The sequence below is a fragment of the Tsukamurella pseudospumae genome (assembly GCF_001575205.1).
In the GTDB taxonomy this organism is placed as follows: Bacteria; Actinomycetota; Actinomycetes; order Mycobacteriales; family Mycobacteriaceae; genus Tsukamurella; species Tsukamurella pseudospumae.
Window position 1 is genome coordinate 113,856 of record NZ_LSRE01000049.1, and the last position, 56,710, is coordinate 170,565.

The 56,710-nt window shown below is 70.5% G+C and carries 57 protein-coding genes and 1 riboswitch (2 of these 58 only partly in view); of the genes, 29 read left to right on the forward strand and 28 right to left on the reverse strand.

What is annotated here, in order from left to right; translation table 11 throughout:
* The 3 genes in view from AXK61_RS20535 to AXK61_RS20545 are tightly spaced (each overlapping or abutting the next) and all read left to right on the forward strand, a layout consistent with a single transcriptional unit that may run on beyond the window.
* On the forward strand, positions 1 to 1,102 hold the 3' portion of the coding sequence (locus AXK61_RS20535) for a flavin-containing monooxygenase (RefSeq protein WP_068746884.1). The gene continues 392 nt to the left of window position 1, outside the view; the window shows 1,102 of its 1,494 coding nt (coding positions 393–1,494); its start codon lies off the left edge, out of view; its stop codon occupies positions 1,100 to 1,102.
* Positions 1,099 to 2,085, forward strand: coding sequence for an alpha/beta hydrolase (locus AXK61_RS20540; RefSeq protein ID WP_068746885.1), 987 nt, complete (start codon positions 1,099 to 1,101; stop codon positions 2,083 to 2,085). Before AXK61_RS20535 ends, AXK61_RS20540 begins: the two co-directional genes overlap by 4 nt.
* Positions 2,082 to 3,032 carry an alpha/beta hydrolase gene (locus AXK61_RS20545; RefSeq protein WP_068746886.1) on the forward strand — a complete coding sequence of 317 codons (951 nt, stop codon included), beginning with the start codon at positions 2,082 to 2,084 and terminating at the stop codon, positions 3,030 to 3,032. Before AXK61_RS20540 ends, AXK61_RS20545 begins: the two co-directional genes overlap by 4 nt.
* On the opposite strand, the gene metF is transcribed toward AXK61_RS20545, so the two are convergent.
* Positions 3,029 to 3,961 carry a methylenetetrahydrofolate reductase [NAD(P)H] gene (metF, locus tag AXK61_RS20550; protein ID WP_068746887.1) on the reverse strand — a complete coding sequence of 311 codons (933 nt, stop codon included), beginning with the start codon at positions 3,959 to 3,961 and terminating at the stop codon, positions 3,029 to 3,031. The two genes, AXK61_RS20545 and metF, sit on opposite strands and share 4 nt — an antisense overlap.
* Positions 3,962 to 3,984: 23 nt before the next feature.
* On the opposite strand from metF, the gene AXK61_RS20555 reads away from it, so the two are divergent.
* The 6 genes from AXK61_RS20555 (at position 3,985) to AXK61_RS20580 (ending at position 10,633) form a co-directional block, all read left to right on the forward strand.
* Entirely contained in the window at positions 3,985 to 5,073 is a 1,089-nt protein-coding gene (locus tag AXK61_RS20555) for a polyprenyl synthetase family protein (protein WP_068746888.1), read from the forward strand.
* A gap of 135 nt (positions 5,074 to 5,208) precedes the next feature.
* The gene (locus AXK61_RS20560) at positions 5,209 to 6,204 is read left to right on the forward strand and encodes an ABC transporter substrate-binding protein (protein WP_068569199.1); all 996 of its coding nucleotides are present in this window, start codon (positions 5,209 to 5,211) and stop codon (positions 6,202 to 6,204) included.
* Positions 6,205 to 6,257: 53 nt separating this feature from the next.
* Positions 6,258 to 7,223, forward strand: a complete 966-nt coding sequence (locus AXK61_RS20565) for an ABC transporter permease (RefSeq protein ID WP_068569887.1) — start codon at positions 6,258 to 6,260, stop codon at positions 7,221 to 7,223.
* The gene (locus AXK61_RS20570) at positions 7,210 to 8,238 is read left to right on the forward strand and encodes an iron chelate uptake ABC transporter family permease subunit (RefSeq protein WP_175399906.1); all 1,029 of its coding nucleotides are present in this window, start codon (positions 7,210 to 7,212) and stop codon (positions 8,236 to 8,238) included. Before AXK61_RS20565 ends, AXK61_RS20570 begins: the two co-directional genes overlap by 14 nt.
* Entirely contained in the window at positions 8,235 to 9,053 is an 819-nt protein-coding gene (locus tag AXK61_RS20575; RefSeq protein WP_269451182.1) for an iron ABC transporter ATP-binding protein, read from the forward strand. The genes AXK61_RS20570 and AXK61_RS20575 overlap by 4 nt, the downstream gene beginning before the upstream one ends.
* A 71-nt stretch (positions 9,054 to 9,124) precedes the next feature.
* On the forward strand, positions 9,125 to 10,633 hold the full coding sequence (locus AXK61_RS20580; protein ID WP_068569200.1) for an alpha-(1->6)-mannopyranosyltransferase A: 1,509 nt from the start codon (positions 9,125 to 9,127) through the stop codon (positions 10,631 to 10,633).
* 400 nt (positions 10,634 to 11,033) lie between these two features.
* Here AXK61_RS20580 and AXK61_RS20585 read toward each other — a convergent pair whose 3' ends face one another.
* Together AXK61_RS20585 and AXK61_RS20590 are read right to left on the reverse strand one after the other, a co-directional pair.
* The gene (locus AXK61_RS20585; RefSeq protein WP_068569201.1) at positions 11,034 to 11,591 is read right to left on the reverse strand and encodes a LysR family transcriptional regulator; all 558 of its coding nucleotides are present in this window, start codon (positions 11,589 to 11,591) and stop codon (positions 11,034 to 11,036) included.
* A gap of 287 nt (positions 11,592 to 11,878) precedes the next feature.
* A complete protein-coding gene (locus AXK61_RS20590) occupies positions 11,879 to 12,259 on the reverse strand; it encodes an Rv2175c family DNA-binding protein (protein ID WP_068746922.1) in 381 nt (126 codons plus the stop codon).
* Between the two features lie 98 nt (positions 12,260 to 12,357).
* Between AXK61_RS20590 and pknB the strand changes: the two genes are divergently transcribed.
* The 4 genes from pknB (at position 12,358) to AXK61_RS20610 (ending at position 17,519) form a co-directional block, all read left to right on the forward strand.
* Complete coding sequence (pknB, locus tag AXK61_RS20595; RefSeq protein WP_068746889.1) at positions 12,358 to 14,535, forward strand: Stk1 family PASTA domain-containing Ser/Thr kinase; 2,178 nt, start codon at positions 12,358 to 12,360, stop codon at positions 14,533 to 14,535.
* 16 nt (positions 14,536 to 14,551) lie between these two features.
* Entirely contained in the window at positions 14,552 to 15,337 is a 786-nt protein-coding gene (locus tag AXK61_RS20600) for a GTP pyrophosphokinase (protein ID WP_068569203.1), read from the forward strand.
* A gap of 40 nt (positions 15,338 to 15,377) precedes the next feature.
* Positions 15,378 to 16,493: a YdcF family protein gene (locus AXK61_RS20605; RefSeq protein WP_068746890.1), complete on the forward strand. Its 1,116-nt coding sequence runs from the start codon at positions 15,378 to 15,380 to the stop codon at positions 16,491 to 16,493.
* A 162-nt stretch (positions 16,494 to 16,655) separates the two neighbouring features.
* Positions 16,656 to 17,519, forward strand: a complete 864-nt coding sequence (locus AXK61_RS20610; RefSeq protein WP_068569205.1) for a PhzF family phenazine biosynthesis protein — start codon at positions 16,656 to 16,658, stop codon at positions 17,517 to 17,519.
* Here the strand turns inward: AXK61_RS20610 and AXK61_RS20615 are convergent.
* The 10 genes from AXK61_RS20615 to AXK61_RS20660 form a co-directional block, all read right to left on the reverse strand.
* A complete protein-coding gene (locus tag AXK61_RS20615; RefSeq protein WP_068569206.1) occupies positions 17,516 to 18,913 on the reverse strand; it encodes a class II 3-deoxy-7-phosphoheptulonate synthase in 1,398 nt (465 codons plus the stop codon). The genes AXK61_RS20610 and AXK61_RS20615 overlap by 4 nt on opposite strands.
* Before the next feature lie 26 nt (positions 18,914 to 18,939).
* Positions 18,940 to 19,416 (reverse strand): polyadenylate-specific 3'-exoribonuclease AS, encoded by a 477-nt coding sequence (locus tag AXK61_RS20620; protein ID WP_068746891.1) that lies wholly within the window; start codon positions 19,414 to 19,416, stop codon positions 18,940 to 18,942.
* 11 nt (positions 19,417 to 19,427) lie between these two features.
* Complete coding sequence (locus AXK61_RS20625; RefSeq protein ID WP_068569891.1) at positions 19,428 to 20,138, reverse strand: lysophospholipid acyltransferase family protein; 711 nt, start codon at positions 20,136 to 20,138, stop codon at positions 19,428 to 19,430.
* A gap of 71 nt (positions 20,139 to 20,209) precedes the next feature.
* Positions 20,210 to 20,956, reverse strand: coding sequence for an amino acid ABC transporter ATP-binding protein (locus AXK61_RS20630; RefSeq protein ID WP_068746923.1), 747 nt, complete (start codon positions 20,954 to 20,956; stop codon positions 20,210 to 20,212).
* A 65-nt stretch (positions 20,957 to 21,021) separates the two neighbouring features.
* Complete coding sequence (locus tag AXK61_RS20635; RefSeq protein ID WP_082789479.1) at positions 21,022 to 22,821, reverse strand: ABC transporter substrate-binding protein/permease; 1,800 nt, start codon at positions 22,819 to 22,821, stop codon at positions 21,022 to 21,024.
* Between the two features lie 63 nt (positions 22,822 to 22,884).
* Entirely contained in the window at positions 22,885 to 23,835 is a 951-nt protein-coding gene (locus AXK61_RS20640; protein ID WP_068569208.1) for an ROK family protein, read from the reverse strand.
* Complete coding sequence (locus AXK61_RS20645) at positions 23,832 to 24,302, reverse strand: hypothetical protein (RefSeq protein WP_068746892.1); 471 nt, start codon at positions 24,300 to 24,302, stop codon at positions 23,832 to 23,834. Before AXK61_RS20645 ends, AXK61_RS20640 begins: the two co-directional genes overlap by 4 nt.
* Positions 24,295 to 25,527: an ArsA family ATPase gene (locus AXK61_RS20650; protein ID WP_068746893.1), complete on the reverse strand. Its 1,233-nt coding sequence runs from the start codon at positions 25,525 to 25,527 to the stop codon at positions 24,295 to 24,297. Before AXK61_RS20650 ends, AXK61_RS20645 begins: the two co-directional genes overlap by 8 nt.
* The gene (locus AXK61_RS20655; protein WP_082777735.1) at positions 25,527 to 25,991 is read right to left on the reverse strand and encodes an SRPBCC family protein; all 465 of its coding nucleotides are present in this window, start codon (positions 25,989 to 25,991) and stop codon (positions 25,527 to 25,529) included. The genes AXK61_RS20650 and AXK61_RS20655 overlap by 1 nt, the downstream gene beginning before the upstream one ends.
* A complete protein-coding gene (locus tag AXK61_RS20660) occupies positions 25,978 to 26,376 on the reverse strand; it encodes a hypothetical protein (protein WP_068569211.1) in 399 nt (132 codons plus the stop codon). The genes AXK61_RS20655 and AXK61_RS20660 overlap by 14 nt, the downstream gene beginning before the upstream one ends.
* 166 nt (positions 26,377 to 26,542) lie before the next feature.
* Between AXK61_RS20660 and AXK61_RS20665 the strand changes: the two genes are divergently transcribed.
* Positions 26,543 to 28,351, forward strand: a complete 1,809-nt coding sequence (locus AXK61_RS20665) for an AMP-dependent synthetase/ligase (RefSeq protein WP_068569212.1) — start codon at positions 26,543 to 26,545, stop codon at positions 28,349 to 28,351.
* A 182-nt stretch (positions 28,352 to 28,533) separates the two neighbouring features.
* Here the strand turns inward: AXK61_RS20665 and AXK61_RS20670 are convergent, their stop codons facing one another.
* The 3 genes from AXK61_RS20670 to AXK61_RS20680 form a co-directional block, all read right to left on the reverse strand.
* A complete protein-coding gene (locus AXK61_RS20670) occupies positions 28,534 to 29,664 on the reverse strand; it encodes a glycosyltransferase family 4 protein (protein WP_068746894.1) in 1,131 nt (376 codons plus the stop codon).
* Between the two features lie 15 nt (positions 29,665 to 29,679).
* Positions 29,680 to 30,723 carry an NlpC/P60 family protein gene (locus tag AXK61_RS20675; protein ID WP_068569216.1) on the reverse strand — a complete coding sequence of 348 codons (1,044 nt, stop codon included), beginning with the start codon at positions 30,721 to 30,723 and terminating at the stop codon, positions 29,680 to 29,682.
* An 87-nt stretch (positions 30,724 to 30,810) separates the two neighbouring features.
* Positions 30,811 to 31,497 (reverse strand): C40 family peptidase, encoded by a 687-nt coding sequence (locus AXK61_RS20680; protein ID WP_068569217.1) that lies wholly within the window; start codon positions 31,495 to 31,497, stop codon positions 30,811 to 30,813.
* Positions 31,498 to 31,511: 14 nt separating this feature from the next.
* A riboswitch (cyclic di-AMP (ydaO/yuaA leader) is annotated at positions 31,512 to 31,663 on the reverse strand.
* Between the two features lie 475 nt (positions 31,664 to 32,138).
* On the opposite strand from AXK61_RS20680, the gene AXK61_RS20685 reads away from it, so the two are divergent.
* Positions 32,139 to 33,968 carry a DEDD exonuclease domain-containing protein gene (locus AXK61_RS20685; RefSeq protein WP_068746926.1) on the forward strand — a complete coding sequence of 610 codons (1,830 nt, stop codon included), beginning with the start codon at positions 32,139 to 32,141 and terminating at the stop codon, positions 33,966 to 33,968.
* Between the two features lie 25 nt (positions 33,969 to 33,993).
* Positions 33,994 to 34,269: an Lrp/AsnC family transcriptional regulator gene (locus AXK61_RS20690; protein ID WP_068569218.1), complete on the forward strand. Its 276-nt coding sequence runs from the start codon at positions 33,994 to 33,996 to the stop codon at positions 34,267 to 34,269.
* 6 nt (positions 34,270 to 34,275) lie between these two features.
* Here AXK61_RS20690 and AXK61_RS20695 read toward each other — a convergent pair whose 3' ends face one another.
* From AXK61_RS20695 to AXK61_RS20710, 4 genes are all read right to left on the reverse strand, one after another.
* Positions 34,276 to 35,127: an HpcH/HpaI aldolase/citrate lyase family protein gene (locus AXK61_RS20695; protein WP_068569219.1), complete on the reverse strand. Its 852-nt coding sequence runs from the start codon at positions 35,125 to 35,127 to the stop codon at positions 34,276 to 34,278.
* A gap of 71 nt (positions 35,128 to 35,198) precedes the next feature.
* On the reverse strand, positions 35,199 to 35,666 hold the full coding sequence (locus AXK61_RS20700; protein ID WP_231855620.1) for an aminoacyl-tRNA deacylase: 468 nt from the start codon (positions 35,664 to 35,666) through the stop codon (positions 35,199 to 35,201).
* Complete coding sequence (trpD, locus tag AXK61_RS20705; protein WP_068746896.1) at positions 35,663 to 36,709, reverse strand: anthranilate phosphoribosyltransferase; 1,047 nt, start codon at positions 36,707 to 36,709, stop codon at positions 35,663 to 35,665. Before trpD ends, AXK61_RS20700 begins: the two co-directional genes overlap by 4 nt.
* A 22-nt stretch (positions 36,710 to 36,731) precedes the next feature.
* Positions 36,732 to 37,187, reverse strand: coding sequence for a hypothetical protein (locus AXK61_RS20710; protein ID WP_068569222.1), 456 nt, complete (start codon positions 37,185 to 37,187; stop codon positions 36,732 to 36,734).
* Between the two features lie 149 nt (positions 37,188 to 37,336).
* On the opposite strand from AXK61_RS20710, the gene ctaE reads away from it, so the two are divergent.
* The 5 genes from ctaE (at position 37,337) to AXK61_RS20735 (ending at position 42,465) form a co-directional block, all read left to right on the forward strand.
* Positions 37,337 to 37,951 carry an aa3-type cytochrome oxidase subunit III gene (ctaE, locus tag AXK61_RS20715; RefSeq protein ID WP_082777736.1) on the forward strand — a complete coding sequence of 205 codons (615 nt, stop codon included), beginning with the start codon at positions 37,337 to 37,339 and terminating at the stop codon, positions 37,949 to 37,951.
* Positions 37,952 to 37,989: 38 nt separating this feature from the next.
* Complete coding sequence (gene qcrC / locus AXK61_RS20720) at positions 37,990 to 38,916, forward strand: cytochrome bc1 complex diheme cytochrome c subunit (RefSeq protein ID WP_082777737.1); 927 nt, start codon at positions 37,990 to 37,992, stop codon at positions 38,914 to 38,916.
* Positions 38,913 to 40,094, forward strand: a complete 1,182-nt coding sequence (gene qcrA, locus AXK61_RS20725; RefSeq protein ID WP_068746897.1) for a cytochrome bc1 complex Rieske iron-sulfur subunit — start codon at positions 38,913 to 38,915, stop codon at positions 40,092 to 40,094. Before qcrC ends, qcrA begins: the two co-directional genes overlap by 4 nt.
* Positions 40,094 to 41,719: a cytochrome bc1 complex cytochrome b subunit gene (qcrB, locus tag AXK61_RS20730; RefSeq protein WP_068569224.1), complete on the forward strand. Its 1,626-nt coding sequence runs from the start codon at positions 40,094 to 40,096 to the stop codon at positions 41,717 to 41,719. Before qcrA ends, qcrB begins: the two co-directional genes overlap by 1 nt.
* Before the next feature lie 164 nt (positions 41,720 to 41,883).
* Complete coding sequence (locus tag AXK61_RS20735) at positions 41,884 to 42,465, forward strand: nitroreductase family protein (RefSeq protein WP_082789480.1); 582 nt, start codon at positions 41,884 to 41,886, stop codon at positions 42,463 to 42,465.
* A 2-nt stretch (positions 42,466 to 42,467) separates the two neighbouring features.
* Here AXK61_RS20735 and AXK61_RS20740 read toward each other — a convergent pair whose 3' ends face one another.
* The 3 genes from AXK61_RS20740 to ctaC form a co-directional block, all read right to left on the reverse strand.
* Positions 42,468 to 43,193, reverse strand: coding sequence for a hypothetical protein (locus tag AXK61_RS20740; protein ID WP_068746898.1), 726 nt, complete (start codon positions 43,191 to 43,193; stop codon positions 42,468 to 42,470).
* A gap of 106 nt (positions 43,194 to 43,299) precedes the next feature.
* Positions 43,300 to 43,731 carry a cytochrome c oxidase subunit 4 gene (locus AXK61_RS20745; protein WP_068746899.1) on the reverse strand — a complete coding sequence of 144 codons (432 nt, stop codon included), beginning with the start codon at positions 43,729 to 43,731 and terminating at the stop codon, positions 43,300 to 43,302.
* 4 nt (positions 43,732 to 43,735) lie between these two features.
* Entirely contained in the window at positions 43,736 to 44,839 is a 1,104-nt protein-coding gene (gene ctaC / locus AXK61_RS20750; RefSeq protein ID WP_068746900.1) for an aa3-type cytochrome oxidase subunit II, read from the reverse strand.
* Positions 44,840 to 45,071: 232 nt separating this feature from the next.
* On the opposite strand from ctaC, the gene asnB reads away from it, so the two are divergent.
* Entirely contained in the window at positions 45,072 to 47,036 is a 1,965-nt protein-coding gene (gene asnB, locus AXK61_RS20755) for an asparagine synthase (glutamine-hydrolyzing) (protein WP_068746901.1), read from the forward strand.
* Here the strand turns inward: asnB and AXK61_RS20760 are convergent.
* The 5 genes from AXK61_RS20760 to AXK61_RS20780 form a co-directional block, all read right to left on the reverse strand.
* Positions 47,033 to 47,662: a hypothetical protein gene (locus tag AXK61_RS20760; protein WP_068746902.1), complete on the reverse strand. Its 630-nt coding sequence runs from the start codon at positions 47,660 to 47,662 to the stop codon at positions 47,033 to 47,035. The genes asnB and AXK61_RS20760 overlap by 4 nt on opposite strands.
* A 56-nt stretch (positions 47,663 to 47,718) precedes the next feature.
* Entirely contained in the window at positions 47,719 to 48,477 is a 759-nt protein-coding gene (locus AXK61_RS20765) for a MerR family transcriptional regulator (protein ID WP_068746903.1), read from the reverse strand.
* Positions 48,478 to 48,540: 63 nt separating this feature from the next.
* Positions 48,541 to 49,197, reverse strand: a complete 657-nt coding sequence (gene trhA / locus AXK61_RS20770; protein ID WP_068569231.1) for a PAQR family membrane homeostasis protein TrhA — start codon at positions 49,195 to 49,197, stop codon at positions 48,541 to 48,543.
* A gap of 47 nt (positions 49,198 to 49,244) precedes the next feature.
* Positions 49,245 to 50,234 carry a carbohydrate kinase family protein gene (locus AXK61_RS20775; RefSeq protein WP_068569232.1) on the reverse strand — a complete coding sequence of 330 codons (990 nt, stop codon included), beginning with the start codon at positions 50,232 to 50,234 and terminating at the stop codon, positions 49,245 to 49,247.
* Between the two features lie 90 nt (positions 50,235 to 50,324).
* Positions 50,325 to 50,672, reverse strand: coding sequence for a HesB/IscA family protein (locus tag AXK61_RS20780; RefSeq protein WP_068569233.1), 348 nt, complete (start codon positions 50,670 to 50,672; stop codon positions 50,325 to 50,327).
* A gap of 134 nt (positions 50,673 to 50,806) precedes the next feature.
* Here AXK61_RS20780 and AXK61_RS20785 point away from each other — a divergent pair, with 134 nt between their 5' ends.
* From AXK61_RS20785 to AXK61_RS20815, 7 genes are all read left to right on the forward strand, one after another.
* On the forward strand, positions 50,807 to 51,490 hold the full coding sequence (locus tag AXK61_RS20785; RefSeq protein WP_068569234.1) for a DUF3043 domain-containing protein: 684 nt from the start codon (positions 50,807 to 50,809) through the stop codon (positions 51,488 to 51,490).
* Positions 51,491 to 51,493: 3 nt separating this feature from the next.
* A complete protein-coding gene (cobT, locus tag AXK61_RS20790; RefSeq protein ID WP_068746904.1) occupies positions 51,494 to 53,209 on the forward strand; it encodes a nicotinate-nucleotide--dimethylbenzimidazole phosphoribosyltransferase in 1,716 nt (571 codons plus the stop codon).
* Between the two features lie 14 nt (positions 53,210 to 53,223).
* Entirely contained in the window at positions 53,224 to 53,979 is a 756-nt protein-coding gene (cobS, locus tag AXK61_RS20795; protein ID WP_197466888.1) for an adenosylcobinamide-GDP ribazoletransferase, read from the forward strand.
* Between the two features lie 88 nt (positions 53,980 to 54,067).
* Entirely contained in the window at positions 54,068 to 55,297 is a 1,230-nt protein-coding gene (locus tag AXK61_RS20800; protein WP_231855621.1) for an oxygenase MpaB family protein, read from the forward strand.
* A gap of 49 nt (positions 55,298 to 55,346) precedes the next feature.
* Positions 55,347 to 55,787 (forward strand): DUF7832 domain-containing protein, encoded by a 441-nt coding sequence (locus tag AXK61_RS20805; RefSeq protein ID WP_068569236.1) that lies wholly within the window; start codon positions 55,347 to 55,349, stop codon positions 55,785 to 55,787.
* Positions 55,788 to 55,797: 10 nt separating this feature from the next.
* Positions 55,798 to 56,457 (forward strand): SMI1/KNR4 family protein, encoded by a 660-nt coding sequence (locus AXK61_RS20810; RefSeq protein ID WP_231855630.1) that lies wholly within the window; start codon positions 55,798 to 55,800, stop codon positions 56,455 to 56,457.
* Between the two features lie 244 nt (positions 56,458 to 56,701).
* On the forward strand, positions 56,702 to 56,710 hold part of the coding region annotated (locus AXK61_RS20815) for a helix-turn-helix domain-containing protein (protein ID WP_231855622.1) (this coding region is incomplete at its 3' end). The annotated region continues 347 nt past the right edge of the window; 9 of 356 annotated nt are visible.

Consider the following 56,710-nt stretch of genomic DNA (forward strand, 5'->3'; position numbering starts at 1 on the left):
GGGCGAGGAGAGCACCGTCTCCGCCCGATTCCTGTACTCGGGTACCGGCTACTACGACCACGCGGCCGGGTACACCCCGTCCTTCGAGGGCGTCGACGACTTCCGGGGCACCGTCGTGCACCCCCAGCTCTGGCCGGAGGACCTCGACTACACCGGCAAGAAGGTGGTCGTCATCGGCAGCGGCGCCACGGCCGTCACACTGATCCCCGCAATGGCCGGCCGGGCGGAGCACGTCACGATGCTGCAGCGGTCCCCGAGCTACGTGCTGTCGATGCCCCGCGAGGACGTGCTCGCCAACGCGCTGGGCCGGTTGGTCGGGCCGGAGCGCGCGCACCGCATCGTGCGCCGCAAGAACATCGCGCTCAACCGAGGCCTGTTCAAGGCGAGCAAGCGGGCCCCGGGCCTGGTCCGCCGGGCGCTCATCGCGGACGTGAGGCGTCGCCTCCCCAAGGGCTTCGACGTGGACACCCACTTCGCGCCGAAGTACGACCCGTGGGATCAGCGGCTCTGCATGGTGCCGGACGGCGACCTGTTCACGGCGCTCTCGTCGGGCGGCGCGTCGGTGGTCACCGACCACATCGACCGGTTCACGGAGACCGGGATCGCGCTGACGTCGGGGCAGCACCTCGACGCCGACATCGTCGTCACCGCGACCGGACTCACCCTGCTGCCCTTCGGGCGGATCGCATTCAGCGTCGACGGTGCCCCCGTCGACCTCGCCGACTCGGTGGTCTACAAGTCGATGATGCTGAGCGGGGTCCCGAACTTCGTCTTCGCCTTCGGCTACACCAACATCGCGTGGACTCTCAAGGTCGACCTCGTCTGCAAGCACATGATCCGGCTCCTCGACCACATGGACGCCGAGGGGAACACCGTCGTCGTGCCGACCCTGCCGGACGCCCCGCTCGAACGAGCGCCCATGATCGACATGAGTTCGGGGTACGTGCAGCGCGGGATCGCGGCCTTCCCGAAAGCGGGCGACGTCGGGCCGTGGACCGTGACGATGGCCTACGAGGACGACGCCGAACGGCTGCTGCACGACCCCGTCGCCGATTCCGCGCTCTCCTTCCGCACGCCCGCGCCGCAGGCGGTGTCGGCATGAGCGCCCCGGCCCCGAGCACCACGACCGAGGTCTCGTTCACCAGCCACGGGGTGCGGTGCGCCGCCTGGCACGTCCGGTCCGCGTCGGAGGCGCTCGCCCGCGACGGGCGGCGACCGGTCGTCGTCCTCGCGCACGGGTTCGGCGGCACGCGCGATACCGGACTCCTCGTCTTCGCCCGGGCCTTCGCCGATGCCGGGATCGACGCGCTCGTCTTCGACTACCGCACCTTCGGCGACTCCGACGGCGAACCGCGGCAGCAGGTCTCGTACCGGATGCAGCGTGAGGACTACCGCGCCGCGGTGGACGCCGCGCGGCGCCTGCCGGGCGTCGATCCCGAACGGATCGCCCTGTGGGGCACCTCGTACTCCGGCGGGCACGTCATCGACGTCGCCGCCGGCGACCCACGGATCGCCGCCGTGGTCGGGCTCGTCCCCGCGACCGACGGTGCCGCCGCCCTCCTCCAGGTGGCGCGGTACGCCGGCCCGATCCTGCCGCTGCGCCTCGTCGGGCACGGCCTGTGGGACGTGGCGACGGCGGTGGCCGGGCGCGCGCCGCACCGGATCCCGTTGGCGGCCCGCCCCGGCGATCCCGGGATCATCACGACCTCCGGCTCGTACGAGGCGTACACGGCGATGGGCGGCCCCACCTGGCGCAACGAGGTCTGCGCACGCACGGCTCTCGAGATCGGCCTGAACCGGCCGACGACGAAGGCCGGTCGTGTCACCTGCCCGGTGCTGTTCCAGGTGGGCACGCGGGACCGCGTGGCGCCGGCGGCCGCCGCCCGGCGCACCGCCGCGCGGATCGCGGGGCCGGCCGAGGTGGCGGAGTATCCGATCGACCACTTCGACGGCTACGACGGCCCGTGGCGCGACGTCGCGATCGCCGATGAGGTCGCATTCCTGACGCGCGTCCTCCTCCCCACGAGCGTCGCCCCGCGCCCGACAGGACGACGGTCCCGTCATGGTGAATCATCGACGGCATGACCTACGCAGAGCAGTCCGCCTGGCGGACCATCCAGGGCTTCCTCCCGCCGGCGTACCGGCTCACGCCCGCGACCGAGCCGGTCGAGGAGTGGTGGGAGCACGACGGCCACCGGATCCACCTCGACACCTACCGCGACCCCGCCGCGGCGGTGAAGGTGATCCTGCTGCACGGCGTCGGCACCAACGGCCGCCAGATGTCGACCATCCTCGGCCGGCCGCTCGCGGAGCGCGGCTTCGAGACCATCGCGATCGACATGCCCACCTACGGCGTCACCGAGGTCGCGCCGGGCGCACTCGTCACCTACGACGACTGGGTGCGCATCGGCTCGGATCTCGTCGACGCCGAGCTCGCGAAGGACCACCGGCCGATCGTGCTGTACGGCCTGTCGGCGGGCGGCATGGAGACCTACCACGTCGCGTCGGTCAACGGGAGGGTCAGCGGCATCGTCGGGATGACCTTCCTCGACCAGCAGTCGGCGAAGGTCCGGCGCGACACCGCGTTCGACCCCGTCACCGGCAGCCTCGGCGCCCCGGTGATGAAGGCCCTCGCCCGGACCCCGCTGCGCGGTGCACGGGTACCGATGAAGCTGGTCAGCAAGATGCGCGCGCTGGTCAACGACCCCTCGGCGAAGCGCGCCTGCTACGCGGACCGCACCTCGGCGGGCAATCTGGTGACGGTGACGTTCCTCGACTCGTACCTGAACTTCCGGCCCGCGGTCGCACCCGAGGACTTCGACGTCTGCCCCGTACTGCTGACGCAGCCCGCCGCGGACCGGTGGACCCCGCTGGCGCTCTCCACGCCCTTCCTGGATCGCATCACCCGCGTCTCCGTGACGACGGTGCTCCTGGAGAACGCCGGGCACTACCCGCTGGAGCAGCCCGGCCTCGACCGGATGGTGGAGGCGGTCGCCGCGTTCGCGGCGGACGCGCCCAGGGCGGAGACCTAGACGCCGACCGGCAGCATCGAGAGGTTCTCCAGGACCTCCGAGGTCGCCTTGGCGAAGTTCAGGGTGCAGAAGTGCAGCGCCGGCGCGCCCTCGGCGATGAGCCGCTCCCCCATCCGGGTGGCGATCTCGATGCCGGCGGCGCGCACCGCGGCGCGGTTCTCCTCGGGGCCGTCGCCGGCCGCGGCGCGCAGCTCGGCGCGCATCGCATCGGGGATCTTCGCGTTCGACAGCTCCGCCATGCGCGAGACCGACTTCAGCGAGGTGATCGGCATGATGCCCGGGATCAGCGGCTTGGCGCCCTGCTCCGGGTCGAAGGCCGTCACGGCGTCCCGCAGCCGCAGGTAGTCGTCCACGTCGAAGAACATCTGGGTGATCGAGTAGTCCGCGCCGGCCCGCAGCTTGTTCGCGAAGTACCGGATGTCGGACTCCTGGTCCGGCGAGCGGTGGTGCCCCTCGGGGAAGGACGCCACGCCCACGTGGAAGTCACCCAGCTCGCGCACCAGCTCGACGACCTCGCTGGCGTACTTCAGGCCCTGCGGGTGCCGCACCCAGCGCCCCAGCGGGTCGCCGGGCGGGTCGCCGCGCAGCACGAGCACGTTGCGCACGTCCCGGTCCGCGTACGCGCCCATGAGGGCGCGCAGCTCCGTGATGCTGTGGTTCACGGCGGTCAGGTGCGCCACGGGCAGCAGCGTGGTCGTCTCGGCGATCTCCCCGGTCACCCGCACGGTGCGGTCACGGGTCGAGCCGCCGGCGCCGTAGGTCATGGACACGAACGCCGGGTCCATCCGCTCGAAGGTCCGGACCGCGCGCCACAGCCGGGCCTCGCCGTCGGCGTCCCGCGGCGGCATGAACTCCACCGAGAACGGCATTCGCCCGCTCGCGCGCACGGCGTCGAGGCGGTCGAGTACGGTCCGGCTTTGTTCGGTCACGCTTTAAGAATAGGTTTGCCGGTATGACGCTGCCCGTCGCCCCGCCCCGGACCGACCTCGCCGACATCGCGGCGGCGGTGCAGCCGCAGCTCGAAACCTTCCTCGAAGAGCGCCGTGACCTGGTCGAACCCGTCGGTCCGGTGTTCGCGGAGGCCACCGCCGGCCTGGCGCGCTTCGTTTTGCGCGGCGGTAAGCGAATTCGCCCCGCCTTCGCCTGGACGGGGTGGCTGGCGGGCGGCGGGCAGCCCGACGGTGCCGTGGCCGAGGCGGCCCTGCGGGCCTGTTCCTCCCTGGAGTTCGTGCAGGCGTGCGCGCTCATCCACGACGACATCATCGACGCCTCGCTCACCCGCCGCGGCTACCCCACGACCCACCGCGAGTTCGCGCAGGTGCACGCCGAGCGCGGGTGGTCGGGATCGTCGGAGAAGTTCGGCGAGGCGACCGCGATCCTGCTCGGCGACCTGGCACTGGCGTGGGCCGACGACATGTTCCTCGGGGCCGGCCTCGAGCCCGAGCGGTACCTGCGCGCCGCGCGCGCCTGGGCCGCGATGCGCACCGAGGTGCTCGGCGGCCAGCTGCTCGACATCGTGAGCGAGGCCGCCCGCGACGAGTCGGCCGACGCGGCCGAGCGCGTGGTGCGGTTCAAGACGGCGGGCTACACCGTCGAGCGACCGCTGCACGTGGGCGCGGCGCTCGCGGGCGCGCCCGACGAGACGATCTCCGCGCTGCGCGCCATCGGCGTCGACCTCGGCGTGGCCTTCCAGCTGCGCGACGATCTACTGGGCGCCTTCGGCGACCCCGCGGTCACCGGCAAGCCCTCGGGCGACGACCTGCGGTCCGGCAAGCACACTCCGATGCTCGCGCACGCGCTGGCGACCGGCGGCGGCGCCGCGGACGAGCTGCGCGCGCTCGTCGGTACCGACCTCGACGATGCGGGCGTCGAGCGCGCCCGCGCCGCGCTCCGGGCGACGGGGGCACCGTCGGCCATGCAGGCCCGGGTCGAGGAGCTGACGGCCCGGGCCACCTCCGCCCTCGCGCAGGCTCCCATCGCCGACGGTGCGCGACCGGTCCTGGCCCGGCTCGCCGCCGTGCTCGTCGACCGCGCCGCCTGACTCCTCCCGCTACCTTCGCGACCCCGGGTTAGGCAAACCTAGCCACCCCTGGGTATGGTTCCGTTTACCTAAGAGCCTTTACCAACGGCTTACGGTCACCGTCGTGAAGCACCAGCGAGAAGGAGTCACCCCCGCATGTTCACCCGCTCCCGCAAGGCCGCGCCCGTCGCGGCTGCGCTGATGGCCGCGAGCCTCGTGTTCGCCGGCTGCTCCACCACCAGCGCCGACGACGACAAGCCCGCCGCATCGGGCGAGAAGATCACCGTCAGCACCAACAAGGGTGACGTGCAGGTCCCGAAGAACCCGAAGCGCGTGGTCGTCCTCGACAACACGAGCGCGGAGACCGTCAAGGCCCTCGGCATCACCCCCGTCGCGATCCCCAAGGGCCTGTTCGCCAAGAGCGTTCTGGGCGACTGGATCTCGAACCAGGACGTCAAGGACACCGGCACCCACGCCGAGCCGAAGTTCGATGTGATCGAGGACGTCAAGCCCGACCTGATCATCGGCGGCTACCGCTTCGCCAAGTCCGAGGGCGACATCAAGAAGATCGCTGAGAAGACCGGTGCGGCGTTCATCGACATCGCCGCCGAGGACGGCGCGCCCAAGGGCCGCGTCGAGACCATGCGCAGCTCGACCATCACGCTGGGCAAGATCTTCGGCAAGGACGAGCAGGCGCAGCAGATCGTCGCCGACTTCGACAAGAACCTCGAGGCGGCGAAGGCGCAGGCCACCGGTCAGAGCGTGTTCCTCTCGATCGTCAACGGCGGCAAGATCGACAACGGCGCCAAGCGCATGCAGCCCTTCATCGCCCCGCTGAACCTCAAGGACGTGTTCGCGGGCCAGGCCGGCGACCACCACCAGAACTCGGGCCTGACGCCCGAGGCGATCGCCCAGGCCAACCCGCAGTGGGTCATCGTCATGGACCGCGACGCCGCCGTCCCGCCGACCGACGGCAGCAAGCCGCAGACGGCCGCCGAGACCTTCAAGGCGCAACAGGCCTTCGCAGGCGTCGAGTTCCAGCAGAAGGACCGGATCTTCTACCTGGACAACGACTTCTACCTCCGCGAGGGCATCCAGAACTACGGCGAGAACTACGCAGCACTGGCGAAGGCCATCGCCGCCAAGAAGTGACGGCGACCCACACCGCAGCACCGCCCCAGGCGGGTCCCCGGAAGGGGGCCCGCCTGGGGCGCGTCGCGCTGCCCCTCCTGGCCGTCGCCTGTGTGGTGCTGCTGGCCCTGTCGTTGATGACCGGCGAGTACCACATCACGCTCGCGGGCCTGCTGGCCGGCGACGACGACATGTGGCGGATGTTCTTCATCTCCCGCGTACCGCGCACCGCCGCACTCGTGTTCGCCGGTCTCGCGATGAGCTTCTCCGGCGTCATCATGCAGCGCCTGACCCAGAACCGGTTCGTGGAACCGACCACAGCCGGCACCGCCGAATGGGCGGGCCTGGGCGTGCTGCTGTGCATGCTCTACCTCCCCGGCGCAACGCCGATGGTGCGGATGGTCGTGGCCACCGCCACCGCGTTCGCCGGGACCCTGATCTTCCTCGGCTTCATCTCCCGGATCCGCGCCCGCCGCTCGGCGATCGTGCCGCTGGTCGGCCTCATGCTCGGCGCCGTGGTGAGCGCGATCACGACCTACCTCGCGATCGGCGCCAACCTGTTGCAGGCGGTCGTGAGTTGGCGCTCCGGCGGTTTCGCACACATCGTCCGCGGCTTCTACGAGCCGCTCTGGGCCGTCGCGATCATCGCCGTCGCGACCTTCCTGCTGGCCAACTACTTCACCATCGCCGGGCTCGGCAAGGACGTCGCCACCAGCCTCGGCCTGCGCTACGGGCTCACGATGGGCATCGGCGTCACCATGGTCGCGCTGGCCTCCGGCGTCACCAGCGTGGTCGTCGGGTTCATCCCCTTCCTCGGCCTCGTGGTCCCCAACCTCATCAGCGCCCTGCGCGGCGACGACGTGCGCAGCGGCCTGCCCTGGGTCGCGGTGCTCGCCACCGTCCTCATCGTGGGCTGCGACCTGATCGGCCGGGTCGTGGTGCGGCCCATGGAGATCCCCGTGTCCGTGATCATGGGCGTGATCGGCGCGATCACGTTCCTCGCGATCGTGCTGTCGAGGAGGAACCGTGTCGCTCTCTGAGGCAACCGCGGCACCGTCGGTCGACGGTGCCGCGGGCCGGGTCGGCTGGCGGGCCCGGCTGGCGATCGCCGCCGTTCTCGCCGTCGTGTCCCTGGCCCTGTACCTGCTGATGCGCACCGGCGCGGACGACGTGCTGCGCTGGGACTTCCAGTTCGGGCTCTCGTTCGAGCGCCGACTGCGCACCGCCACCGCCGTTCTCGTCGCGGCCTTCTGCGGCGCCCTGTCGACGGTGCTCTTCCACACCGTGACACACAACCGGATCCTCACCCCGTCGATCATCGGCCTGGACTCGCTGTACGTGCTGATCCAGACCGTGGGCGTCTTCCTGGTCGGCGGCCGGTTCGTGGACAACTCGGACTCGGTGCCGCAGTTCGTCGCCCAGACCGCGGCCATGGTGGCCTTCGCCGCCGTGCTCTACGGCTGGCTGTTCTCGGGGCGGTTCGCGAGCCTGTTCCTGCTGCTGCTCGCGGGCGTCGTCCTGGGGCTGGCATTCCGGGCGCTGGCCGAGTTCCTCCAGCGCCTGCTCTCCCCCACGGAGTTCGACGCACTGTCGATCAAGTTGTACGGCAGGCTGACCGCGGTCAACGCCGACCTGCTGCCGATCGCGGTGGCCGCGTGCCTGGTGGTCGGCGTCATCGTGTGGCGCCGCCGGCGCGTCCTGGACGTGCTGCTGCTGGGTCGCGATCCCGCGATGGGCCTGGGCGTGAACCACCAGCGCGAGCTCACGCTGGCGCTGGTCCTCATCGCCGTGCTCGTGTCTATCAGCACCGCGCTGGTCGGGCCGATGATGTTCTTCGGCTTCATCATCGCCATCCTCGCCTACCAGTTCGCGGGAGACTGGCGGCACCGCGCGACGCTGCCGATGGCCTTCCTGCTCGGCGTGATCATGCTCGCCGCCGGGCAGTTCGTCCTGCACAACATCTTCTACGCGAACGGGATGCTCACCGTGATCATCGAGTTCGTCGGCGGGATCCTGTTCCTCGCCATGCTGTTCCGCCGAAGGGGGACCATGTGAACCGCAGCGTGCACGACACCACTTCCCACGCCGACACGGCACCCGCGATCGCGTTCGCGGATCTCACCAAGAAGTACGCCGAGACCGTGGTGCTCGGCCCGGTGTCCGGGGAGTTCGTCCGCGGCGGCGTCACCGCGCTCGTCGGGCCGAACGGCGCCGGCAAGTCGACCCTGCTGACCATCCTGGGGCGGCTCCTGACCCAGGACTCGGGGACGGCTCTGCTCGAGGGCGTCGACATCCGCTCGATGAAACCCACCGAGGTCGCGCGCAGGCTCGCGATCCTCCGGCAGGAGAACGGCGTCAACGCCCGCCTGACGGTGCGCGATCTGGTCGCGTTCGGCCGGTTCCCACACAGCCGCGGGCGGATGACCGCCGAGGACGTCCGCCACGTCGACGACGCGCTGGGCTTCCTGGGCCTGACCGACCTGTCGGACCGGTTCCTCGACGAGCTGTCGGGCGGCCAGCGTCAGCGCGCCTACGTGGCCATGACGCTGGCGCAGGACACCGACGTGATCCTGCTCGACGAGCCGCTCAACAACCTCGACATGCGGCACCAGGTGAGCATGATGCGCCGGCTGCGCCGCGCCGCGGACGAGCTGGGCAAGACGATCATCCTGGTGGTGCACGACCTGAACTTCGCCGCGGCCTACTCGGACCGCATCGTCGCCCTCAAGAACGGCACCATCGCGGCGTCGGGCGCACCGTCGGAGATCATGACCGCCGAGCTGCTCACCGGGATCTTCGAGACCCCGGTCGCCGTGCACGTCCTGGAGGGCGGCCCGGTGGCCGTGTACGCGGGGCTGGACGGGCAGTAGGCGGCGGCGCGGCGGCCCGACGGTGCCGAGTCCTGCGCTGGGGCGATCCGCCGCGGCCTAGACTGGCGGGGATGTCCGGATCACTCATGCCCGCCGTGCGCGGCTACAGCGACTACCTGCGGTCCGCAGACGGCCGACCCGCCCTGCTCGGGCTGGCCGGCGCCGTCGTGACCACGCTCGGCAGCTTCGGCGCGGGCGCGATCCGCGTGCACGACACGACGCTCGAGTCGACCCACCTGTCGTGGCTGCGGTTCGGCCACGGCCTGGTGCTCAGTTCGGTGCTGTTCTGGACGGGTATCGCGCTGCTCGTGATCGCCTGGATCCGGCTGGGCCGCGCCGCGCTCGCCGGGCGGCTCGAGGCCCGGGACGTGGCGGGCACCGTCGCGCTGTGGATCGTGCCACTGCTGGTGGCCGTGCCCCTGTACTCGCGGGACGCGTACTCCTATCTCGCGCAGGGCGCACTGCTGCGCGACGGTTACGACCCGTACGTGGACGGCCCCGTCGTCAATCCGAACGGCCTGCTCGACGACGTGAGCGGCATCTGGACCACTACGACGGCGCCGTACGGGCCGTTGTTCATCCTCATCGCGCGCGGGATCACGACGGTGCTCGGCGACAACGTGCTCGGCGGCGTGATCGCGCTGCGGGTGGTGATGCTGCCCGGGATCGCGCTGTCGGTGTGGGGCGTGGCCAAGCTGGCGCGGCACTTCGGGGCGAAGCCCGCGGTGTCGCTGTGGCTGGGGGTGCTCAACCCGCTGGTGATCGTGCACCTGGTGGGCGGCGTGCACAACGAGGCGCTCATGGTGGGGCTGATGGTCGCCGGCGTCGCGCTGGTGCTCGACGGGCGGCACTGGTTCGGCGTCGCGGTGATCGTGACGGCAGTCGCGGTCAAGGGCACCGCGGCGATCGCGCTGCCCTTCGTGGTGTGGATCTGGTTCCACCATCGGCGCGCGGCGAACCCCGAGGAGTCGGCTGTGAAGGCCTTCGGCACGGCGCTGGCCGCATCGCTGGGGATCTTCGTCGCGCTGTTCGCGGCGTTCTCGCTCATCGCGGGCGTGGGCCTCGGCTGGACCACCGCGCTGGCCGGGTCCATCAAGATCATCAACTACATCACACTGCCGACGGCGATCGCGCAGATCACCGCTTTCGTGGCCGCGCCCTTCACCGACCTCCACCTCGCGCCGATCCTCATCGTCACACGGGCCCTGGGCATCGCGGCGCTCGCGATCTCCCTGGTGGTGCTGTGGTGGCGGTTCCGGCAGGACGAGCGGCGCAACGTGATGGGCATCCTGTTGGGCCTGCTCGCGGTGTGCGTCCTCTCCCCCGCGTCACTGCCCTGGTACTACACGTGGCCGCTCGCGATGGCCGGCGCGTTCGTCTGGTCGCCGCGCACGCTGGCGATCATCGCGGGCCTGTCGGTCTGGCTGATGGTCGTTTTCATGCCCACGGGCTCGATCGGCCTGTACTCGCTGTGGAACGTGGCGCTCGCGGCGGCATTGGGCGCACTGGCCGGCTGGTCGCTGCTGCGGCCCGACCCGTTGGGAATGCGGCCGCGGTTGGGCCTGGCGCCCGCGGTCTGAGCCGCGCCGCGTCAGCCGCGGCCGGCCGGCGCTGTGGCGCCGGATCGGCGGGATCGGCGGAGCCGGGTCGGCAACGCCGGATCGGTGGCACCGGGTCGGCATGGCCGGATGGACGGCGCTGGGTCCGCCGGGCCGGATGGACGGCGCTGGGTCCGCCGGGCCGGGTGGGCAGTGCCAGATGGAGGCCCAGGATGGCGATCGTTTCTCGCCACCGCCTATGCGATTCCCGTATACCTCGAACAAGCAGTTCAAGGGGTTGTTTCGGAGCGGCTATACGCATTGCGTATATGCCTCGCCACGAACACGGCCACACCCCGACGCGCCACCCACGAGCTCATTTCGACCCAGAGACTTCAGAAACACGGCCGTACGTCCCGATCGCGCCACCCACGAGCCCGCATCACCCCAGATACTTCAGAAACGCCGCCACTCGCCCCGACGGCGCCGGCCGGTTGAGCAGCTCGACACGCCCCGCCCGTCCGAGCGCCCGGACGACCTGTGTCTCCACGCCCTCGAGCATCGGGCCCGTCAGGTGCACGACCGCCAGATCGCATTCCCCGGACCGCAACGCGGCCACGGGATCGTCGACGATGCACTGCTCGACCTGCACCTCGTGCGCGCGGTTCCACCGCGTGATCCGGCCCTCGATGTAATCGGGCAGGTAGACGTTCAGCGTGCGGCAGACGCTGATCGTGGAGCGGGAGGAACAACCCAGCTCGCGCAACTCGTCGAGGCCCGCCACGACACGCTCGATGACCGCGAGGGCCGGCAGCGCACCGGGCGCAGGCGTGGTGCCGGCCGAGCCGCGCTCGAACAGCGCGAATCCGAGCAACTTCTCCATCCCCGCGACCGCGCGCGTCACGGAGGGCTGCGAGGTTCCGTGGACCTGCGCGGCCACGTTCATGCTCGCCGTGCGCGCGACCGTGGCCACCAACCGCAAGCGTTCGATGTCGGACATGGCGGAACCGTAGCGCGCGGCACTGACAGGAAACGTCGACGCGAGCGGAGCCGACCGTCCGCGATCCGAGGGTATTCGGAATCCGTATAGCCGCTGTCCCAGAAAAAGCCTCTGACCTGGATGTTCTCGGGTATGCCAGAAATGTATAGCGAAAGACCGACGCACCGCTGTCCGCAGCCGCGCTGCGGCAGGTCGCATCAGCCCCCTCCGCAGCCGCGCTGCGGCAGGTCCCGCATTTGCGCCGCCGCAGGCCGGCATCAGCCCCGCAGCAGCTCCGCTGGCGCGCTCTAGAACGCCATCGACTGCGCGCGACGGATCATCTCGCGCGCGGAATCGGTGTGCAGCAGTTCCGCAGGCGCGGCATCGAGGTCCTCCTGCGGCTCGAACAGCCACCGCATGATCTCGTCGTCGCGGAAGCCACCGTCGTGCAGGACGCTCAGCAGACCGGTGAAGTGCTTGGCGATGGAGAACCGCCCGTCGACCTCGCCGAAGAACAGGCGCGGGATGTGGATGTCACCGCCGCGCCGCACCGCTATCAACTGGCGGTCGCGCAGCAGCTGCAGCACCTTGGACTGCGACACGCCGAGGCCCTTGGCGACCGTGGCGGTGTTGTAGGTGGAAGTGCCCTCGGGCAGCAGATCGTCGCTGACGAACGGGATGGAGCTCACCGTCACACTGTACCCAGCGACGGGATTCGGACCTTCCCACCCCGGGGTCGCTAGGCTGAACTGTCGACACCGCCGGATATCGAGAGGACACGAAGAAGGTGAACACTCCGCGCGACCGCCTGATCGGCGCCCGCATCGAGGGGCGCTACCGCATCGATGCGGTGATCGCGCGTGGCGGCATGTCCACCGTCTACATGGGCCTCGACCTGCGGCTCGACCGTCCGATCGCCATCAAGGTGATGGACCCCAAGTACGCCGCGGACGCCCAATTCGTCTCCCGCTTCGAGTTCGAGGCCCGCGCCGTCGCCAAGCTCAAGGACCCCGGCCTGGTGGCCGTGTACGACCAGGGCGTCGACGGTGAGCTGGCCTTCCTCGTGATGGAGCTGGTCACCGGCGGCACGCTGCGCGAACTGCTCGGCGAACGCGGCCCCATGCCGCCGCACGCCGTGGCCGCGGTGATGGGACCGGTGCTCACGGCGCTCGGTACCGCGCACCGCGCCGGCCTGGTGCACCGCGACGTGAAGCCGGAGAACGTGCTCATCTCGGACGGCGGAGAGGTCAAGGTCGCCGATTTCGGGCTGGTCCGGGCCATCGCCGCCGCATCGGTGACCAGCTCGTCGGTGATCCTCGGCACGGCCGCGTACCTGTCCCCCGAGCAGGTGGAATCCGGCAACGCCGACGCCCGCTCCGATGTGTACTCGAGCGGCATCCTGGCCTACGAGCTGCTCACCGGGCAGGTCCCCTTCACCGGCGACACCGCGATCTCGCTGGCCTACCAGCGCCTGCACAACGACGTCCCGCCGCCCAGCGCCGCCATCGCCGGCGTGCCGCCGGAGTTCGACGAGTTCGTGGCCCGTGCCACCGACCGCGATCCGTCGCGTCGTTACGCGGACGGATTCGCGATGGCCGACGCGCTGAGCGCGATCGCCGAGGATCTCGACCTACCGCCGTTCACCGTCCCTGCGCCGCAGTCCAGCGCCGAACAGCGGGCGGCCGCCGCGATGTACGACGCGCAGCGCGGCCAGCCGCTGATCCCCGCCGCCGCGGAACCCACCGGCGCGCTCATGCCCGGTGCCCCGCTGCCCGTGCCGCCAGTCGCGCCGCCGCGCACCGTCGCCCAGCCCCTGCCCCAGGGTCCCCACCCGACGCGCGCGGAGACGATGCACGAGCCGCTCCCGTCCGAGTCCGCGCCGCCCGAGCGGGTCGGCGCGCCGAAGAAGGGCCGCGCGAAGTCCTGGGCGATCATCGCGATCATCGCCGTGGTCTCGCTGCTGCTCGCGGTCGGCGGCTGGTGGCTGGCCTCGGGCCAGTACACCTCGGTCCCGAACGTGACCGGGATGGACCGGCCGGCTGCGGAGAAGGCGATCAAGGACGCCGGGCTCGACGTGAAGCTCGACGGCTCCTTCAGCAACGACGTCACCGAGGACACCGTCACCGGCCTCGATCCCACCGCGGGCAGCCGGATCAGCCGGTTCGGCACCGTCACCGTCAAGTACTCGCGCGGGCGTCCCGTGGTGCCGCAGTTCCGCGCCGGAGACAGCCCGGAGAACGTCGAGAAGCTGTTGCGCGACAACGGACTCGTGGCCAAGAGCGGCCCTGCGCAGTTCAGCCGCGACGTCCCGCAGGGCGGCGTCATCGGCCTCTCACCCACGCCGGGTACGCGCGTGTCCGTCGGTTCGACGGTGACCGTGGTCGCCTCCGCCGGCAACCAGCCCGTCACCATCCCGGACGTGCGCGGCAAGTCGCCCGACGAGGCGACGTCGATCCTGCGCTCGGCGGGTCTGACGGTCAAGGAGACCAAGCAGCAGTTCGACTCCTCGACCGAGGCGGGCAAGGTGTTCGGCACCGATCCGTCCGGCCAGGTGAACAAGGGCGGCAGTGTCACCCTGCTGGTCTCGAACGCGTTGACGGTGCCCGACGTGACGGGCAGGACCGGGGCCGAGGCGACGCAGCTGTTGCAGCGCGCGGGCCTGGTCGCGGACCTGACCGGCGAGACCGGCTCCGGCTCCGTCGTCGTCTCCACCAGCCCGTCCGCGGGCGGACGGGTCGACCCGTCGAACAACCGCGTGACGGTGACGATGGCCTCGCGCATCACCGTGCCTTCGGTGACCGGGATGAGCGTGAGCCAGGCGCGCTCCGCGCTGCGCGACGCCGGGCTGCAGGTGAAGGTCAACGGGCTCTTCGCCTCCGACAAGTCCCAGGTCATCTGGCAGGATCCGGGCGGCGGCTCGCGCGTGTCCGCCGGGTCGACAGTGACCATCACCGCCATCCCGTAACGCCCGAGGACCGTCGATGAGCACGCCCGCACCCTTCGAACCCGGCTTCGTCCCCGACGCCGCGACGCTGGCGCAGGCCCGCCGTATGCGGGACGCGCTGACCCGCTTCCTCATGGAGTACGAGTTCGCCGTGAAGGAGGTGCTCACGAAGGTCACCATCCTCCGCGAGGAGTTCCTGCAGCTGCACCGGTACAACCCGATCGAGCACGTGACCTCGCGGATCAAGAAGCCCGAGAGCATCGTCAAGAAGGTGGCCCGCCGGGGCATCGCGCCGGAGTTGCCGCTCATCCGCGAAGCGATCACCGACATCGCCGGCATCCGCATCACGTGCAGCTTCATCGCCGACACCTACCGGATCCTGGAGACCGTCACCGCACAGGACGACGTCCGCGTGCTGATGATCAAGGACTACATCGCGCACCCGAAGCCCAACGGCTACAAGAGCCTTCACGCGATCATCGAGATCCCCGTGTTCCTCTCCACCGGCCCCGTGCACGTGCCGGTGGAGCTGCAGATCCGCACCATCGCGATGGATTTCTGGGCCAGCCTGGAGCACAAGATCTTCTACAAGTACGACGGTGCCGTCCCGACCCATCTGCGGGGCGAGCTGGCCGAGGCCGCGTCCGTCGCCGAGCAGCTGGACCGGAGGATGGAGCAGCTGCACACGCAGGTGCACGGGACCCCCGGGGCGACCGACGACGCCCGGGTCGAGGCGCGCGAAGCCGCCGACACCGAGCTCGCGGGCGACGAGCTGCTCAGCCGCTTGCTGAAACTGACGCAGCGGCTCCCCGCCGAGGACTGAACCCGCACGCCATGGGGTTCCGCGGGATACCGTGTGCCCCATGGACCGAACCTCCGCCCTGACCCGTGCGGTCGCCCTCGCCGCCGTCGGCTCGATCGTGCTCGCCGGCTGCACGGCGACCCCCTCCTCGGAGAGTGCCCGGTCGTCGTCGGCCGCGACGTCCTCCTCGTCCGACGCCCGTGGCGTCGCCGGCCGGGTCGCGGCGCTGCTCGCTGAGGCCAAGGCGGCGTTCGACTCCCCCACGCGCACGTCGACGGCGGGCAACACCGACAAGACCGTCGACAACATGGCCGTCGTCGAGCAGAAACTGCTCGAGGCGTCCGCGCTCGCGCCGTACCGGGCCGACCTGCTGTTCAGCGCGGCGTCGGCGCGGATCGCGCAGAAGAACGTGCCGGGCGCCCTCGAGCTGTACCGCAAGGTGCTCTCCTTCGCCCCGGACGACGACGATGCCCACACCTACCTCGCCGTCTGGAACCGCTTCGTCGGGGACGCTGCGGGTTCGACAGCCGAGGTCGATCAGCTGCGGCGGATCGCGCCGGATCGGGTCCCGGAGGTCGAGTCCCTGTTCGCGGCGGTCGACGGTGCCGTGCGCACCCCGCTCACCGATCTCGCCCCCGCGACCGCGCCGCCGAACGCGGGCATCGTCGTCCTCGGGTACGCCCTGAAGAAGGACGGGACGATGGACGCGCCGCTCGTGCAGCGGCTCGAGAAGACCCTGGAGGTGGCCCGCGCGCTGCCCGCGGCCCCGATCGTGGTGACCGGCGGCGTCGAGCAGGCGGGGAACACGGAGGGCGCGCTGATGAAGGCCTGGCTCGTCGAGCACGGGGTCGACGGTGCCCGGATCACCGACGAGAACTTCGCCCGCACCACCGTCGAGAACGCGCTCTACAGTTCGTACGCCCTCGCGACGAAGCGGGTCGACCACGCGGTCCTGGTGAGCTCGGCGAGCCACGTTCGGCGCGGCACCGTCGACCTGATCCTGGCGGCGCGGGAGAACCTGCCCGCGACCTTCACCGTGAGTTCCGTGGCGGCCGTGGACAAGCCGCTCGCCGACCTCGCGACCCCCTCGGCCGACGAACTGCGCAGCATCTACCGCGACGCGCTGAGCACCATCGGGCTGTGGAGCTACCGCAGTGCGCCGATGCTGCAGCGCTGAGCGCCACCAGGAAGGGGTGTCCTCGGGTGGTCTCCACGGATCAGAACGTGGTGGGCGCCGCTCGTGGGCCGGGATTTCTTGGACCACATGTCGCTTCTACCGCGACGACGTCGCCCACCGCGACCATGGAATAGCCGGGCGACGGCGCTGGTTGCCCCGGTCATGGACGCTGAAGTTCTCCGCTACGTCGCCTTCGCCGACGCACCCCACGGCGGCAACCCCGCCGGGCTGGTGCTCGATGCCGCCGGACTCTCCGAGGCGGACATGCTCCGGATCGCCGGCGAGGTCGGCTACTCCGAGACGGCGTTCGTCATCGATCGGGCGGACATCGCGGCGGGCGAGCCCCGTCGCCTGCGTGTCCGGTACTACTCCCCCGCGGCCGAGGTGCCCTTCTGCGGGCACGCCACCGTCGCCCTCGCCTCCGCGCTCGCCGAACGAGAGGGCCCGGGCCCGTTCGTGTTCGCCACGCAGTCGGGCGAGGTGCGCCTGGAGACGAGCCGTACGGACGACGATGCCGTCGCCGTCGCGTTCACGAGCGTCGAGCCGGCGACGGCGCCGATCCCGGACGGGCGCCTGGACGCCCTCCTGGACCTGCTGAGCCTGACCCGAGACGACCTCGCCGACGGCTACCCGCCCCTGCAGTCCTTCGCGGGCGCCTGGCATCCGATGCTCGTGCTCGCAGATCGTGAACTGTTCCACCAGTTCTCGTTCGCACCGAAGCCGCTCGCGGACCTCATGGGCGAGGAGTGGGCCGGCACCGTCACCGTGCTCAGCCCGCTCGACGATGACCTCTACGAGGCGCGGAACCTGTTCCCCGTCGGGCGGATCACGCAGGACCCGGCCACCGGCTCGGCCGCCGCGTCGACGGGCGCGTACCTCCGCGAGATCGACCACGTGCCCGCCGGGCGCCGCGTCACGATCCTGCAGGGCGCCCACGTCGGGCGGCCCAGCAGGCTGGTCGTGGACATCCCGCCGACGGGAGGCATCACCGTCTCCGGCCGGGCCGTCGAGATCCCCGGGGTCTAGCCCCGCAGCATCTCCGCGACCAGGAACGCCAGCTCGAGGCTCTGCTGGGTGTTCAGCCGCGGGTCGCAGGCGGTCTCGTAACGGCCGGCGAGATCGGCGTCGGAGATGTCCTGTGCGCCGCCGAGGCACTCGGTGACGTTCTCGCCCGTGAGCTCCACGTGCACGCCGCCCGGGTGCGAGCCGATCGCGCGGTGCACCTCGAAGAAGCCCTGGACCTCGTCGACGATGCGGTCGAAGTGGCGGGTCTTGTAGCCCGTCGAGGACTCGTGGGTGTTCCCGTGCATCGGGTCGCACTGCCAGATCACCTTGTGGCCGGTCGCCTCGACGGCCTCGACGATCGGGGGCAGCGCCGTCCGCACGTTGCCGTTGCCCATGCGGGAGATCAGGGTGAGGCGGCCGGGCTTGTTGTGCGGGTCCAGCTTCTTGACGTACTCCACGGCCAGCTCGGGCGTGGTCGTCGGGCCGATCTTCACGCCGATCGGGTTGTGGATCAGCTCCATCAGCGCGACGTGGGCACCGTCGAGCTGGCGGGTGCGCTCGCCGATCCAGAGGAAGTGCGCCGACAGGTCGTAGAGCACCTGCTGGGCCTCGGGATCCTCCGGGTCGTCGGCCAGACGCAGGAGGCCGCGCTCGTAGTCGAGCACCAGGGCCTCGTGGCTCGAGTAGATCGTGGCGGTCTTGAGATTGCGATCCTCGACGCCGCACGCGGCCATGAACCGCAGGCCGCCGTCGATCTCCGCGGCGAGCGCCTCGTACCGGGCTCCGGCGGGCGAGTTCGCGACGAACTCGCGGTTCCACTCGTGCACCTTGTGCAGGTCGGCCATGCCGGATCCGGTCACGGCGCGCACCAGGTTCATCGCGGCGCTGGCGTTGGCGTAGGCGCGGATCAGGCGCGACGGGTCGTGCTTGCGCACCGCTTCCTCAGGCGGGAAGCCGTTGACCATGTCGCCGCGGTAGCTGGTCAGGCCGAGCGCGTCGGTGTCCGAGGAGCGCGGCTTGGCGTACTGGCCGGCGATGCGCGCGACCTTGACCACCGGCATGGACGCGCCGTAGGTCAGCGCGACGGCCATCTGCAGCAGCGTGCGGATGTTCGCGGCGATGTGCGGCTCGGTGTTGTCGACGAAGGTCTCCGCGCAGTCGCCACCCTGCAGCAGGAAGGCGCGGCCCAGGGCGACCTCGGCCAGTTGGTCCTGGAGCGACTGGATCTCCGGTGGCACGGTGATCGGCGGCACCGACTCCAGCACGGTCCGCATCGCGTCGGCCTGCGGCCGGGGCCAGCTCGGCTGCTGCAGCGCGGGCTTCGCCAGCGCGTCGTCGAGGCGCTCACGCAGGTCCCCCGGGAGAGCCGGGAGCTTGGGGAGGGTATCGATGGGGACGTCGACGGTCCAGTTCACTGCCACGACGATCAGATTACGCGGGTCTAGCCGTCCACGATCGCGCGGTACTTCGCCAGGTTGTGCCGGGCGTCGGCGAGCGCGTCGTGGGCGTCCGACGGCGCCGCCGGCAGGTAAGGCCGGCCCCGCTCGTCCCACAGTTGCTTGAGCTCGCGGGTGAACCGCGGCATCGACCGCGGAAGGGCCGTCATCGGGCCCCACAGCTGGCACAGCGCGACGTGGTCGTAGGCCGCGACCCACGCCCACAGCTCGATGTCGCCCGGGCCCGCAGTGAGGAACTCCAGCACCCCGTCGCGGATCGCGGCCCGCGACCGCCAGGACTTGCTCGCGGGCGGCGGCAGCTTGGGCAGCACGTTCGCGCGGACCCACGGCCCAGCGCGCTCGGGATCGAACTCCGTCGACACGGCGTAGAACTCGCGCCCGTCCTCGCCGACGATGCCGATCGAGACGAGATCTATGACCCTTCCGTCCTCAATGAATTCCAGGTCGTAGAAGTAGCGCATGGGCACAGAGGTTACGCGGCGCCGGCGTCCCGCTCCGCGCCCGGGACGACCACGCCGTCCTTGACGTCCTGCGCGTAGACGTCCACGTAGGGCTGGCCGGACAGCTTCATCAGCTCGTACATCACCTCGTCGGTGATGGCACGCTCGATGAACCGGTTACCGGACATGCCCTCGAAGCGGGAGAAGTCGAGCGGCTTGCCGATGCGGATCTGCACCTTCGTGGGGTGCGGGAGGGTGGATCCGGGCGGGTTGAACTTCTCGGTGTCCACCATCGCGACGGGGATGATCGGGGCACCGGTCTCGAGCGCCATCCGGGCCATGCCCGTCTTGCCCTTGTACAGCCGGCCGTCGGGGCTGCGCGTGCCCTCCGGGTACAGGCCCAGCACCTGACCGTCCGCGAGCGCGCCGACGCCGGCGTTCAGCGCGTCCTGCGCGGCGCTCGCACTGCCCCGCACGATCGGGATGCACCCGACCGAGCTGAAGAACCACTTCTTGAACGCGCCCTTGAGGCCCTTGCCCGTGAAGTACTCACTCTTCGCCAGGAACTTGATGGGCCGCGGAACCATGAGCGGCAGGAAGAACGAATCCATCACCGCCAGATGGTTACTCGCCAGGATCGCCGCGCCCTCCTTGGGCAGGTTCTCGACGCCGACCACCCGCGGCCGCCCCAGCAGCCGCAGCACCGGCCCGATCAGGATCCACTTGAAGACCAACCACCACATGTCGCCCAGCTCCTCGTCCACGCCCTGACGTGCTGGGCCTCACTCTACCGACGATCCCCGCGCCGCGGGGGTCAGAGCACCTGGGACAGGAAGGTGCGCAGGCGCTCGCTCTCGGCGTCCTCGAACAGCTTCTCCGGCTTCCCGGCCTCCACGACCTTGCCTGCATCCATGAACACGACGTTGTCGGACACGGTGCGGGCGTAGCCCATCTCGTGGGTCACCACCACCATCGTCATCCCCTCGGCCGAGCACTCGGTCATCAGGGCGAGGATTCCCTTGACCAACTCGGGGTCGAGGGCGGAGGTGGCCTCGTCGAAGAACATCACCTGCGGCCGCATGGCCAAGGCCCGCGCGATCGCGACGCGCTGCTGCTGGCCGCCCGACAGGCTCGACGGCCGCGCATCGGCCTTCTCCCGCAGCCCCACGACCTCGAGTTCGGCGAGGGCGAGCTCGCGCGCCTCCTCGGCGCTCAGGCCGCGCAGCTTCCGCGGCCCCAGCGCGACGTTGTCCGCAACGGACTTGTGCGGGAACAGGTTGAACTGCTGGAACACCATGCCGATGCGGCGGCGCAGCTCGTCCGGATCGTCCCCCAGCACGGACCGGCCGTCGAGCAGGATGTCGCCCGACTGGGGCTCGTGCAGCCGATTCAGCACGCGCAGCAGCGTCGACTTGCCGGACCCGGACGGACCGATCACCGTCGTCGTGGTGCCGGCGGGGACGTCGATGTCCACGCCCCGCAGCACGTGATTCGAGCCGAACGCGAGGTGCAGGCCCTTGCCCTCGAGCGAGACGGGCACGATCGGCGTCTTACCGGGCACGGACGGCGCAGCGGCCGCCGGCGCGACCTCGGGCGTGGAGGAAGCGGAGTTCTCAGTCACGACGATCAGCCCTTCTCGGCGGCGAGGTCGAGGTCCACGGGAGCCTGCTCCCGCTTCCCCGAACGCAGCCGCGTATCGATGTAGTTCACCAGGTGGGTCAGCGGCACCGTCAGGACCAGGTAGAACAGGCCCGCGGCCACCAGCGGCGACAAGTTTCCGGTGTTGGCGTTGAGGTCACGGCCCACGGCGAACAGCTCGCGCTGCGAGGCCAGCAGACCGAGGAAGTAGATCAGCGAGCTGTCCTTGATCAGCGAGATGAACTGGTTCATCAGCGCCGGAAGCACCCGCCGCACGCCCTGCGGGATGATCACCAGCGACATCGACTGCCGATAGCTGAACCCGATGGCGCGCGAGGCCTCCATCTGGCCGGCCTCGACGGATTGGATGCCGGAGCGGAAGATCTCGCCGATGTACGCCGCGGCCAACAGGCCGAGGGCGATCGCGCCGAGCCAGTACGGGTTGTTGCCGGTCACGTCCTTGACGATCGGGCCGATGCCCAAGCCGAAGAGCAGGATCACGACCACCGCGGGCAGGCCGCGGAAGACGTCCGTGTACACCCGCGCGGGCCAGCGCAGCCACCGCGTCCGGGAGATGCCGGCCACGGCCAGCAGCAGGCCGATCACGGTACCGATCAGGCCGGAGACGATCGCGAGGATCAGCGTGTTCGGCAGGCCGGTCTTGAGCAGGTACGGGAAGGCCTCGCGGTACAGGCTCCAGTTGAAGAAGGTCTCGCCGAGTTGCGCGAAGGTGCCCTTCTGCTCCACCGGACCCGTTGCCGCCGGCTTGTCGGCGGCGTGCGCCTTCGCGATCGCCGCGAAGTCGGGCAGCTGCGGCGCGGGCGCCGCCTTCGAGCCCGGCTTCCAGCCCTTCGGCATCTCCCGCGGCGCCCAGTCGGTGTAGAGCTTGGCGTAGGTGCCGTCGGCGATGATCGCGTCGAGGCCCGAGTTCAGCGCGTCGATCAGCGGCTGGTTGCCCTTCGCGACCGCCCAGCCCACGAAGTTGTTCACCGAGAAGGTGTTCTCGACGATGGCCGTGCCGTCGCTCGGCTTGACCTGTCCGTCCGCCTGGGCCGACGGTGCGATCCACGCGTCGATCTGGCCCGAGCGCAGGTTCGCGTACGCCGTGGCGTAGTCCGGGAACTTCACCGGCTCCAGCTTGAGCACGTTCTTGACGTACTCGTCCTGGACCGTGCCCTGGACGACGCCGATGCGGTTGCCGCCGGTCAGGTTGCTGAAGCTCTTGATCGGCGAGCCGGACTTGACCACCAGCGAGAAGTAGCCGAAGTCGTAGCCGTTGGTGAACGCCACCGTCTGGCGACGCGCGTCCGTCGTGGTGATCGACGACGAGCCCACGTCGTAGCGCTTCGTGGCCACCGCGGACAGCAGGCCCGAGAACTCGGTGCCCGAGAACTCGATCTTCAGGCCCAGCTTCTGCGCGATCGCCTTGAGCAGTTCGTTGTCGAAGCCGGTGTACTGCCCCGTCGCCTGGTTCAGGCAGATGCTCGGCGGCGCGTCACCCAGAGTCCCGACGGTGATCGTGCCCGGATTGATCAGCCCGAGCGCGTCGCGGTTGATCGTCTCCAGCGGCACCACTCCGGGCGTCGTGTACTTGTCGACGTCCTGGTTCCCCGCGGCCGCGAGGTTGAGCGGAGCGGCGGACGCGGACGCCTCACCGGGCGGGGCACACTTCCCGGCGTCCGGCGCGGCCGAGGCCGCGCCCGCCGGCGCGAGCAGCGCGAGGAGGAGTCCGAGCAGCGGGATCACGGCCAACAGCCGGGCGCTTCGGGCGATTCTGGGTGCAGTCACGCGTGAACCCTACGGGGTCTTCGACCCGGAGACGAGATTTAGGATCGTCCGTGATCGCAATCGTCAGGGCGTGACCGCGTCCCGCGCGAGCGCCGCCGCGCCGAGCATGCCGGCGCGCTCTCCCAGCTCGGTCGCCCGGATGCGGGCCTTACGGCGGTACCTCGCGCCCGTGAGCAGTTCCGCGTAGTGGTCGCGGGCGTCGTCGAGGAACAGGCGCGAGGAGGCACCCACGCCCCCGGACAGCACGATGAGGTCGGGATCGAAGACATCGCTGACCATCGCGAGCCCGACACCGAGCCAACGGGCGAGGTCGGCGACCGCCTCCTGCGCCACCGGATCTCCCGCCTCCGCGGCCGCCGCGACCTTGCGACCCGTGAGCGAGCCCGGATCCTCGCCCAGCTCCCGAGCGAGCAGCACGCCCCGCGAGCCGGAGCCGCCCATCATGTCGATCGCCGTCTCCACCAGCGCGGTGCCGCTGCAGTAGCGCTCCCAGCACCCGGACTTACCGCAGTCGCACGGCCTACCGTCGGGCACGACCTGCAGGTGGCCGAGCTCCGGCGCGACCCCGAAGGCCCCGCGGTAGAGCTCGCCCTTGATCAGCAGGCCCGCGCCGATGCCGGTGCCGAGGGCCACGACGCAGGCGACCTCGCTGCGCTTGGCGGCGCCGTAGACGTACTCGGCCCAGGCGGCGGAATTCGCGTCGTGCTCCATCACGACGGGCAGCCCGACCCGCGCCGACATCTCGGCGGGGACGGCGGCGTCGCGCCACGGCAGGTGCGGAGCGAAGGACACGACCTGCCGTGACGGGTCGAGGAAGCCCGCGACGGCGAGGCCGACGGCCGCGACATCGTGCTCGACGCACAGCTCCTGCACCACCCGGTCCAGGCAGCGCTCGAGGGCGCGGGCGCTGCGGGGCGTCTCCGCGCGGGCCGTGTCGACGACGGTGCCGTCGTCCGTCACCACGCCGGCGCGGACCGACGTGCCGCCGATGTCGATGCCGATCGTCAGGGTCATGCGGGGTCCTCGTCGTCCGGCGCCGCCGAGGGCTCCGAGACGGTGATGTCGATGCGTTCGTAGGCCGTTGCCGGGGCCGACGGTGCCGTCGGGGCGTCCTCGACGTCGGGCGGAACGGTCCCGTCCGTCGGTCCGGCGTCGTCCGTCGCGGCGGCGCTGGCCACCGTCGACAGGTAGTCCGCAGCCACCGCGGCGGCGGTGATCCGCGCGCTCCCGAGCAACTCCTCCGCCAGCGCGAGGAGATCTGCCAGGACCTCGTCGGCGAAGTGGCCCAAGGACTTCGAGGCCTCCGTGGCGAAGGGCTCGATGTGCCGGGCGACCGCTCCGCCGAGCGCGCACAACCGGCACGTCCCGGGGTCGCCCTCGGGGTGCGCGGAGTGCTCGGCGAGCGCGGCCGCGAGCCACGGCCGCGCCGTCTCGAACAGGCGCGCCGCCGAGGTGAGGAATTCGTCGGAGGGATCAGCCACGGGGCCATACCTCCGGGTCCGGGGCGAAGGTCACGCGCAGCTCCCCTTCCGTGTAGGCGGCACCCGCAACGACGCAGCGGCGCAGCACCGACGGTAGCCGGATCCGCCGCCGCACACCGTGCGCTTCGACCACGACATCCTCCTCGACCCGGCCGAGGCCGACGGTCGCGGGGTCGACGAGCGGTAGCGCGATCGCCCACTCGTACCGCACGTCCAGGCCCTCGCCGCCCAGCCGACGCACCTCGGGTGCGGGAACCGTCGCGGGCGCGGCGTCGAGGATCGCCGCCGCGTCCCAGGCCAAGGCGGCCGCACGCGCGGGGGTCGTCACGGGGTCCGCGGCCTCGGCCACCTCGACGACGGGGCGTTCCAGCACCGTCGAGATCGCCGCGAGGGCCTCGCGCGCGTCGTCCTGCTCGGCGACGCGGGAACGCACCAGCCGCACGCCGGGGTGCGGCAGGTCGAGTGCGAACCGGTCGTCGAGTTCGATCAGCCGGCCCAGCACGAGGGCCACGGGCCGCAGGCCCAGCACCTCCAGAGCCGCGAGCTCCTGCCGAGCCCGCGCGGGGCGGCCGGCGTCGCCGGTGAGGACGTACACCAGCTCCAGCGCGGACCGGTCCGCGACGAACGCGGTCAGCTGCTCGGCCAGGCCGGCGAGGGGCTCGGCCAGCAGCAGCGCCGCGAGCGCGCCCGCGGCCGGCCCGGAGGTGGAACCCGACAGCCGGATGTGCCGGGGCCACACGCGTTCCAGGTACGCCGCGAGCGACGCCGGGGCGGTGAGCAGGGAGACCAGGCCGTCGAAACCCGGTCCGTCCACGACGACGGTGCGGTACTCGCCCGAGCCGGCGTGCCCGCGGATCGCCCGGAGCACGAGCACGTGCTCGGCGTCCGCGAGACCGGTGAGCTCGGGCGGCTCCAGGGCGAACGGATCGAAACCGGAGCCGCCGTCGGCGGAGTCGACGAGGCCCCGTCCGGCCCGGACCGTGGTGGAGAGGCTCTCCCACCATTGCGCGAGCAGCTCGACCGGATTGAGGTGCACGTGGTCGAAGGGCGCGCCTCCGTCGGCGAGCAACGGGTCGACGACCCGCCCGACGGTGACCAACAGGGTGCGGCCCCGGTCCGCAGCGCTCGCCGCGAGGGCCGTCGCCGTCGTGGTCCGGCCCGATCCCCCCGCGCCCGCGAGGAGCAGTACCCGCGTCCCGGCGGCCCCGGACGCCCCGTCCGACATCAGGATTGCGCCGCCGACTCGCCCTCGACGTGGCGCTTGAGCTCCTTGAGGGCGGTGTCGGTGATCGCCTTCTCCGCCTTGCGGCGGAGCATCCCGAGCATGGGGATCTGGAGGGTGACCTCCAGCGTGTAGGTGACGGTGGTACCGGCACCGTCGGCCGTGGGCGTGAGGTCGTACCGGCCGTGCTGTGTGCTCTGGAGCGTGCTCGCAGCGAGATCCCACTCGACCGACCGGCCGCCCGGGGCCCAGCGGTACTCGAGCTCGTAGGTGTCGCGGAGGAAGCCCTCCTCGAGCACGAACCGCACGCGCTTCGGCAGCCCGTCCTCGGTGGTCTCGAGGACGGTGACCTCGCGGGCCGCGGAGACCCACTCCGGATAACGGTCGAAGCCCGAGATGGCGGACATGATCCGCTCGGGCGACGCCGCGATGACGATGGATTCGCGGGTGCGGTCACCGTCGGACACGGTCCACCTCCCCGACAGCCGGGCCGCCCAGGACCCTGCCGTTCTCGGCGGTGAACTTCACGTCGAACATCACGTCGTGCCCGCGGACCCGGCGCTCGCGCACGTCCGCGACGATCTGCTCCGGCGTCATCGGCCGCGCGGGCTCGGCGTGCAGGAAGTAGTGGAGCAGGCTGCCGTCCAGGTGCGGCTCGATCCAGAACTCCGAGGTCCCGGCGACCGGTCCCTCGACCTTCCAGCGGATCCCGAGATCGCCCCGGTCCTCGGTGACGGACAGGCGCAGGTCGGGGAACCAACCGCGCCACCGCTGCGCGCCCGCCATCGCGGCGGCCACGGCACTCGGGTGGGCGGCGACGAACGCGACGTCGGCCACTTGGATGGTGCTCACCTCCTAAGCTTCACACATCCGTGGTCGGGGCGGACGGTGCCGGGTCGGTTAGGCCCCGTCCGGCGCCCGCGGTACGACGGTGCGAGGGTTCCCTCATGCCCCGAACACCCCCTTTGCAGCGGTGTAAGGTTCACCACATCACCAGCGATCACGACCCGGAGGATACGTGCGCGAGATAAGCGTCCCTGCCAACTACACCATCGACCCCTCGGCCTCCACGGTCGATGTCGTGTTCGACGTGGCACGCACCGATCCGGACAGCGTCCGGGTCAAGCGGCTCGTCGCGGGCAACTGGGAGCCGGTCACCTCGAAGCAGTACGAGCAGGAGATCCTCGGCGTCGCGAAGGGCCTCATCGCGCAGGGCGTGCAGCCGGGTGACCGGGTGGCGCTCATCTCGTCCACCCGGTACGAGTGGCCGCTCATCGACTTCGCGATCTGGGCCATCGGCGCCGTGACGGTGCCGGTCTACGAGACCAGCTCCGCCGGCCAGATCGACTGGATCCTGCAGGATTCCGATGCCGTGCTCATGGTCATCGAGGGCCCGAAGCAGGCCGCCGAGGTCGCCGAGCTGAAAGACCTGCACAAGGTCGCGCGAGTGCTGCGCATCGACCCCGAGGACGGGGAGAAGGGCGCCGTCGAGGCGCTCACCGCCGAGGGCGCCGACGCGGGCGTCACCGAGGAGCAGGTCCACGCGGGGCGTGCCGGCGTCAAGGCCGACGACCTCGCCACCCTGATCTACACGTCGGGCACCACCGGCCGCCCCAAGGGCTGCGAGCTCATGCACTCGAACCTCATGAGCGAGGCCGACGCGATCCTCGCCTCCCCCTTCGGCGACGCCATCCGCGGCGGCTCGAACGTGATGTTCCTGCCCCTGGCGCACGTGCTCGCGCGCGCCGTGAACATCGCCTGCTTCAAGGGCGGCGCCGTGGTCGGCCACTTCAACGACACCCGGAACCTGGTGCCGCAGTTCTCGGTCTTCCAGCCCACGCTGATCCTCTCGGTGCCCCGCGTCTTCGAGAAGGTCTTCGCGTCGGCGCAGCAGAGCGCCGTCGACGGCGGCAAGGGCAAGATCTTCGAGGCGGCCGTGCAGACCGCGATCGAGTACAGCCAGTCGCTGGACGACGGAGGCGCCGGCCTGCTGCTCAAGGCCAAGCACGCCCTGTTCGACAAGCTCGTCTACGGCAAGCTCAAGTCCGCGCTCGGCGGGAACTGCAAGGTCGCGATCTCGGGCGGCGCTCCCCTGGGCGCGCGGCTGGGGCACTTCTTCCGCGGCGTCGGCGTCACCGTCATGGAGGGCTACGGCCTCACCGAGACCACCGCGGCCATCACCGTCAACGTTGCGGGCGCGCAGAAGATCGGCAGCGTCGGGCGGCCGCTGGCCGGGCAGGCCGCGAAGATCGCCGAGGACGGCGAGATCATGCTCAAGGGCTCCGTGGTGTTCCGCGGGTACTGGCGCAACGAGGAGGCCACGAAGACCGCGATCGAGGACGGCTGGTTCCACACCGGCGATCTCGGCTCGATCGATGACGACGGCTTCCTCTCGATCACCGGTCGCAAGAAGGAGCTCATCGTCACCGCGGGCGGCAAGAACGTCTCCCCCGCGGGCCTCGAGGACGCGCTGCGCGGCAACGCCCTCATCTCCCAGGCCATGGTGGTCGGTGACGCACAGCCCTTCATCGCCGCGCTCGTCACCATCGACCCGGAGGCCTTCCCGCAGTGGAAGTCCGCCAACGGCAAGCCCGAGTCGGCCACCGTCGCCGATCTGCGCACCGATCCCGATCTCGTGGCCGAGATCAACCGGGCCGTCGCCGTTGCCAACGAGACCGTGTCCAAGGCCGAGGCCATCAAGAAGGTCCGGATCCTCCCCGAGGACTTCTCCGAGGAGACCGGCGAGATGACGCCGACCATGAAGGTCAAGCGCAATGTCGTGTCGCAGAAGTACGCCGACGACATCGCGGAGATGTACGCCAAGTAGTCGTCGAACACAGAACCGCCGCACCGGATTCCGGTGCGGCGGTTCTGTTCTCCTACCCGACGGTCCGCCGTCCGCCCGGCCCGGAGCCTCGGCCGCCTGATCTTCGGTGCGTGTCGGCGACGACACGCCGAGCCGGAGTCGCAGAGTTCCACCGAAGGTCGACGCGGATCGCGTGGTGTGGATCAGTACGGGTTGAGGAGGGTCTGGAGGCGGTGGCCGAGGCGGCGCCAGTCGAAGTGCTCACCCACCAGCTCGCGGCCGCGGGCGCCCATGGCTGCAGCGCGGTCGGGATCGGCGAGCAGGCCGGCGACGGCGTCGGCGATGGCGTCGACGTCACGGCCGGGGACGACGTGCCCCGACTCGCCCTCCCACACCGTCTCCGGAGCACCGCCCGAGTCTCCCGCCACGACCGGCTTGCCGGTCGCCGAGGCCTCGAGGAAGACGATGCCGAGCCCCTCGACGTCAAGACCCGCGCCACGCGTGCGACAGGGCATGGCGAAGACATCGCCGAGGTTGTGGTGCGCCGCCAACTCGTCGGCGGGGACGCCGCCGGTGAAGATCACGTGCTCCTCGACGCCGACGCTGCGCACCAGCTTGTGCAGCGTCTCCGCGTACGGACCGCCGCCGACGATCACGAGCCTCGCCCCGGGGACCTGCGCACGGATCCGCGGCAGCGCACGGATGAGCATGTCCTGCCCCTTGCGCGGCACGAGCCGCGAGAGGCACAGGACCACGGGCTCATCGTCGCCCAGGCCGTACCGCCGTCGGAGCTCCGCGCGGGCGGCACCGTCGGGCCGGAAGACGTCCGTGTCGACGCCGGGCGGAAGGTGCTCGAGCGCGGCCCGCGGACCGAACGCTGCGGCGAACCGGCCGCGGGTGTACTTGCTGACATAGGTCGTGACGTCGGTGGTGTCGCCGATGCGGCGCAGGCACGCGCGCGACGGCGGGAGCATCGACCAGCCGACCTCGTGGCCGTGGGTGGAGGCGACGGTGCGCAGGGCCCCCGCGTCCTTGAGCGGGGCGCCGAGCAGCGCGAGCGGCGCGGCGGCGCCGAACCAGACCGTCTCGATGTTCCTGTCGCGCACCAGGTCCCGGGCGCGACCGAACGCGTCAGGGGTGGGCAGCAGGAGCGACGTGGGATGGCGCACCACCTCGTAGGGCTGCGCGGCGTCGTACTCCTCGCTGCCGCGCCAGCGCGAGGCGTACACCACCAGCTCGTCGGCCGGAAGGTGCCGGACGAACGCCTGGAGGTACGTCTGGATCCCGCCGGGGCGGGGTGGGAAGTCGTTGGTGACCAGCAGCGTGCGCGGCATGGTGACTGAGCCTAGCTAGTAGCGGACGGCCGCCTTGTAGGGGCCCGCCGCGTCGATCGGCACGACCTGGACGGGGACGCCGTAGGTGGAGGCGTGCACCACCTTTCCATCGCCCACGTACATGCCGACGTGCGTGGCAGCGGCGTAGTAGACGATGATGTCGCCCGGCTGCAGGGCGTCTCGCGACACGGGCTGCCCGCCGCTGAGCTGGGCCTGCGACGTGCGCGGCAACGACTTGCCGGACTGCTGGTAGGCCCAGACCATCAGGCCCGAGCAGTCGAACTGGCCGGGGCCGGTACCGCCCCAGGCGTAGGGCATGCCGACGCGGGTGACCGCGGCGCGCACGGCGGCGAGCTCCGCGGTGCTGCCCGGCGGCACCTTGCTGGGGTCGAAGGGCGTCGGCTTGCCGATGAGCGAGCCGCGCTGCGCCCCGGTCAACCGGTCGTAGATCGCCTTGATCCGCGCGATCTCCTGGGCGAGACGGGACTTCTTCTCCCGCAGGTCGGCGGCCTTCTTCTCGGCCTCGGTCTTCGTGGTGTCGGCGGCCTTCGCCGCCTCGTCGGCCCGCTTCGCGGCCGAGTCGGCCTCGGTCTTCGACTTCTTGAACGCGGCGACGGTGGCGACCACGTCGCGGTTGATGAAGTCCAGCGTGGACATCTGATCGAGCATCTGCTGCGGCGAGTCGCTCACGAGCAGCGCGTAGGTGCGGTTCGTCCGCGAGCCCTTGTAGTTCGCGACGACCACCGCGTCGATCTGCGGCTGCAACGCGGCCTGGCGCGCCTGAACGGCGGTGACCTCGCGCTTCGCGGCGACCAGCGTGGCGTCGGCGGCCCGCTTGGCGGCGGTGGCCTTCGCGGCGTCCTCCTGCGCGGCCTTCGCCGCCTCGTTCGTCGCGGATGCCTGCTCGGACAGGTCCTTGTACTGCTTGAGCGCTGCGTCGGCAGTATCCGGGTCCGCGGTGGCACTGCCGACCACGGTGAGCCCCGCAACCATGGCAAGAGCGGCGGACGCGGCGATGCCGCGCGCCAGCAGGGAGCGGGGCTGAGAGGTCGATGACACGGCCGAGCGGGTCCTTCCAGACTGACGTCGCGAGGCACCTGCCCCGCGACGAGCTGTGATTGCGGTGGCAATCACAGCAAGGCTACGTCAGTAACGTCGAGCGGAGTACACGGACATCTCGTTGAGCGGGCTCACCTTGACGGGGATGCCGTAGTTCACCGAGTGGACGACCTTGCCGTTGCCGATGTAGAGGGCGGCGTGGCTGCCGCCGTTGTAGATCACGATGTCGCCGGGCTGGAGGTCCGCGATCGCGACCGCGCGACCGCCGCCGAGCTGGCCGTAGCTGTCGCGCGGGACGGTGATACCGGCCTGCTTCATGGACCAGTAGACGAGACCCGAGCAGTCGAACGAGGTCGGGCCGGCGGAGCCGTACGAGTAGGGCAGGCCCTGGCGCGACAGCGCGGCCTGCACGACCTTGGCCTTCGCGCCGCCGGGCTGCACGCCGGCGACCGTGGTCTCACCCGGCTTCGGGGCGATCGCGATGCCGGTGACGATGTTCGGACGAGCCGTGGTGTTCCGCGTAGCGGCGACCTGAGCAGCTGCGGGCTTGACCTTGGCCGCCGGCTTCGCCGTGCCCGCGGGCTTCGCGACGGGCTTCACCACGGGGGCCGGCTTGACCTCCGGCGCCTGCGGCGCGGGAACGGCAGGGGCGGGCGCTGCGAACGCGACCGAGGGAGCTGCGAGCGTACCGATGGTCACTGCGCCCGCGGCGAGGGCACCGCGCGCGACGGTGGCGCCCTTGCTGGGCTGCGGCTGAAGCCGGTGTTTCGCCACGAAGGGTTTCTCCTAAGTTTCTTCCCGACCGCCGACCGAGTTAGCTGACGGGTTCGGGCGAGGAAGATGCCCTACCCCGGAGGCTCGAAAACCTCCGGCGATTCACCCCGGATAACGCGTGTGGGTCCCCGGCGAGGCCTCGCGGCCTCTTAGGCGGTGACCTCGGGAGACGGAGCGGTTTTCGCCCCGGGCTCCTCCGCAAGGTCTCAGAAAGATTACGAAACGGAAACGCCGCTGTCTAGCCGGACGCGCCGAGAAGCACCGTCCGATCGACCTCGGAAGCGGTCTATCCGGCTTGTTCGTACTGGTCAGACAGTACGCGAAGCCGCGGCAACATTCCTTCGCTCGCGAACGCCGCAATCGCGTCGTTCAGGCCCGGTTCGGCCGTGATCATCGGTGCCGGGGGCGATGCTGCGGCCGGCGCCGCCACGACCACGGGCCCCAGGAGGAAGCCCACGGAGCAGTCGCCACAGGCGCGGGGTTTGGCGGGACAGGTGGCGCAGTCGACGTGCAGAGCCATGACGGTGGTTCCCTTCGTTCGATCGTCTCGTTCGCGGCGACGGTATGCGGGACGACCGACAAGTTTCGCGCGCCCGTTCGGGGCGGAAGGACTTGTCGGTGGGGTGTTCTACGGTCTCGGCATGCAGCTCAGCCTGGACGACCTCGATACGGGCGCCACGGACCCGGCGCTCCGGGACGTGACCTTCGTCGTGGTCGACCTGGAGACCACGGGTGGCTCGCCGAAGGGGGGCGACGCGATCACCGAGATCGGCGCCGTCAAGGTGCGCGGCGGCGAGGTGCTGGGCGAGTTCGGCACGCTGGTCGATCCGGGGTGCGGCATCTCACCGCACATCACCCACCTCACGGGCATCACCACCGCGATGGTCACCGGAGCGCCGCGAATCGAGTCCGTGCTCCCGGCCTTCCTCGAGTTCGCGCACGGCGCGGTCCTGGTCGCCCACAACGCCCGCTTCGACATGGGCTTCCTCAAGGCCGCAGCCTCCGCCACCGGCACGCCGTGGCCGAAGGCGCAGTCCCTGTGCACCGTCCAGCTGGCGCGCCGGGTGCTCACACGGGACGAAGCACCGTCGGTCAAGCTGAGCGAGCTGGCGCGCCTGTTCCGCACCGAGACCACGCCCAACCACCGCGCGCTCGACGATGCGCGGGCCACGGTCGAGGTGTTGCACGGGCTCATCGGGCGCGTCGGCAACCAGGGCATCCACACGCTCGGAGAGCTGCGCGGGCATCTGCCGTCGGTCACGCCGCAGCAGCGCGCGAAGCGGCATCTCGCGGACCCGCTGCCCGAGCGTCCGGGCGTCTACCTCTTCCGCGGGCCGGGGAACGAGGTGCTGTACGTGGGCACGTCGGGCGACCTGCGCCGCCGCGTGCGCAGCTACTTCACCGCGGGTGAGACGCGCGGGCGCATCAAGGAGATGGTGGGGCTCGCGGAGCGGGTGGACCACGTCGAGTGCGCGCACGCGCTCGAGGCCGCGGCCCGCGAGCTGCGCCTCATCGCGGCGCACACTCCCCCGTACAACCGCCGCTCGAAGTATCCGAAGCGCGGCTGGTGGATCTGCCTGACCGCCGAGCCCTTCCCCCGGCTCGCGGTCAAACGGTCCGCACCCGCCGGCGCGCCGAGCCTCGGGCCGGTCCGCTCCCGGTCGGACGCGGCGGATCTCGCGGACCTGCTGGCGGACACGTGCGGCCTCCGCACGTGCACGACCAGGCTCCGGGCCGGCGCGGCCCACACGTGCGCCCTGGGGCCCGACGGTGCGCCGCCCCTCGGCGGGTGCCGGGCCTCGGTCGCGATGCCGGAGCCCGCCGCGCTGTACCGTCCCCGCGCGGACCGAGCCGCGGCTGCCCTCTCGGGCCGGTCGTCGGAGGTCTTCGACGCGCTCCAGGCGCGGCTCGCCGCGCTCGCGGAGCGGGAGTTCTTCGAATCAGCGGCCCGGCTGCGCGATCGCACCGCGCACCTGGTCGACCTGGTGATCCGTTCGCACGCGCTGGTGGCCTTCGCGGACGTGCCCGAGCTGTCGATCGCCCATCCCGACGGGGCCGGCGGCTGGGAGCTGTCCATCGTCCGGCACGGCCGCCTCGCCGCGGCCGGGACGGCGCCGCGCGGCGTGCCGCCGATGCCGGTCTTCGAGCAGCTGCGGGCGGGCGCGGAATCGGTGTACGAGGCGAGCGGGGACACCGTCGCCGCACCGGACGTGCCCGACACGCTGTTCCCGGCGGACACGCTGCACGGCGCCAGTCCCGAGGAGGCCTCGCTGCTGCGGCGGTGGGCGTTGCGGCCGGGCACGCGCATCGTCGACGTGCAGGGAACGTGGGGCGAGCCGATCGCGGGCGCCGGCCGCTGGCTCGGCTGGGCGGAACGGGCGGGCGAAGCAGGGCGCGACGCCCGCTCGGCCGCGGCGCATCCGCGCGGGCCCGCCAGGCAATACAGTGAGGAGGCCACGCATGCCGCGTGAGTAGAGCTACCGAAAGGCCGCGTACGTGATCACCGCGATCGTCCTCATCAACGCCGACGTGCACCGCATCCCCGAGACCGCGCAGGCCGTGGCGAACGTCGACGGCGTGACCGAGGTCTACTCCTGCGCGGGCGATATCGACCTCATCGCGAAAGTGCGGGTGCGGCAGCACGACGAGATCGCGGAGGTCGTCACCGAGAAGATCAACCGCATCGAGGGCGTCGAGAGCACGTCCACGCAGATCGCCTTCCGCGAGTACGCCTCCGCGGACGTCGACGCCGGTTTCGACATCGGGAACTGACCGCCGTCAGTAGCCGCTGTGGCTGACCTCCGCGGCCTCCGCCTCGATGCCGAAGTCGGCGGCCTGCTGCACGATCTTCTGAGCACGGGCCAGACGGGGAAGGTCGGAGCCGTCGGTGATCTTGCCGCCCGACTTCTCGAAGGCGTCGATGAATCCGTGCGCCCATGAGACATCGGCGACGCTGGGGCTGAGCCCCGCGTTGATGATGCCCGCGTGCTCGTGGGTCAGGCAGAGCTTGCCCGACATGCCCATCTCCTTCGCCAACGCGGTCCCGGTCGGCAGGTGCGCGATGTTCAGCGTCGGGCCGTCGATCGGTGCGGGCAGGCGGGCGGCCCGGGAGGCGATCACCAGCTGCGAGCGCGCGTAGGCCAGTGCGATCGGGTCCTCGCCCACGGCGGTGTCGCGCTTGAAATCGCCGGTGCCGAACGCGATCCGGAAAGTCGACGGCGCGGCTGCGATCCGCTCGACGTTCTGCATGCCGCGGGCGGTCTCGACGAGAGCGAGGATCCGCGTACCGTCGGGCAGGCGATCCGCGGTGTCGTCGAGGTGGCTCGACCCCTCCGACTTCGCGAGCATCACGCCCTCGAGCCCCTCGCACTGCTTCAGCGCGGCACAGTCCTCGCTCCAGTACTCGCTCGCCGCGTCGTTGATCCGCACCCAGGCGCGGTGCCCGGTGGTCAGCCATTCGACGGTGTCCCGCCGGGCCTGGTCCTTGTCCTTCGCGGCGACGGCGTCCTCGAGGTCGATGATGACGGCGTCGGCCTCGCTGGCCTGGGCGATGGCGAACGACTCGGGGTGGGAGGCCGGGACGAGCAGCCAGGAACGGGCGATCTGCGGGGAGACGGTGCGCTTACTCACGCCGTCAAGATTAGGCGCGTGGAACGACGAATTCCGCGGAATGGAATTTTGTGCGTTCTGTTCGCGCGCTCTCAGTCGGAGATGTCCGCGACGGTCGCGTCGTACGCCGCGATCAGCGCGTCCGCGTCCACGATCGCGCTGTGGCCGTGCGCGCCGGCGCCGAGGGCCACCGTCGCCCCGACGATCCGCTCGTCGACGTACACGGGCCAGCCCCCGCGCGCCCCGATCGGAGTGATGGTGCCGCGCTCGTATCCGGTGGCCTCCAGCGCCTCCTCGGCGGGCGGCATCGCCAGCCGGTTCACCCCGACGACGGCGCGCAGCTTGGGCCAGGCGATCGACCGGTCCCCCGGCACCAGCGCGAACAGGTAGTCACCCTCGCCCCGCCGCACCACGAGGGACTTGACCAGCCGCGACGGCGGCAGATCCATCTGTGCTGCGGCCTCCTCGAGGCTGCGCGCCGCCGGGCGCTCGCGGACGGTCACCATCAGGCCGCGGGACGCGGCGTCGGCGCGCACACGGTCGAGCCCGGATCCGCTCACGCGCCCGCGATCTCCTGCGACAGCGCGACCCACCGGTCGAGCAGCGCGGCGGCGGCGCCCGAGTCCACCGCTTCGGCGACCCGCGGCAGGTGCACGGCGAGCGCGTCCTGCACCGGCTCCCCCGCGGTCAGCCCCTCGTACGCGGCGACGGCGCCGGCGGAGTTGAGCAGAACGGCGTCCCGGACGGGGCCGGTCTCGCCGGCGAGGAAGGCGCGGGCGATCGCGGCGTTCACGGTCGCGTCGCCGCCCTGAAGGTCCTCCATCGACACCCGCGCCAGGCCGAGCTCGCGCGGGTCGACGGACTCGACGCCCACGCCCTCCTCCTGCACCCGCCAGACCGTGGAGGTCGACGTGGTGGTCAGTTCGTCGAGCCCGTCGTCGCCACGGACGACGATCACGTGGTCCTGGCCGCCGCGGTCGGCGAAGGCCTGCGCCACGACCGGCGCGAGGTCGGCGAAGGCGCACCCGATCAACCCCGCCGAGGGCCGGCCCGGGTTGGTCAGCGGCCCGAGCACGTTGAAGACCGTCGGGATGCCGATCTCCTTGCGGGTGGCGCCCGCGAACCGCAGCCCCGAGTGGAAGACCGACGCGAGGCAGAAGCCGATGCCCAGTTCGGCGGTGGTGCGCGCGACCCCGTCGGCGTTCAATCCGATCGCCACACCGAGCGCCTCCAGGCAGTCCGCGCCGCCCGACTTCGACGAGGCCGCCCGGTTGCCGTGCTTGAGCACGGGGACGCCGGCGGCGGCCACGACGATCGAGCTCATCGTCGAGATGTTGACGGAGTGCGATCGGTCGCCGCCCGTGCCGACGATGTCGACGGCGCGCGCGTCGAACGGGACCGGGGTGGTCAGCGACAGCATCACATCGGCCAGCGCTCGCACCTCGACCGGTGACGGGCCCTTCATCTTCATGGCCACGCCGAACGCCGAGATCTGCGACGGGGTGGCCCCGTCGCTCATGATCTCGGACATCGCCCACCGGGCCTGCTCCGCGCTCAGATCGCGCTGGGACGTGAGCTCGGTGAGAACCGTGGGCCAATCCATGGCCACAGCGTAATGGGGTGGATCAAGCGGGTATCTGGAGCACCTGCCACAGCAGGGCCCGCCCGCCGTGCCGGGCCGTCACTCCGGCCATCCGGGAGCGCTCCTGCGAGACGTGCAGCGCGTCGACCTTCTGCACCCGCGCCACGACGACGGTCTCGAGCCCGTCGCCACCGTCGCGGGGCGGCGCACCGTCGGGCATCCGCTCGTACCTGTCCTGCCCGACGAGCCGCAGCACCTCGTCGACCGATCCGGGCGGCAGTTCGAGGACGTGCTGGAGCACGCTCTGCGCCTCGGGATCGAATCCGGGCGCGGCATCGAGGACGGCCGACGAGGCGGCCGTGTCGTCGCCGGACTGCGCCACGGGAACCAGATCGGGGTGCCCGGGCGTTAACTCTTCGACGGTGCGCTGCGAGAGGCGGCCCAGCAGGCGGCCCAGGCGGGTGCCCTGGTCGGGTCTGCCGTTGAGGTCGTAGGGCAAGGGATGCCTTATCTGCCGGTGGCGAAACGGTCGCTGACGTGGTGTTTCAAGGGTGGGTGCGGGAGGCCTGCGGCCTGCCCGCGATATTCGACGCGCCCAATCTGCGACCCGGGTAGGCATTCGATACTACGACCGGTCATACTTGCGAGGTGACTAGCGCCGCACCGACCTCAGCTACAGCCATCACCCAGCGCGTGCACTCACTCAACCGGCCCAACATGGTCAGCGTCGGGACCATCGTCTGGCTGTCGAGCGAGCTCATGTTCTTCGCCGGGCTCTTCGCCATGTACTTCGTGGCGCGAGCCGGCGCTGGGGAGAACGGATGGCCCCCGCACGATGTGAACATCAGCCTGGCCGCGGCCCTGCCGCCGACCATCGTGCTGATCGCGTCGTCGGTCACCTGCCAGCTCGGCGTCTTCGCCGCTGAGAAGGGCGATGTCTTCAAGTTCCGCATCTGGTACTTGATCTCGCTGATCATGGGTGCCGCCTTCGTCGCCGGCCAGCTGCACGAGTACTACACGCTGATCGGCGAGGGCCTCACGCTCAGCTCGTCGGTGTACGGCTCGGTGTTCTACATGGCCACCGGCTTCCACGGCCTGCACGTCATGGGCGGCCTCGTCGCCTTCATCTTCATCCTGGCGCGCAGCCGCGCCTCGAAGTTCACGCCCGCCCAGGCGACCTCGGCGATCGTCGTCAGTTACTACTGGCACTTCGTCGACGTGGTGTGGATCGGCCTCTTCGCCGTCATTTACATCATTCGCTAAAGACGTATTTCTCAGTCGCCATCACAGAGGGATAGCAGATGAGTTCAGCCAACTTTGAGCCCGCCGGCGAGGGAGGCGAGCCGAGCGGCGCTTCGGGCGCCGGGCCCGACCGCCCCTCGGCCCAGAAGGTGCGCAAGCAGCGCAAGCTCCGCCGCAAGGTCACGAGCGCGGCCCTACTGGTCGGCGGCCTGCTCGCGGCCGGCGGTGTCGCCACGATCGCCAGCCCCACCCCGCAGGTCGCGCTCGCGGACGACTTCGACGCCGCGCAGATCGAGAAGGGTCAGCGCCTGTACGAGACCTCGTGCATCAGCTGCCACGGTGCGAGCCTCGAGGGCGTCAAGGACCGCGGTCCCAGCCTGGTCGGTGTGGGTGACGCGGCGGTCTACTTCCAGGTGCACTCGGGCCGCATGCCCGCGACGATCAACTCGTCGCAGATCGTGCGCAAGCCCGCGAAGTTCGACGCCAAGCAGATCGACGCCATGGGCGCCTACATCCAGTCGATCGGCGGCGGACCGTCGATCGTGTGGGAGTACAACGCGGACGGCTCGATCAAGCGCGATGAGAACAACAATCGCGTCATCGCCCAGGAGTCGCTGCGCGGCAAGAACCTCGGCGCCGGCGCCGAGCTGTTCCGCCTGAACTGCGCCTCGTGCCACAACTTCACCGGTCGGGGCGGCGCCCTGTCCGGCGGTAAGTTCGCGCCCCCGCTGGATCCCGCGAACGAGCAGGAGATCTACGCGGCGATGCTCACCGGCCCGCAGAACATGCCCAAGTTCTCGGACCGTGCGCTGTCGCCTGAAGAGAAGAAGAACATCATCGGCTTCATCAAGAACGCGGGCGAGACGCAGTCTCCCGGCGGCTCGGCCATCGGCGGCTTCGGCCCCGCAGCCGAGGGCATGGTGATGTGGTTCACCGGGATGATCGCCGTCGTCGGCGCCGCGATGTGGGTTGGGAGCAGGAATTGACCGCCAAGCCGTTGAACAACGTCCCGTCGGACGACGAACTGGACAACCTGTCCCACGACGAGTTGATCAAGCTCGGTACCAACCTCGACGGTGTCGAGCTGGTCTACCGCGAGCCCCGCTGGCCCGTCCCGGGCACCCGCGCTGAGAAGCGCGCCGAGCGCACCGTCGCACTCTGGTTCGTGCTCGCCGGCCTGTTCGGCGCCGCACTGCTCGGCGTCTTCCTGTTCTGGCCGTGGAAGTACCAGGGCATCGACGACGCCCACTACTGGTGGTACACGCTGTACACGCCGATGCTGGGCATCACCTTCGGGCTCTCGCTGCTCTGCGTCTTCGCGGGCACGGTGCAGTTCACGAAGAAGTTCATCCCCGAGGAGATCGCCGTCCAGCAGCGGCACGACGCGGGCGGCTCGTCCAAGGTCGACCGTGCCACCACTGCCGCCCTGTTCAAGGACGCGCTGGAGACCTCGACCCTCCCCCGCCGCAAGATGATCCTCGCCTCGGCCGGGTTCGGCGTGGGCGTGCTCGGCCTGGGTGCCGCCGCCGGTTTCATCGGCGGCCTGGTCAAGAACCCCTGGGCCAAGCGCGAGGCCTCGGCGCTCTGGCACACGGGCTGGTCCCCGTACTGGAACTCGCTGGAGAACGACTTCTCGAGCGAGCAGAACCACGAGCCCGTGTTCCTGCGCAACGACGTGGGCGACCCGTACAAGGTCAAGCTCGTCAAGGCGGAGGATCTCGACGCCGGCGGCATGATGACGGTGTTCCCGTGGCGCGCGTCGGACGGCTTCGGCGAGACCGAGGAGTCGCGTCTCAAGCTGCTCCACGGCCTCAAGGGCATCCGTAACCCGGTCATGCTGATCCGCCTGCGTCCCGAGGACGGGGTCCGCGCCGTCAAGCGGCAGGGCCAGGAGGACTTCAACTACGGCGACTATTGGGCCTACACCAAGGTCTGCAGCCACTTCGGCTGCCCCACGTCGCTGTACGAGCAGCAGACCAACCGCATCCTCTGCCCCTGCCACCAGTCGCAGTTCAACGCGCTCGAGTACGGCAAGCCGGTCTTCGGGCCCGCCGCCCGCGCGCTGGCGCAGCTGCCGATCTCGGTGAACGAGCAGGGCTACATGGTCGCCAACGGCGACTTCATCGAACAGGTCGGACCGGCCTTCTGGGAGGCGACGCACTGATGACCACACTCGGCGAGCGCGTCGGGCACCAGGCGAACGAGATGGACCAGCGTTACCATCTCGCTCCCGGTATCCGCCGCCAGATCAACAAGGTCTTCCCCACGCACTGGTCCTTCATGCTGGGTGAGATCGCGCTGTACAGCTTCGTGATCCTGCTGCTGTCGGGCGTCTACCTCACGCTGTTCTTCGACCCGTCGATGGCCGAGGTCCACTACGAGGGCGCGTACGACCCGCTGCACGGCGTCGCGATGTCGCGCGCCTACGCCACCACCCTGGACATCTCGTTCGAGGTGCGCGGCGGTCTGTTCGTCCGCCAGATCCACCACTGGGCGGCCCTGATGTTCGCGGCGTCGATCATCATCCACATGGTCCGCATCTTCTTCACCGGTGCGTTCCGCCGTCCGCGTGAGGCCAACTGGGTCATCGGCTGCGCGCTGCTGCTGCTCGCGATGTTCGAGGGCTTCTTCGGTTACTCGATCCCGGACGACCTGCTCTCGGGCACCGGCGTCCGCGCCGCGATGTCGGGCATCGTCGTGGGTCTCCCGGTCGTCGGCACCTGGGTCCACTGGGCCCTGTTCGGCGGGGACTTCCCCGGCGAGCTGCTGATCCCGCGCCTGTACGTGCTGCACATCCTGCTCTTCCCGGGCATCATCCTGGCGCTCATCGCGGGCCACCTGGCTCTCGTCTGGTACCAGAAGCACACGCAGTTCGCGGGCCCCGGTCGCACCGAGGAGAACGTGGTGGGTGTGCGCATCCTCCCCGTCTTCGCCGTCAAGACCGGCGCGTACTTCGCCGCCACCTTCGGCATCATCACGCTGATGGCCGGCATCTTCACGGTCAACCCGGTCTGGAACATCGGCCCGTACGATCCGGCGAAGGTGTCCGCGGGCGTCCAGCCCGACATCTACATGATGTGGACCGACGGCCTGGCCCGTCTGTGGCCCGCGTGGGAGCTGTACTTCTGGGGCCACACCGTCCCGGGCGCGGCCTTCGTGGCGATCATCATCGGCGTGATCATCGGCCTGATGTTCGGCTACCCGTGGATCGAGAAGAAGCTCACGGGCGACGACGCGCACCACAACATCCTGCAGCGTCCGCGCGACGTTCCGGTCCGCACCGCGATCGGCGCGATGGCGATCTCCTTCTACATCGTGCTGACCCTGTCGTGCATCAACGACATCATCGCGCTGAAGTTCCACCTGTCGCTCAACGCGATGACGTGGATCGGCCGTATCGGCCTCGTGATCCTGCCGCCGATCGCCTACTGGGTGACCTACCGCTTCTGCATCGGTCTGCAGCGCGCCGACCGCGCGGTGCTCGAGCACGGCATCGAGACCGGCGTCATCGTCCGCCGCCCGAACGGTGAGTTCATCGAGCTCCACCAGCCGCTCGGACCGGTCGACGACCACGGTCACGCCGTCCCGCTCCCCTATGAGGGCGCGGTCGTCCCGACCAAGGCCAACCAGCTCGGTGCAGCCGGCAAGCCGGGCACGGGCTCGTTCCTGCGGGCCGATCCGGTCGACGAGCAGCGCGAGAACGCCGAGCGCGATCACGCGAACGAGGTCAAGGCGCTCGAGGCCATCAAGAAGGTTCAGGACAACGGCGGCAAGCTCGACGTCGAGTAGATCCTCGCATCAGCCACTGCGGCCCCTCCCCCACTTCCGGGGAGGGGCCGCAGTCGTCTGTCGTCCCCGGGGCCGACGGTCCGCTGCTGCCCGACCGCCCGGGCGGGCCACCGTCGAGCCGGCCACCGTCGGGCGATGCGCACCGGACTGCGACACTGGACGTCGTGAGCACGTGCACGATCCCCGTCGTCCCCGAGGTCCACCCCGCCGTCCGCCGGCGCCACAGCCCGATGGTCTTCGAGCCCGGCGCGATGATCAGTGACGCAGAACTCGACACTCTGCTCGACGCCGCCCGGCTGGCCCCCTCGGCGGGCAACTCGCAGCCGTGGGCCTTCATCGCCGGACGACGCGGCGATGCGGTGCACGCCCGGATCGTCCGCCATCTCGCGGGCAGTTCGGCGCGATGGGCACCGGACGCATCGGTCATCGTCGTCAACCTCGCGCGCGTGTCGCTCGAGGACTCGGACGACGTGTACTCGGACTTCGCGCACTACGACCTGGGGCAGGCCGTGGCGACGATGACGCTGCAGGCGCTGTCGATCGGGTTCGACGCCCACCAGTTCCGGGCCTTCGACCGCGAGGCCGTCGAAGCCGAGTTCGACGTGCCGCGGGACTGGGAGATCACGACGATGACGGCGTTCGGGATCGCGGCGCACGCGCCGGGCGAGGTCGTCGGCGTCTCCCGGGAACGTCGCGACCGCGACGACGTGACGTGGGCGCGCGTCCGCGTCGACGAGCGCGGCTGAGCTCAGGCCAGCCGCAGGCGCAGCAGGTAGCTGCTCTGTCCGACGGGCGCTCCGGGCTCCCCGAGGCAGACCTCGTGCCAGGCACCGTCGACGGCCGTCAGGCCCCGCTCCCGCAGTTGGACCGCGAAGGCCTTCGCGGTGGGCGTGACTGCGGCGGACCACCGTCCGTCGACGCGGGTCTGCAGGTACGACGATGCCGGCAGGTCCAGGCAGCGCACGCGGGTGAGGTTCTTGAGCCCTTTGGACACCTCGAGCTGCTCGAGGACGTCCCCCACCTCGGCGTCGTCGATCCATGCGGGCCGGCGCAGCAGCAGGGTCCACCGGGCCTCCGCGGTGGTGTGTGCGGTGAGGTCTCCGCGGAGCCGCTCGAGGGGTGGGACGGTGAAGTCGCTGCGCACCTCGTCGTCGGCGCCGGGCGTACCGCGGCGGGCCAGGGCCTTGTTGCGCACCTTGACGCCGTAGGCGGCCGCGTAGAGGGCCTCAGCGGCGGTCCGGAAGTCGTCCGAGGTGCGGGGGCTGCCGACGGTGTCGACGGCGAGGTAGGCGCGTTCCGGTGCCGCCACGACGCCGATGTGCCCGACGGTGCCGTACTCGCCGCCGCCGTGCGCCTCCGGCTCGGTGACGGAGAAGTCGAGCTTCGCCTTCGGCGCGGCACTGGGACCGCCCCGCCCCCGCATCTCGTCGGCGGTGAGCTTGCGCACGGACAGCCCGGATTCGACCTGCGTCATGGCTTGCATGCAATCATCCGCGGGAGGCCGCGGAGTGAACGCGAACGGAAGAACGGCGCCCGCCCCGGTGAATTCCGGGACGGGCGCCGTTCGACGATCCGTGGATCTAGTGCTTCTCAGGACCCTTGTGGTACTCGAAGACGAGGCCCCAGGCCGCGGCGATGACGAGCGCACCGCCGAAGATCCACAGCCAGTACAGCTGCAGCGCGACGGAGATGCCGACGACGGCGACCGAGGCCGACAGCAGGATCGGCCACCAGGAGTGCGGGCTGAAGAAGCCGAGCTCGCCTGCGCCGTCCGAGATCTCGGCGTCCTCGTAGTCCTCCGGGCGGGTGTCGACGCGGTTGGACACGAACCGGAAGTAGGTGCCGATGATCAGCGTCAGGCCGCCGGTGAGGAACATGCCGACCACGCCGACCCACTCCACGGCGCCGTAGCCGTAGCCGGGGCCCCACAGCGCGGTGACGACGGTGTACAGGATGCCCGCGAGGAAGAAGAACGCGGTGAGGAACTCGAAGAGCTTCGCTTCGACCTTCATTGGGTTACTTCACCCCTTCGGTGACGGGCTTGGTGCTCTCGCCCGACGCGGTGCGGCCGGTGCGGCGGGTGTCGAACGGGAAGGTGCTGGTCGACACGGCCGACTCCTTGATCGACACGAGCGCGGCGGCGTTGTCCTGGCCGGCCTGGCGTGCCTCGATGTACTTCTTGAACTTCTCCGGCGTGACGGCGCGGATCTCGAAGTTCATCATCGAGTGGTAGTCGCCGCACATCTCGGCGCAGCGGCCGACGAAGGAGCCCTCGCGATCGATGCTCGAGACCTGGAACTTGTTCTGCGTGTGGTTCTGCACAGGGTTCGGCATCACGTCGCGCTTGAAGGCGAACTGCGGCACGTAGAACGAGTGGACCACGTCTGCCGAGGCCAGATCGAACTGGATGCGGGTGTTGATCGGGAGGACCAGCACGGGGATCTCGGCGGTGGAGCCCTGCACCTCGACGCTGCTGAACTTCAGGTAGTCGCGGATGTCCTGGAACCGGCCGTGGTTCGGGCCGCGCTCGTCCTGCTTCTCGACGTGCCCATGCTCCTTCATCTTCGCGGCCTCTTCGTTGAGCTTCGCGATGTCGGGCTGCTGGCCGTACGGGTTCGGCCGCTCGAGCTTGACGGTGTTGCCGTCGAGCGTGACCTCGCGGTACGCGAAGCGCCAGTTCCACTGGAACGCGGTCACGTCCACGGTGACGCCGGGGTTGTCCTCGAGCTTCTCGACCTTGGTCTGCACGACCACGGTGAAGTAGAAGAGCACGGCGATGATGAGGAACGGAACCGCGGTGTAGAGCAGCTCCAGCGGCACGTTGTACGCGGTCTGCCGCGGGAAATCGGGCGAGTCCGCCTTCTTCCGGTGCAGGGTGATGGTCCAGAACGTGAGGCCCCACACCAGGACACCCATGATCAGGGCGGCCACCACGGACCAGCTCCAGAGCTCAGTCATGTCACGGGCCTCGGGGGTCACACCCTCGGGCCAACCGAAACGCATCACCTCGTCGGCCGAGCAGCCCGCCAGAGCGAACATGCCGACCACGAGCCCGGCGGCCAGAACCAGGCGCTTACGCCAGGACGCGGCCCCACCGTGGGCGTTACTTCCGGGTGCCAATGTCGCGCCTTCCTGCTGAAACACGGTCAGTGCTGTGGGGCCCGTTCCGACGGTCGAGAACCCCTCGGGAACTCAGCGCCGGGGCTGCACGTTCCCCTTGTACTACGCAGCGTAGACCAACAGGGGCCGGTCCACGTTGCGGGGTCGGCAAATGGCGCGTCGTTTCCGCCGTCTACCGCATTGGCCTGCGCCGTTCCGGGTACCGGAGGCCGTTCCGGCATACTGGTTGACCGTGTGTGGCCTCCTGGGATTCCTGTCCGCCGATCAGAGCGCGGGCGATGTCGTCGATGCGGTGACCGCGGCGGGCCGGTGCATGCGGCACCGCGGTCCGGACGAGTCGGGTCGGTCCTGGCACGACGACGACCTGGCGCTCACCTTCAACCGTCTGTCCTTCATCGACATCGACCACGCGCACCAGCCCCTGCGCTGGGGCCCGCCGGAGAACCCCGAGCGGTACGCGCTCACCTTCAACGGCGAGATCTACAACTACCTCGAATTGCGCAGCCGGCTCACCGAGGAGTTCGGCGCGCAGTTCCGCACCGAGGGCGACGGTGAGCCGATCGTGGCGGGTTTCCACCACTGGGGCATCGAGGGGGTCCTCGCCCAGTTGCGGGGCATGTTCGCCTTCGCCCTGTGGGACACGGAACGCCGCGAGCTGACGCTGGCGCGCGACCCGTTCGGCATCAAGCCCCTGTACGTCGGGACCGGGAGCAAGGGCACCGTCTTCTCCTCGGAGAAGAAGTCCGTCCTGGCCCTCGCCGACGAGGCCGGGCTGCGGCCCGGGCTCGATCCGCGCGCCGTGCAGCACTACACGGTCCTGCAGTACGTCCCGGAGCCCGAATCCCTGCACCTGGGCATCCGGCGACTCGAGTCGGGCTGCTACGCCACCGTCTCCCCCGGCGGCGAGGTGACCGGCAAGCGCTACTTCGAGCCCCGCTTCCCCGTGAAGCAGGTGACCGGCGGGCTGGAGTCGGCCGAGGCGAAGGCGATCTACCGCGACATCGCGGACGCGCTGCGCGACTCGGTGAAGATGCACATGCGGGCCGACGTCACCGTCGGGTCCTTCCTGTCCGGCGGCATCGACTCGACGGCCGTCGCGGCGCTGGCGATCCAGCACAATCCGGACCTCATCACCATCACCACCGGCTTCCAGCGCGAGGGCTACAGCGAGGTCGACGTGGCCGCGGAATCGGCGGAGGCGATCGGCGCGCGGCACGTCGTCAAGACGGTCTCGCCCGAGGAGTTCCGGGACGCGATCCCTGCCATCGTCTGGTACCTCGACGATCCGGTCGCCGATCCGTCGCTCGTGCCCCTCTACTACCTCGCGCGCGAGGCCCGCAAGCACGTCAAGGTCGTACTGTCCGGCGAGGGCGCCGACGAGCTGTTCGGCGGCTACACCATCTACAAGGAGCCGCTCTCGCTCGCGCCCTTCGACCGGCTGCCCGCCTGGGCGCGGCGGACCGCAGGCAAGATCGGCGACCGGATGCCCGACGGCAAGCGGGGCAAGTCCCTCCTGCAACGCGGCTCGCTGCCGCTCGAGGAGCGGTACTACGGCAACGCCCGCTCGTTCAACGACGCGCAGCTGCGGTCGGTTCTGCCCGGTTTCCGCGAGGACTGGACGCACACCGATGTCACCGCGCCGATCTACGCCAAGACGCAGGGCTGGGGCCCCGTCGAGCGGATGCAGCACCTGGACCAGTTCACGTGGCTCCGCGGCGACATCCTGGTCAAGGCCGACAAGATGACGATGGCCAACTCGCTCGAACTGCGCGTGCCCTTCCTGGACAAGGAGGTCTTCCGGATCGCCGAGACGTTGCCGGCGGACCTCAAGCTGGCCGGCGGCACGTCCAAGTACGCCCTGCGTCGCGCGCTGGAGGAGATCATCCCGCCGCACGTGCTGCACCGGAAGAAGCTGGGTTTCCCCGTGCCGCTGCGGCATTGGCTCGCCGGCCCGGAGCTCTACGACTGGGCGCGCGATACCATCGAGCAGTCCCAGACCGACGAGTGGGTCGATCGCCGCGCGGTTCTCGCCATGCTCGACGAGCACAGGGCGAAGGCCCCCGAGGGCTGGCCGGGCGGCACCGACCATTCCCGACGGATCTGGACCGTTCTGGTGTTCATGGTGTGGCACGGCATCTTCGTGGAGGACCGCATCCGTCCCGTCATCGAGGAGCCGGTCTACCCGGTCCGCCTCTAAGACGGAGCGGGGGCCGGGCGCACAGCATCGTCGGGAATGCCCGACGGTGCGCCGCCCCTCGCCTCCGCGATCGCCGCGGCGAGGCGCCGGGGCTCGTCGACGGTCAGGTGAATACTCCTGGGCGCCGGTCGGACTCGCCCGTTGATGCGCACGGTCGTGTCGGGGGCCAGCGACAGCCGGAGGTTCGCCTCGCGCGTCGCGAGGGTGGCGTCGCCGTCACCGTCGACCTTCCACCCGGACCTGTCGAACGAGGGATACCGCCCCGCCTGCGCGGCGTCGATCGCCACGACGGGGACCGCGACCTCGGCGCCCAACCCGGTCCGGAGCCGCAGCATCCCGCTGTCGAGCGAGTGCGGCCGGGTGACCATGCCGGCGTACACCGCCACGATCATGACGACGGCGTAGACGTGGAGCCCCAGCGCGATCCACACCCACGGCGACGGCCCCAGCACGACGCGCAGGATCACGTCGACGACGGCGCCCTCAAGCGCGGTCATCGCCACTGCCACCCACAGGATGATCACGACGTCGCGGTGATACGCGAAGAGCGTTCCCGCCGGGCGATCGCCGCGCAGTAGCCGGGCGATGGCCGACAACCCGCGGGGCACGGACAGCAGAACGGTCACGAGCCTCGTTGGAATCATCCGACCGAGCAGCGCCTCGGTGCGCCGCCACTCCCCACTCATGCCGACCGCCTCTCGGCGAGGCGCTGCACCATCAGCAGCCCGCAGCGCCGCTGCGCTTCGCACATCCAGTCCGCCGCCTCGAACCACCCCGCGACGTCGTCGACCGCGATCCGAGCCGGGCCCGACCTCTCGGAGACTGCGAGGTGGATGCGGTCGGCCGCTGCCACGATGCGGTCGGCGACTGCCACGATCCGGGGATCGTCCGGCTCGGCATCCGCGAGCGCCTCGAAGTCGGCGGCGATGTCGCCGGACAGTGCGACAACCTCGGGATCGTCGAGCGCGGTCTCGTAGATCTCGACCGCGCCGGGGACGACGCCCGTGAGGACCTCCATCATCGCCAACTCCACGCGCGCGGTTCCGGCGTACCCGGCGTAGGCCTCGGCGAGCCGGTCCGCAATCGCACCCACCCGGTTCGGCACGGGTCGCCCCGGCTCGGCGCGACGCATCTCAGCGAGCCGGTGTCTACGCTCCTCGATCGCCTCGGCCTGGCGCGCGAGGTCGGCGTCGAGTTCGGCGAGCAACTCGTCCAGGTCACGGCCGCGCTCGTCCTCGTCGAGCACGTCGCCGATCTCGTCGAGCGACATCCCGAGCGCGACGAGCCGCCGGACCCGCAGCAGGAGCACGACGTCGTCGAGCGTGTACGTCCGGTAGCCGTTGGATTCCCGCGCGGGCTCGGGCAGGAGCCCGATCCGGTGGTAGTGCCGGACGGCGCGGGTCGATGTTCCGACGATGCGCGCGAGGTCTCCGATTCTCATGACGCCTCCTTCTCCGTTCGGGAGAAGTACACACCTTGACGCCGCGACAAGGTCAAGCGCGACTCAGCGCAACAGCGTGATCCACATGGCCGCGTAATGGCACAGGGCCGCGACCACGGTGGCGGCGTGGAAGAACTCGTGGTGCCCGAAGACACCCGGCCAGGGATTCGGCCAGCGCGTGGCGTAGAGGACCGCTCCCCCGCTGTACAGGACGCCACCGATCACGAGCAGGATCGCCGCGGTCCAACCGGCGCCGCGCACGAGATCGCCCGCGACCGCGATCACCACCCAGCCGAGCGCGATGTACAGCGGCACGCCGACCCAGCGCGGCGCGTGCGGCCACAGCAGCTTGAGCGCGACACCGGCCACGGCCCCGCCCCACACCACCGCCAGCACCCACCGGGCCACGGACGACGGCAGCGCCAGCACGGCGATCGGCGTGTAACTGCCGGCGATGAACACGAAGATCATGCAGTGATCGGCGCGCTTCATCCAGATCCGCTGCGCGTCGGTCCACGTCCCGCGGTGGTACGCGGCGCTGACCCCGAACACACCGAACACGGTGACGGCGTACACCAGCAGGGCGAACCCGGCGGCCGCCGAATGGAGGAACCCCGCCACCACGAGCGGGATACCGAACAGGACGGCGCCGAACGCCCCGAACTGGTGGATGACTCCACGCAGCCGCGGCTTGACCTCAGGGACTCCGGCGATCGTCATGCAACCTACGATACCGTAGGTTACTTATCAGTAACAGAGAATGTGAGCTACAGCGCTCCGAGGATCTCCGCGGCCACCTCGGCGCCGTAGGCCTCCGTCAGTCGCTCACGGGCATCGTCGGCGTCGTAGTCCCAGGCCTGCGGCCCCACGGTCTCGAGCACCTTCACCGCGACGTACGAGCCGAGCTGGCCCGCACGCTCGTAGGACAGGCCCGCGTCCAGGCCCACGAGGAAGCCCGCGCGGAAGGCGTCACCGACGCCGGTTGGGTCGACCCGGCCGCGATCCGGCACCACGTCGACGTGGATCCGCTGCACGACCTCGCCGTCCGCCCCGTTCACGACGATCTCGGCGCCCTTCTCGGCGAGCGTCGTCACCCGGACCTCGACCATCTCGGTGAGCCGCTCGGCGCTGACGCCGGTCTTCTGCTGCAGCAGACCCCACTCGTACTCATTGGTGAAGAGGAACTTCGCGCCCTCGACGAGCGCTCGCGCCTCTTCGCCGTTGAGCCGCGCGAGCTGCTGCGACGGGTCCGCCGCGAAGGGTATCCCCGCCTCGCGGCACTGGGCGCTGTGCAGCGACATCGCCGCGGGATCGTTCGCACCGATCACCACGAGGTCCAGGGCCCCGACGGTGCCGACGACGTCCGCGATCGCGATCTCGCGCGACTCGGCCATCGCGCCCGAGTAGAACGACGCGATCTGCGCCATCTCGGCGTCCGTCGTGCACTGGAAGCGGGCGGTGTGGGCGGTCTCCGAGACCCGGACGGCACGGGTGTCGACGCCCGAGTCCTCGAGCCAGGCCCGGTAGCCCTCGTCGAAGTCCTTGCCGACGGCGCCGATCAGCACGGGCCGGCGACCGAGCCGCGCCATGCCGAAGCTGATGTTCGCGCCCACGCCGCCGCGCTGCAGGACCAACTCCTCCACCAGGAAGCTCAGCGACACGTGTGCGAGGTGCTCGGCGAGCAGCTGCTCGGAGAACTTCCCCTCGAAGCGCATCAGATGATCGGTGGCGATGGAGCCGGACACAGCGATCGACACGGCGAAACCCTCCCGTGGTTGGCGACGGATGTATTCCGTGAGCCTAACCGCGAGAGGGTTTCGCACGCCCCGAGGGGCGTCAGTGCTGCGTCAGTTGAACGAGTCGCCGCAGGCGCAGGAGCCGGTCGCGTTCGGGTTGTCGATGGTGAAACCCTGCTTCTCGATCGAGTCGACGAAGTCGATCTTCGCGCCGATCAGGAACGGAACGCTCATCCGGTCCACGGACAGCTTCACGCCGCCGAACTCGGACAGCACGTCACCGTCGAGCGAACGGTCGTCGAAGTACAGCTGGTACCGCAGACCGGCGCAGCCGCCCGGCTGCACCTCGATGCGCAGCGCCAGGTCGTCACGACCCTCCTGGTCCAGCAGTGCCTTCGCCTTCGAGGCGGCGGCCTCGGTCAGCACCACACCGGTGGTTTCGCTCTCAGCAGTAGTCATAGGTTCTCCTCACAGACGCACGTCGGTGTCTGGTTCAACGGTACTCCCCCGGCCGACATTCCCCGTAGTCCCCATCACCCGCGTCCCTCCCCCGCATCACCGCCCGCCCGCCCCGATCGAATAGGCTGGAGGATGTGAAACTCCCCTGGCAGAAGGCCGACGAATCGACCTCCGAGGCTGCCGAGTCCGTCGTCGACGAGAGCAGCGGCGACGACGCCGTCAATCTCGGTAAGCCCGTGCAGACCCCGGGCAAGGGCCGCCCCACTCCGAGCCGTCGCGAGGCGCAGGGCCGCAAGCGGGGCCCCGTCGCACCTGCACCGATGACGCGGGCGGAGGCCCGTACGCGGCGCAAGGAGCTCAAGAACTCCATGAGCAAGGAGGAGCGCAAGGCCGCCTCGGCTGAGCGCCGCACGCAGGCGAACGAGCGCCGCGAGCTCATGATGCAGGGCGACGATCGCTATCTCCCGATCCGCGACAAGGGCCCCGTCAAGGCCTACGTGCGCGATCTGATCGACGCGAAGCGCCACGTCTCCACCATGTTCATCCCGGTGGCGGTCGCGGTGATGGTCTTCATGTTCGTCACGGTCAACATGCCGCAGCTGGCCGGCATCCCGATGCTGCTCCTGCTGGCCATGGTCATCATCATGGGCGTCGAGGGCGTCCTCACCGGCCGCCGGATCAACAACCGGGTCCGCGAGCGTTGGCCCGACACCACCGAGACCGGTTTCCGCCTCGGCTGGTACGCGTTCATGCGCACCACGCAGCTGCGTCGCATGCGCATCCCGCGGCCGCGCGTCAAGCCCGGCGACGCGGTCTAGCCCGTGGCGCTCACCCTCGTTCTCGGCGGGGTCCGGTCGGGCAAGTCCGCGCGCGCCGAGCAGCTGATCGGCACCGGTCCGGTCCGGTACATCGCGACCGCCCCGCGGCCCGACGGTGACCCGGACCTCGTCGCGCGCGTCGCCGCGCACCGCGAGCGCCGCCCGGCCTCGTGGGCGACCGTCGAGACCCAGGACCTGCGGTCCGTGCTGTCCGAGGGCTCGGCGCCCACGCTCGTCGACGACCTCGGCGGCTGGCTCGCGGCGCGCCTCGACGCCCTCGGCTGGGACACGCCCGAGAAGATGACGACGGAGCTCGACGGCCTCGTCGCCGCTGCCGCCGCCTACCCGGGCGACCTGGTCCTCGTCAGCCCCGAGGTGGGCCTGTCCGTCGTCCCGGCCACGCACGCGGGCCGCGTCTTCCAGGACCTCCTCGGCACGGTCAACGCGCGCCTCGCGGCGATCGCGGACCGGGCCGAGCTCGTCGTGGCCGGGATCCCCGTCCCGCTCACGTCCCCCGCGCCCGACGGTGCACCCGTCCCCGGCTCCGCAGTCCCGGCCGCGGCGGGGGTCGCGGCCGCAGCGGGGGTCGCGGCCGCGGCGAACCTGACGAAGGCACCCGCGACGCCCGCGTTGCCGCCCGTCGAGCTCCCCCCATTCGATCCCGGCGCCGACCCGCTGGCCTTCCCCCAGCTCTCCCCGCCCGATCCGTTCGTCGGCCGGGAGGCACGCGACCGCCAGCTGGAGCTGACCAAGCCCGCGGGGTCGCTGGGCCGGATCGAGCACCTCGGCGAATGGATCACCGCGTGCCAGGGCGTGTGCCCGCCGAAGCAGTTCGAACGCGCGCGGATCGTGGTGTTCGCCGGCGATCACGGCGTCGCAGCGGGCGGCGTCTCGGCGTACCCGCCGGAGGTCACGGCGCAGATGGTGGCGAACATCGCCGCCGGGGGCGCGGCGATCAACGTGCTGGCTGCGCAGGCCGGAGCCACGGTCCGGGTCGAGGACATCGCCGTCGCAGGCGACACGCGCGAGGACCTGAGCCGCAACAAGATCCGTCGCTCGTCGGGCGACATCGCAGTCAACGACGCGATGTCCGACGAGGAGACGATCGCCGCGATCGCCGCCGGCCGGCGGATCGCCGACGAGGAGGTCGACTCGGGGGCGGATCTGCTCGTCCTCGGCGACATGGGCATCGGCAACACCACGCCCGCCGCGGTGCTCGTGGGCGCGCTCACCGACACCGAGCCGGTCCTGGTGGTCGGCCGCGGCACCGGCATCGACGACAACGCCTGGATGCGCAAGGCCGCCGCGATCCGCGACGGCATGTACCGCGCGCGCCCGCACACCGGGAATCCGAAGGCGTTGCTGCGCACCGTCGCCGGGGCCGACCTGGCGGCGATGGCCGGGTTCCTCGCGCAGGCGGCAGTCCGCCGCACGCCGGTGATCCTCGACGGTGTCGTGGTCACGGCCGCCGCCCTGGTCGCCAACGATCTCGCGCCCGGCGCCGCGAGCTGGTGGACCGCGGGTCACCTCAGTCCCGAACCCGCACACGCGCTGGCGCTGCGCCGCCTCGACCTCGAGCCCCTCCTCGACCTGGGCCTGCGCCTCGGCGAGGGCAGCGGTGCCGCCCTCGCGCTGCCGCTGGTCCGGTCGGCGGTCGCCGTCCTCGGCGAGATGGCGACCTTCGACTCCGCCGGGGTCTCCGGGAAGTCCGCGGACTGACGTGGCGCGTTGACGTGCGGCACCTGACCGCCGCGCTCGCCTGGATGACGGTGCTGCCCGTGCCCGCCTCGCTGCAGCCGACTCCCGTGACCAGGGACGACGGTGCCCGCATCATCACGCGGGTACCACTTGCGGGAGCGGTGGTCGGGGCCGTCGTGGTGTCGGTGGCGTGGGCCGCGCACGCCGCGGGCCTTCCGACGGTGCTCGTCGGCGCCCTCGCCGTCGGCGCCGCGGCGCTGTTCACACGCGGGATGCACCTGGACGGGTTCGCCGACTGCGTCGACGGTCTCGGCAGCTACGGCCCGCCCGAACGCGCGCGGGAGATCATGCGCCAGGGCACCGTCGGCCCGTTCGGCGCCGCGGCGCTGGCACTCCTGCTCATCGCGGAGACCGCGGCGGTCGGGGCCCTCGCGGAGCGCGGCCTGTGGCTCGCGATCGGTGTCGCCGTGGGCGCCGCCCGTGTCGCCGCGGTCCTCGGCTGCAGGAGGGGCTGGGCACCGTCGAACCCCGACGGTTTCGGGGCGCTGACCGCGGGCACGCAGCGGCATGCGGCCCAGGGCTTCTGGCTCGTCGCCGCCCTCGCCCTCGCCGTCCCGACGGTGCCCGGCCTCCCCTGGCAGGGCCCGGTCGCCGTCGCAGTCGCGCTCGCCGCCTCTGTCCTCGCGATGCAGCACTGCGTGCGCCGATTCGGTGGCGTCAGCGGCGATGTCCTCGGCTTCGGCATCGAGATCGCGACGGTGCTGGCACTCATCGGTCTCTGCGTGGCCTGATCCGAACACGCGGACAAGAACAGCGGCTAACTTGGTTGTTGACTCCACTGACGAGGCGGAATAGATTCGACAACGACAGTTGTCACCGATGATCCGTGAGGCCGAGATGACCGCAGCAGCACCGACCCAGGTCCCCGCGCGGCACCCCTCGTCCCCGCGGCGCGTGCCGCCCGGCATCAAGATGGTCAGCCGCTTCCTCCGCCTCCCCGAGCCCACGCCCGCGGAGTTCCGCCGGTTCGGCGAGCTGCTCACCGTCGGTGACGAGCAGATGGATCAGCTGGTCGACTGGATCTACGAGGACCGCGACGCCCGCAAGCCCCTCTTCGAGCGCGCCCTGAACGACGGGATCGCGACGGTGCCCGAGGCACCGTCGGAGATCCGGGAGTTCTTCGAGGAGATGGAGACGATCCCCGACTGGGTCGACTGGGACAAGATCCTCCTGGGCGGGCAGCTCATGCGCAGCGGCGGCGCGGACGGCTTCTCGGTCGCGCGCGACGTCGCTCTCATGGGCGGATACCTGTTCTCGGGCTTCAACCAGACGCTGCTGCGCACGGGTGCGCTCGAGAAGGGCTCGAACAAGCGGTTCGCGGAGACCTCGCAGTGGGCACTCGACGTGATCGTGCCCGACGGTCTGCGCCCCGGCGGCGTCGGTTACCGCTCCACGCTGCACGTCCGGTTCATCCACTCGATGGTGCGCCGGCACGTGACGGCAATGCCCGACTGGGACTCCGAAGCGCACGGCCTGCCGATCAACCAGACGGACATGGCGGCGACATTGGTCGGCGCCCTCATCGCGCCCGTCGCCACCGGCATGGGCCTGGGCATGCTCGCCGCCCCGCGCGAGTACGAGGCCGCGGCGCACCTGACGCGGTACGTCGGCCGGCTCATGGGAGTGCACGACGACTTCCTGCCCCACAGCTACCGCGACAGCCTGCGCATCCTGTTCCAGACCTCCCGCGCCCTATCCACGCCGGACGAGACGAGCCGGGCCCTCGCGCAGCCGATGGCCGACGATCCGATGGCGTGGAACTACCGGCACCTCAGCGGGATCCGCCGCCGCATCGCCCGCTCGCAACACCTGTCCATCGCGACCGCCTACCTCGGCACGGCGGCGATGAAGGAGCTCGGCGTCCCGTCGGCCCTCCCCTGGTACCCGGCCCTCCGGATCCCGTACCACCTGGTCGAGTCCGTGTTCAACCAACTCCCCGGCGGCCGCGAGCGGGCCGCCCGCCGCGGCGACGTCAGCCAGGCGAGGTTCATGCGCACCCTCGGCGAGGACGCCGACATCGGCCACTCGGCGCAGCACGTCACGTCCTGATCAACCGGGCGACAAGGCGCCGCCAACCGTCGCGCGGGAGCCTCGCGTCATGACCTACGACGATGCCGAGTGGCACCAGGAGACCGTCGACGAGCTCGGCCTTCCCGAGGACAACGCCGCCACGCACATCGGGATCTTCTACGCCTGGATGCGGGCGCACGATCTCGCGAGCGGCACCACGCTGTGGCACGGAGTACCGGAGCCGGTCCCGGATCCGCACCTCGACCTGCTCGACGACCGCAAGCTGACGCCTGGTGCGTATCTAGTGCAGCACATGGTGGGCCAGTTCGACTCCGGCGCCTTCACCGACGAGGGGAACGCCTTCACCGACGCCTCGTACTCCGCGTACCTGGACGCGTATTCGACGGTGCCGGAGGTCGCCGGGTACGACTCCACCTACGCCGCGCCGGACACCTGGCAGTTGTACGACGCGGTAGCACCCACCATCGACGCCCTCTACGCCCGATGGAAGTCGGGCGTCGCCAGGTAGCGTGGCGGCCATGGATCCACTTATCGACAAACTCGATGCAACATTGGCAACCAACTACCCTGAGTACCACTCAGCTCTGGGGCCGGGATCGCCCACGGAGGACATCGACGAACTCGAGCGCGTCCTCGGCCTGCCTCTGCCTCCCCTCTACCGCGACTTCCTCGCCTGGCGCGGCCCCAGCCCCGACGGCGCAACCGTCGAGGCGGGCAGCCTGATCTACAACCAGGACCTGATGACCGCTCGTGAGGTCATCCGCACGATCACGATGATGCGAGAACTCCGCGCAGCGGACCCCAGTTGGGTCACCTCAGCGTGGTGGGGCGAGAACTACCTCCCCATCCTCGACAACCATGCCGGCGACAACATCTGTATCGACGTGACCGGCGAGGCGCTCCTCAAAGAGACCCGCTGGAACGAGGCCACCCGCAGCTGGGACCATGTCCAGGACTGGCCGAGCACCGCCGGGCAGGTCATCGACTTCACACACGACGCCGAATTCCGCGAGATTCAAGCCCCGGACTTCGCCTCCTGGATCGCAGCGATCACAGCCGTTTTCGAGGACAAGCGGTTCGAGACCCACCAGGCCACGTACAGCGGAACTCCCTACATCGGCTTCGACGACGACGCGGAAGATCACGTCTGTCGACGACGGCTGAATACTGAGCAGTGATCGACGGGCGAAAGTTGAGCAGCCCGGTTACCTGTTGAGGGGTGATCACTGTGGAGGACTGGGCGGAGATCCGCCGGTTGCACTATTCGGAAGGGCTGCCGTGACTGCGCTCGTTGATTCTCCCCAGTTCTGCTAACTGAATCTCCCCACTTGTGTGCACCCGCCAAGTAATGGGCGGGGCCTCCCCGTGATGCTGGTGGTCTCTGACCACGCACCAGCCCTTCGAGGGAGGCCCCGCTCGTTCATGCTCACA

Excerpts from the sequence above, each read along its gene's own strand:
- AXK61_RS20555 (WP_068746888.1), top strand. The coding sequence starts at position 3,985 with ATGACGCTGCCCGTCGCCCCGCCCCGGACCGACCTCGCCGACATCGCG.
- AXK61_RS20780 (WP_068569233.1), bottom strand. The coding sequence starts at position 50,672 with ATGACTACTGCTGAGAGCGAAACCACCGGTGTGGTGCTGACCGAGGCC.
- AXK61_RS20540 (WP_068746885.1), top strand. The coding sequence starts at position 1,099 with ATGAGCGCCCCGGCCCCGAGCACCACGACCGAGGTCTCGTTCACCAGC.
- AXK61_RS20600 (WP_068569203.1), top strand. The coding sequence starts at position 14,552 with ATGAGCACGCCCGCACCCTTCGAACCCGGCTTCGTCCCCGACGCCGCG.
- AXK61_RS20670 (WP_068746894.1), bottom strand. The coding sequence starts at position 29,664 with ATGCCGCGCACGCTGCTGGTCACCAACGACTTCCCACCCCGCCCCGGC.
- trhA (WP_068569231.1), bottom strand. The coding sequence starts at position 49,197 with ATGACGATCGCCGGAGTCCCTGAGGTCAAGCCGCGGCTGCGTGGAGTC.
- AXK61_RS20585 (WP_068569201.1), bottom strand. The coding sequence starts at position 11,591 with ATGTCCGACATCGAACGCTTGCGGTTGGTGGCCACGGTCGCGCGCACG.
- AXK61_RS20810 (WP_231855630.1), top strand. The coding sequence starts at position 55,798 with ATGGATCCACTTATCGACAAACTCGATGCAACATTGGCAACCAACTAC.
- AXK61_RS20800 (WP_231855621.1), top strand. The coding sequence starts at position 54,068 with ATGATCCGTGAGGCCGAGATGACCGCAGCAGCACCGACCCAGGTCCCC.
- AXK61_RS20685 (WP_068746926.1), top strand. The coding sequence starts at position 32,139 with ATGCAGCTCAGCCTGGACGACCTCGATACGGGCGCCACGGACCCGGCG.
- AXK61_RS20640 (WP_068569208.1), bottom strand. The coding sequence starts at position 23,835 with ATGACCCTGACGATCGGCATCGACATCGGCGGCACGTCGGTCCGCGCC.
- AXK61_RS20745 (WP_068746899.1), bottom strand. The coding sequence starts at position 43,731 with ATGAAGGTCGAAGCGAAGCTCTTCGAGTTCCTCACCGCGTTCTTCTTC.
- qcrB (WP_068569224.1), top strand. The coding sequence starts at position 40,094 with ATGACCACACTCGGCGAGCGCGTCGGGCACCAGGCGAACGAGATGGAC.
- AXK61_RS20545 (WP_068746886.1), top strand. The coding sequence starts at position 2,082 with ATGACCTACGCAGAGCAGTCCGCCTGGCGGACCATCCAGGGCTTCCTC.
- AXK61_RS20560 (WP_068569199.1), top strand. The coding sequence starts at position 5,209 with ATGTTCACCCGCTCCCGCAAGGCCGCGCCCGTCGCGGCTGCGCTGATG.
- AXK61_RS20625 (WP_068569891.1), bottom strand. The coding sequence starts at position 20,138 with ATGTGGTGGTTGGTCTTCAAGTGGATCCTGATCGGGCCGGTGCTGCGG.
- trpD (WP_068746896.1), bottom strand. The coding sequence starts at position 36,709 with ATGGATTGGCCCACGGTTCTCACCGAGCTCACGTCCCAGCGCGATCTG.
- AXK61_RS20580 (WP_068569200.1), top strand. The coding sequence starts at position 9,125 with ATGTCCGGATCACTCATGCCCGCCGTGCGCGGCTACAGCGACTACCTG.
- AXK61_RS20650 (WP_068746893.1), bottom strand. The coding sequence starts at position 25,527 with ATGTCGGACGGGGCGTCCGGGGCCGCCGGGACGCGGGTACTGCTCCTC.
- AXK61_RS20605 (WP_068746890.1), top strand. The coding sequence starts at position 15,378 with ATGGACCGAACCTCCGCCCTGACCCGTGCGGTCGCCCTCGCCGCCGTC.
- qcrC (WP_082777737.1), top strand. The coding sequence starts at position 37,990 with ATGAGTTCAGCCAACTTTGAGCCCGCCGGCGAGGGAGGCGAGCCGAGC.
- AXK61_RS20610 (WP_068569205.1), top strand. The coding sequence starts at position 16,656 with ATGGACGCTGAAGTTCTCCGCTACGTCGCCTTCGCCGACGCACCCCAC.
- AXK61_RS20740 (WP_068746898.1), bottom strand. The coding sequence starts at position 43,193 with ATGACGCAGGTCGAATCCGGGCTGTCCGTGCGCAAGCTCACCGCCGAC.
- AXK61_RS20620 (WP_068746891.1), bottom strand. The coding sequence starts at position 19,416 with ATGCGCTACTTCTACGACCTGGAATTCATTGAGGACGGAAGGGTCATA.
- AXK61_RS20765 (WP_068746903.1), bottom strand. The coding sequence starts at position 48,477 with ATGAGAATCGGAGACCTCGCGCGCATCGTCGGAACATCGACCCGCGCC.
- AXK61_RS20805 (WP_068569236.1), top strand. The coding sequence starts at position 55,347 with ATGACCTACGACGATGCCGAGTGGCACCAGGAGACCGTCGACGAGCTC.